This is a genomic window from Brachybacterium sp. AOP43-C2-M15 (assembly GCF_052446295.1).
Lineage (GTDB): Bacteria > Actinomycetota > Actinomycetes > Actinomycetales > Dermabacteraceae > Brachybacterium.
Map to the genome: position 1 here is coordinate 1 of NZ_JBQSWB010000023.1, position 40924 is coordinate 40924.

Annotated in this window: 30 protein-coding genes and 3 tRNA genes; 3 read left to right on the forward strand and 30 right to left on the reverse strand. The window is 70.6% G+C overall.

Annotation, left to right across the window (positions count from 1 at the left end; genetic code table 11):
• Positions 1–170: hypothetical protein (locus ACT3SP_RS17250; protein ID WP_444588555.1), on the forward strand; the 170-nt coding region annotated here is incomplete at its 5' end.
• The gene (locus tag ACT3SP_RS17255; RefSeq protein WP_444588529.1) at positions 170–934 is read left to right on the forward strand and encodes a succinate dehydrogenase iron-sulfur subunit; all 765 of its coding nucleotides are present in this window, start codon (positions 170–172) and stop codon (positions 932–934) included. The genes ACT3SP_RS17250 and ACT3SP_RS17255, both read left to right, overlap by 1 nt.
• Before the next feature lie 76 nt (positions 935–1010).
• Here the strand turns inward: ACT3SP_RS17255 and ACT3SP_RS17260 are convergent, their stop codons facing one another.
• From ACT3SP_RS17260 to ACT3SP_RS17320, 13 genes are all read right to left on the reverse strand, one after another.
• Positions 1011–1877, reverse strand: coding sequence for an alpha/beta fold hydrolase (locus ACT3SP_RS17260; RefSeq protein ID WP_444588530.1), 867 nt, complete (start codon positions 1875–1877; stop codon positions 1011–1013).
• 108 nt (positions 1878–1985) lie between these two features.
• Positions 1986–2807, reverse strand: a complete 822-nt coding sequence (locus tag ACT3SP_RS17265; protein ID WP_444588531.1) for an exodeoxyribonuclease III — start codon at positions 2805–2807, stop codon at positions 1986–1988.
• A gap of 78 nt (positions 2808–2885) precedes the next feature.
• On the reverse strand, positions 2886–4046 hold the full coding sequence (locus ACT3SP_RS17270) for a hypothetical protein (RefSeq protein ID WP_444588532.1): 1161 nt from the start codon (positions 4044–4046) through the stop codon (positions 2886–2888).
• A 426-nt stretch (positions 4047–4472) separates the two neighbouring features.
• On the reverse strand, positions 4473–5810 hold the full coding sequence (locus ACT3SP_RS17275; RefSeq protein ID WP_444588533.1) for a hypothetical protein: 1338 nt from the start codon (positions 5808–5810) through the stop codon (positions 4473–4475).
• A 134-nt stretch (positions 5811–5944) separates the two neighbouring features.
• Complete coding sequence (locus tag ACT3SP_RS17280; RefSeq protein WP_444588534.1) at positions 5945–6838, reverse strand: bifunctional methylenetetrahydrofolate dehydrogenase/methenyltetrahydrofolate cyclohydrolase; 894 nt, start codon at positions 6836–6838, stop codon at positions 5945–5947.
• 113 nt (positions 6839–6951) lie between these two features.
• Positions 6952–8220, reverse strand: coding sequence for a serine hydroxymethyltransferase (gene glyA, locus ACT3SP_RS17285; RefSeq protein WP_444588535.1), 1269 nt, complete (start codon positions 8218–8220; stop codon positions 6952–6954).
• Positions 8221–8302: 82 nt separating this feature from the next.
• A complete protein-coding gene (locus ACT3SP_RS17290) occupies positions 8303–9430 on the reverse strand; it encodes a UDP-N-acetylmuramate dehydrogenase (RefSeq protein WP_444588536.1) in 1128 nt (375 codons plus the stop codon).
• On the reverse strand, positions 9427–9960 hold the full coding sequence (locus ACT3SP_RS17295; RefSeq protein ID WP_444588537.1) for a MaoC/PaaZ C-terminal domain-containing protein: 534 nt from the start codon (positions 9958–9960) through the stop codon (positions 9427–9429). Before ACT3SP_RS17295 ends, ACT3SP_RS17290 begins: the two co-directional genes overlap by 4 nt.
• 92 nt (positions 9961–10052) lie before the next feature.
• The gene (locus ACT3SP_RS17300; RefSeq protein ID WP_444588538.1) at positions 10053–10502 is read right to left on the reverse strand and encodes a MaoC family dehydratase; all 450 of its coding nucleotides are present in this window, start codon (positions 10500–10502) and stop codon (positions 10053–10055) included.
• 174 nt (positions 10503–10676) lie between these two features.
• On the reverse strand, positions 10677–10847 hold the full coding sequence (gene rpmG, locus ACT3SP_RS17305) for a 50S ribosomal protein L33 (protein ID WP_029360274.1): 171 nt from the start codon (positions 10845–10847) through the stop codon (positions 10677–10679).
• A gap of 97 nt (positions 10848–10944) precedes the next feature.
• Positions 10945–11021, reverse strand: a tRNA-Met gene (locus tag ACT3SP_RS17310).
• Positions 11022–11075: 54 nt separating this feature from the next.
• A tRNA-Thr gene (locus ACT3SP_RS17315) sits at positions 11076–11148 on the reverse strand.
• Between the two features lie 85 nt (positions 11149–11233).
• Positions 11234–11315 (reverse strand) — tRNA-Tyr (locus tag ACT3SP_RS17320).
• A gap of 217 nt (positions 11316–11532) precedes the next feature.
• Between ACT3SP_RS17320 and ACT3SP_RS17325 the strand changes: the two genes are divergently transcribed.
• The gene (locus ACT3SP_RS17325) at positions 11533–12021 is read left to right on the forward strand and encodes a YajQ family cyclic di-GMP-binding protein (protein ID WP_444588539.1); all 489 of its coding nucleotides are present in this window, start codon (positions 11533–11535) and stop codon (positions 12019–12021) included.
• A 171-nt stretch (positions 12022–12192) separates the two neighbouring features.
• Here ACT3SP_RS17325 and ACT3SP_RS17330 read toward each other — a convergent pair whose 3' ends face one another.
• The 17 genes from ACT3SP_RS17330 to ACT3SP_RS17410 all read right to left on the reverse strand — a co-directional run bounded on the left by ACT3SP_RS17330 (position 12193) and on the right by ACT3SP_RS17410 (position 40604).
• A complete protein-coding gene (locus tag ACT3SP_RS17330; RefSeq protein WP_444588540.1) occupies positions 12193–12462 on the reverse strand; it encodes a WXG100 family type VII secretion target in 270 nt (89 codons plus the stop codon).
• A gap of 66 nt (positions 12463–12528) precedes the next feature.
• On the reverse strand, positions 12529–12789 hold the full coding sequence (locus tag ACT3SP_RS17335; protein WP_444588541.1) for a WXG100 family type VII secretion target: 261 nt from the start codon (positions 12787–12789) through the stop codon (positions 12529–12531).
• Between the two features lie 436 nt (positions 12790–13225).
• The gene (locus tag ACT3SP_RS17340; RefSeq protein ID WP_444588540.1) at positions 13226–13495 is read right to left on the reverse strand and encodes a WXG100 family type VII secretion target; all 270 of its coding nucleotides are present in this window, start codon (positions 13493–13495) and stop codon (positions 13226–13228) included.
• A gap of 66 nt (positions 13496–13561) precedes the next feature.
• Positions 13562–13822: a WXG100 family type VII secretion target gene (locus ACT3SP_RS17345; protein ID WP_444588541.1), complete on the reverse strand. Its 261-nt coding sequence runs from the start codon at positions 13820–13822 to the stop codon at positions 13562–13564.
• 322 nt (positions 13823–14144) lie between these two features.
• A complete protein-coding gene (locus ACT3SP_RS17350; RefSeq protein WP_444588542.1) occupies positions 14145–14627 on the reverse strand; it encodes a hypothetical protein in 483 nt (160 codons plus the stop codon).
• Positions 14628–14744: 117 nt separating this feature from the next.
• Positions 14745–15014: a WXG100 family type VII secretion target gene (locus tag ACT3SP_RS17355; protein ID WP_444588543.1), complete on the reverse strand. Its 270-nt coding sequence runs from the start codon at positions 15012–15014 to the stop codon at positions 14745–14747.
• A 209-nt stretch (positions 15015–15223) separates the two neighbouring features.
• Positions 15224–19690, reverse strand: a complete 4467-nt coding sequence (locus ACT3SP_RS17360; protein WP_444588544.1) for an FtsK/SpoIIIE domain-containing protein — start codon at positions 19688–19690, stop codon at positions 15224–15226.
• A gap of 114 nt (positions 19691–19804) precedes the next feature.
• Positions 19805–20515 (reverse strand): hypothetical protein, encoded by a 711-nt coding sequence (locus tag ACT3SP_RS17365; RefSeq protein WP_444588545.1) that lies wholly within the window; start codon positions 20513–20515, stop codon positions 19805–19807.
• Positions 20516–20569: 54 nt separating this feature from the next.
• A complete protein-coding gene (locus ACT3SP_RS17370) occupies positions 20570–22228 on the reverse strand; it encodes a protein kinase domain-containing protein (RefSeq protein ID WP_444588546.1) in 1659 nt (552 codons plus the stop codon).
• Complete coding sequence (locus ACT3SP_RS17375) at positions 22225–25140, reverse strand: FHA domain-containing protein (RefSeq protein ID WP_444588547.1); 2916 nt, start codon at positions 25138–25140, stop codon at positions 22225–22227. The genes ACT3SP_RS17370 and ACT3SP_RS17375 overlap by 4 nt, the downstream gene beginning before the upstream one ends.
• Positions 25137–26018 carry a PP2C family protein-serine/threonine phosphatase gene (locus ACT3SP_RS17380; protein WP_444588548.1) on the reverse strand — a complete coding sequence of 294 codons (882 nt, stop codon included), beginning with the start codon at positions 26016–26018 and terminating at the stop codon, positions 25137–25139. Before ACT3SP_RS17380 ends, ACT3SP_RS17375 begins: the two co-directional genes overlap by 4 nt.
• Entirely contained in the window at positions 26015–28063 is a 2049-nt protein-coding gene (locus tag ACT3SP_RS17385) for an RDD family protein (protein ID WP_444588549.1), read from the reverse strand. The genes ACT3SP_RS17380 and ACT3SP_RS17385 overlap by 4 nt, the downstream gene beginning before the upstream one ends.
• Entirely contained in the window at positions 28060–30594 is a 2535-nt protein-coding gene (locus ACT3SP_RS17390; RefSeq protein WP_444588550.1) for a transglutaminase domain-containing protein, read from the reverse strand. Before ACT3SP_RS17390 ends, ACT3SP_RS17385 begins: the two co-directional genes overlap by 4 nt.
• Positions 30591–32012, reverse strand: coding sequence for a DUF58 domain-containing protein (locus ACT3SP_RS17395; protein ID WP_444588551.1), 1422 nt, complete (start codon positions 32010–32012; stop codon positions 30591–30593). Before ACT3SP_RS17395 ends, ACT3SP_RS17390 begins: the two co-directional genes overlap by 4 nt.
• A gap of 102 nt (positions 32013–32114) precedes the next feature.
• Positions 32115–33089, reverse strand: coding sequence for an AAA family ATPase (locus ACT3SP_RS17400; RefSeq protein WP_444588552.1), 975 nt, complete (start codon positions 33087–33089; stop codon positions 32115–32117).
• Positions 33090–33154: 65 nt separating this feature from the next.
• The gene (locus tag ACT3SP_RS17405) at positions 33155–39385 is read right to left on the reverse strand and encodes an Ig-like domain-containing protein (RefSeq protein WP_444588553.1); all 6231 of its coding nucleotides are present in this window, start codon (positions 39383–39385) and stop codon (positions 33155–33157) included.
• 211 nt (positions 39386–39596) lie between these two features.
• Positions 39597–40604, reverse strand: coding sequence for a polyprenyl synthetase family protein (locus ACT3SP_RS17410; RefSeq protein ID WP_444588554.1), 1008 nt, complete (start codon positions 40602–40604; stop codon positions 39597–39599).
• Positions 40605–40924: the final 320 nt, after the last annotated feature.

Below are 40924 nucleotides of genomic sequence, written 5' to 3' on the forward strand. Positions count from 1 at the left end.
GTGGCCACTTCCGCGAGGACTTCGACACCCGCGACGACGTCAACTACCTCGAGCACACCATGGCCTACCGCGCCCTCCCCGACGAGGAGGGCCTCGAGGGCACCCCGATCCGACTGGGCACCAAGCCCGTCGTGATCACCCGCTACGAGCCGAAGGAGCGCACGTTCTGATGACTGCTGTCGCCGAGAAGAAGCCTCAGGCCGAGTCCGGTGCCGAGGAGATCCCCTCGTTCGAGGTCACGATGCGCATCGCGCGCTACACCCCGGAGAACGACAAGGGCGTGCACTGGGAGGACTTCACCGTCACCATGCACGGCACGGACCGTGTGCTCGATGCCCTGCACGAGATCAAGTGGCACCTGGACGGCTCGCTGACCTTCCGCCGCTCCTGCGCCCACGGCATCTGCGGCTCCGACGCGATGCGGATCAACGGCCGCAACCGTCTGGCCTGCAAGACGCTGCTGAAGGACCTCGACATCGGCAAGCCGATCACCGTCGAGCCCATCAAGGGCCTGCCGGTCGAGAAGGACCTGATCGTCGACATGGAGCCGTTCTTCGACTCCTACAAGGAGGTCATGCCGTTCCTGGTGGCCGGGGGGCAGGAGCCCAGCCGTGAGCGTCTGCAGTCCGCCGAGCAGCGGGAGCGCTTCGACGACACCACCAAGTGCATCCTCTGCGCGGCGTGCACCTCCTCGTGCCCGGTGTTCTGGACCGACGGCCAGTACTTCGGCCCGGCCGCGATCGTCAACGCCCACCGCTTCATCTTCGACTCGCGCGACGACGCCGGGGAGCAGCGCCTGGAGATCCTCAACTCCAAGGAGGGCGTGTGGCGCTGCCGCACCACCTTCAACTGCACCGAGGCCTGCCCGCGCGGGATCCAGGTGACCAAGGCGATCGCCGAGGTCAAGCAGGCCGTGATCACCGGCCGCATCTGAGAGGTTCGGCCGAGCCCGGCCGCCCACAGGCTCCGAGGGGCCCCTTCGCGCTGCGGAGGGGCCCCTCGGCCGTTGCTCAGGCGTCGGCGAGCACCTCGCGGAGGCGGTCGGCGAACGCCGCCGGGTCCCCGGGGTCGGCCGGGTTCTGACGGGTGAAGCCGCCGTGATCCCCCGGGAAGGTCACCGCTTCCTGCCCGAGCAGTCCGGCGAGCGCCCGGGCGGTCCGCGCCGTGACCGACTGCCCCGTCCGCTCGCCGACGGCGATCACGATCGTGGCGGTGGAGGCGCGGAGCGTGTCGAGGTCCGGCACGTAGCCGGTGACGGGGGCGCTCGTCCCGGACAGCAGCGGGTCGTCCCGCGAGCCGTCGTCCTGGGCGGGCAGACCGAAACGGGCGGGGTCCGGCAGCGGCTGAGCGAGATAGGCGTCGGTGAACTCCCCCTGCCACATCGACATGCCGAGGAACGCTGCGAAGCCCGCGCCCCAGCCCCGCTCCTGGTAGGCACGGCCGACGGCGGCGTTCGCCTGCTCGGCCGCCTCGGCGTCCGGGAGCACGCCGAGCATGGGCGGCTCGTGCGCGACCAGCACGCGAACGTCGTCGGGGTGTGCGGTGACCAGGGCGAGGCCGGCGACCGCGCCGCCGCTGCTGGCGAACACGTCGACCGGACCGCCGAGCTCGCCGATCAGCGCATGGAGGTCCTGCGCCTGGACCCGCGGGTCGTGGAGCTCGCTGCCGTCGCTGCGGGTGCTGTCCCCCAGTCCCCGCGGGTCGTAGGTGACCACCGTCCTCCCCGGCATCTCGTCTGCGAGATCGCCGAAGCCCTCGGAGGTCATGGGCTGCCCGATCATGAGCAGCACGGGATGGCCGTCCGCAGGCGGCAGCGGACCGCGCAGGTGGTGGACGATCTCGGCGTCGGGCAGGGTCAGCGTGCGGCGGGCGGCCATGGTGGCTCCTCCGGGGATCGCCGTCCCGTCGGACCGGGGCGGTCTGCGGCCCACCGTAGATCAGGGCACGGCCGACGGGAACCGCGGGGCGGGTCCGCCGCGCAGAGCTCAGGAGTAGGAGACCACCAGCGGGGCGTGGTCGGACCAGCGGGTGTCGTAGCTGGGAGCGCGGTCCACCTGGGCGGAGGTCGCCCGGTCGCCGAGCGCCGGGGTGGTCAGCTGGTAGTCGATGCGCCAGCCGGAGTCGTTGTCGAAGGCCTTGCCGCGCTGGGACCACCAGGTGTACGGGCCGGGCACGTCCCCGGCGAGGCGACGATGGACGTCCACCCAGTCCCCTTCGACGAGCAGCCGGTCGAGGTAGGCGCGCTCCTCCGGCAGGAACCCGGCGGACTTCAGGTTGCCCTTCCAGTTCTTGATGTCGTTGTTGGCGTGAGCGATGTTGAGATCACCGGTGAGGACCACGTGGCGGCCATCGGCGCGCAGCGCGTCCAGGCGCTCCATGGCCACGTCGAGGAAGGCGTACTTGTCGGTCATGGTCTGCGGCTTCTCGGTGTTTCCCGAGTGCATGTAGCAGGAGATGACCGTGAGGTCCTTCCCGTCGCCCAGCGGGTCCTCGAGATCGGCCTCGAGCCAGCGGCCGGTGTGGGTGGGCTCGGTGAGACCGGACAGGCCGCGGCGCACGCCCTCGAGGTCGATCCGCTCGAGCGACGTGCGGGCGGCGATGGCGACGCCGTTGCGACCCTTGAGCTCGGAGACCTCTCCGACGATCGTCCACCCCTCCCCCACGAGATCGGCGAGCAGCTCCTCGGGAGCCCGCACCTCCTGGAGGGTGATGACGTCGGCCGCGGTCTCCGCGAGCCAGTCGGCCATGCCCTTGCGAGCGGCGGCCCGCAGGCCGTTGACGTTGACGGTGGCGAGGGTGAAAGTCATGCCCACCAGTATGGCAAGCTGACGCCCCTGGGCGCATCCTGGAGAGCATCCGCAAGCGCCTGGGAGATCAGTGGCAACTCAGCGGGTACCTTGCCAGAGAGGCATCATCGGTCCTCCCCATTTGATATCGAGCGGATCACCATCGATGTGGGGATCGAGGATGTTCTCAGGCGTCGAGCGCGGCTCCCCATAGGTGCCGTCCTCTCGACCCACGGACACGTCGACGGTGTCTGCGACACGGCCGTCGCCGAGGTAGTTCCGCATGGCCGGGTCGTTCTCCATCGCCCGGATCGTCTCGGCTGCCTCCCCATTCGCTCCCTGCACACTCTCGCGATAGTTCGAGACGGAGTGGTTCTTGAGCGGGTCGTTCGTCGGCGCCGGAAGGCCCACCTCATGGCGATTAGGGGGAGTGCCCTCGACGATATGCGGATTATTGTCGAGTCCGGGAACAATGTCGCCGACGGGTGTGCGGAAGAATCTTGAGGAATCAGCGAGCCACGGCGAGCTGGGGCCCTCCTCACTATTGGGGACATGAGCAAGGTTCAGCGTGGTGGTCGACGAGGGGACGTCCGCGTTCTCGACGGGGCTGCCTGCGCTCACGACGTTGGTGATGTTCCACCCGTCCGGGGCCCCGTTGATCGAGGGGTCGGCCGCCAAGTTGTTCGCGACGATCCCGCCCTGAGAGTGACCGACGAGCGCGACGTCAGCCCCCGGGGGCACACCGGCGGACTTCATGGCAGCGATGACCGCCTGCGAGGAGTCCGTCTCACGACCCTCGAGGGCCCCGGGGTTCTGATTCCAGTCCATCGGGTTCCCGTTCGCGTCGGGCCCGGTGGCGTTCCCCATGGGGCCAGTGGAGCCAGGGACGTAGACGATGTAGCGACTCCGACCGTCCTCTCCCACGACTTCCTGGACCCGGACGGTCGCCGCGTCCTTCTCGTGCGCCTTGCCGACGTCATCGAGGTTCTCGAGCAGCTCGTCGATGTTGTTCGGGTCCTTCGCATCGTCGGGCCGGGACACATCACCTGACTCGATGGGCCCGATGTCATCCGCGGGGTCGTCGTGGACTCCCAGCTCCTCGCCGAGTCGGGGCCCGAGGGAGCTCTCCACGCCGACGCCGAGAGCGATCCCGTCGGCAGTGCCCGTGAGCCCGCCCAGGATCGCGCCGATCCCTGCGCTCCCGCCGGGAAAGGCGCCCGCCACGCCGCTCATGGGGAATCCGCCCGCCGCGATGCCCATGGAAAATCCGCCCGCCGCGCCGCCCGGAGATGACGCCTGGTCCTGCTGCGCGAGTTCGTCCTGGAGCTCGGAGGCGGCGGAAGCACAGCGGTCGGACCACTCGCCGAGCAGACGCATCACGGCAGCGGACTCCTGGCGGAAGGCGTCCGCGTCCGGTCCCCTCCACGCCACCGATTCGATCTGTCCCTGCAATCGCGGGCCGACGTCCGCGACGCGAGCAGAGCCATCGACCAATCGCTCGACCTGCTCGGAGACCTGCGTGGTCTCCATCCCCCAGAATCCGGTCATGCCCCGCTCCCGACCCTCGTCCAATCCGGCACGCCGTTCCAGGCTAAGCACGGCGGGGGGCACTGGCCATGGGGAGTTCTCCCCATCAGCCGAGTTGCAGGCGCGGACGGAGCTGCGTCTCGAGATGGAGCTCGAGGACTACCGAGGGTCGTTCACCGGATCAGTGCCGACGACCGGATTCCGCAGGAGTGGCCAGCCAGGCCACGGAGCAATGTCCCAGGGATGCACGCTCTCGTCACCGTAGGTGTCCTCCTCCCTCGAGACGAGGACGTCGACCGTCGACGAGGCCGGCACGTCGCCTTCGCCCGCCAGATAGTTGCTCATCGAGTCGCTCTGTTCGAAGGCGGCGATGGCCGGATCATCGGACGCACCGATGCTGTCCTGGTACTCCGCCACACCGTGATTCGTGCTGAGGTCCCAACTCGGCCCCTGCATCTGGACTTCGGTGCGGTGCCCCGCGTTCCCGTGAAGATAGAAGTCGCCGTCCAGTTCAGGCGTCAGGTCGATCCCGAAGGGCAGGTGTGAGACCAACGGGGGGATCGGTGCAGGGAACGGGAAGGCGAGGGGTTCGCCGACATGGGCGAAGTTGATCGTGTTGGTCGTCGGGGGGACGTCCGCCCATTGCACGGGGCTCCCCACCGTGATCACATCCGTGACGTTCCAGCCATCGGGACCGCCGTTGAAGCTGGGATCCGCGGCCAGGTTCGAGACAGCTATTCCACCCTGAGAGTGCCCGACCAGGGCGACGTCAGCGCCGTACGGGATTCCTGCCGCCTCCATGGCCGCCTGGACGGCGCGCGAGGAGTCCGTGGACTGGCCCAGGAGCGCACCGGGGTTCTGGTTCCAGTCGAACGGGTTCCCGTTCACGTCCGTCATCCCGATCGTGTTGAGCATGCTGCCCTTGGATCCGGGGACGTAGACCACGTACCGCGTCTCCCCGTCAGGGCCTTCGATCGCCTGGATGCGGATCGTCGCCTCGTGATCGTCCTGCTCTCTCGCGACATGGTCGAGGTTCGTGAGCATGTCGGCGATCGAGGTGGGGACGGTCAGGTCGTCCTGGTGGGTGATGTCCTCCGGCCTGATGGGGGCGATGTCGTCGCCCGGCACGTCATAGGGCGTGGTCCGAGTTCCGAAGCCCTCAGGCGCATCGATCCTGCTGCCCAGCAGTTCGCCGAGCAGCTCCCCGGTCGAGAACTGCCTGAGCGCCCCGCCGGCAGCGGATGCGCTCTCTTGCGCCTTGGCGTGTGCGCGCAGTGCGGTGCTCTCCGAGCGGCATCGCAGAGACCTCTCGAGGATCCGGGCGTGCACTCCGCCCAGCTGGGCACGGAACGCGTCGGCGTCCGGGCCGGTCCATTCGGCCGTACTCGCTGCCCGCTGGAGCATTTGGCCGATCGTTCGAAGCGCGGCAGCTCCGGCCTCCATCCGGCTGGCGTGCTCGCGCCCCCGCTCGACGTCCATCCCCCAGAACCCGCTCATGACTCCTCTTCGTCCGCTCCTTCGTCACTCCCTAAGACCAGGAACGATAGGGGTCACGAGGCACGCGCGCCATGGGGAGAGGTGCCCGGGGAGCTCTCCACGGGCAGCTCTTCACGGGGAGTCGTGCCCCGGCTTCAGACCTCGATCCCGGCGGCGTGCTCGGCGGCCTCGACGACGTTGCTGACCAGCAGCGCACGGGTCATGGGGCCGACGCCTCCGGGGTTCGGGCTGATCCAGGAGGCGACCTCGGCGGCCGCCGGATCGACGTCGCCGACGAGCTTCGCCTTGCCGCCGTCGGGGTCCTCCTGGCGGGAGACGCCCACGTCCAGCACGATCGCACCGGGCTTGACGTCCTCGGGCCGTACCAGGTGGGCGACGCCCGCGGCGGCGACGATCACGTCGGCCCGGCGCAGGTGCGAAGGCAGGTCCACGGTGCCGGTATGGGTGAGGGTCACGGTCGCGTTGACGGCGCGGCGGGTCATGAGCGCGCCGATGGAGCGGCCGACGGTCACGCCGCGGCCGATCACCACGACGTCCTTGCCCTTGAGGTCGATGTCGTGACGCAGGAGCAGCTCGATGACGGCCCGGGGCGTGCACGGCAGCGGGGTGTGGATCGGCGAGTAGGCATTGAGCACCAGGCGGCCGAGGTTCGTGGGGTGGAGGCCGTCGGCGTCCTTGGCGGGATCGATCCTCTCGAGGATCGCATCGGTGTCGATGTGCTCCGGAAGCGGCAGCTGCACGATGTAGCCGGTGCAGGCGGGATCGGCGTTCAGCTCGTCCACGACCGCCTCGACGTCCGCCTGCGTGGCCTCGGCCGGCAGCTGCTTCTGGATCGAGTGCAGTCCGATCTGCTCGCTGTCGCGGTGCTTCCCGCGCACGTAGGCGGCACTGCCGGGGTCGTCGCCGACCAGCACGGTGGCGAGTCCGGGACGGGGATGACCGGCGTCGACGAGTCGCGCGATGCGCTCGGCCAGCTCCTCCTTGATCGCCTTCGCCGTGGCCTTGCCGTCGAGGATCTGGGCCGTCATGTGGCGCTCCTTGGATGAGAGGGATGGAGGGTTCGGACGGGGGCGGGGCGGCGGCGGACCGCCGGGGACCGTGCTGGGGCCCGGTGCCGCGGCACCGGGCCCCACCACGTCGCTCAGTACTGCTGGAGCTCCGCGTACAGGGGCTTCGCCGCGGCGAGGGCCTCGGTGCGCGCCCGCAGGGACGCGAGGTCCGCGCCATCGGTGAGGGCGAGGGCGATGATGTCGGCGACCTCGGTGAACTCCGCGGCGCCGAAGCCCCGCGTGGCCAGGGCCGGGGTGCCGATGCGCAGCCCCGAGGTGACGCGCGGCGGGCGCGGGTCGTTGGGGACGGCGTTGCGGTTCACGGTGATGCCGACCTCGTGGAGGCGGTCCTCGGCCTGCTGGCCGTCGAGCTCGCTGTCCACGAGGTCCACCAGCACGAGGTGCACGTCGGTGCCGCCGGAGATGACCTTCACCCCGGCCGCCTTCGCATCCTCGGCCTGGAGGCGCTCGGCGAGGATCTTCGCGCCCTCGAGCGTGCGGGCCTGGCGGTCCGTGAAGTCCTCGGAGGCGGCGATCTTCAGCGCGACGGCCTTGGCGGCGATCACGTGCATGAGCGGGCCGCCCTGCTGGCCGGGGAACACGGCGGAGTCGATCTTCTTCGCCCACTTCTCGGTGCACAGGATCATGCCGGAGCGGGGCCCGCCGATGGTCTTGTGGATCGTGGTCGAGACGACGTCCGCGTAGGGGACCGGGCTCGGGTGCAGGCCCGCGGCGACGAGACCTGCGAAGTGCGCCATGTCCACCCACAGCGCGGCGCCGACCTCGTCGGCGATCTCCCGGAACCTCGGGAAGTCGAGCTGGCGGGTGTAGGCGGACCAGCCGGCGACGATCACCTTGGGCCGCTCGGCCACGGCCTGCTCGCGCACCTTGTCCATGTCGATGAGGCCCGTGCCGGGCTCGGTCTCGTAGGCGACGATGTCGTAGAGCCGGCCCGAGAAGTTGATCTTCATGCCGTGGGTGAGGTGGCCGCCGTGCGCGAGCGACAGGCCCATCAGCTTGTCGCCGGGCCGGGCGAGGGCGTGCATGACCGCGGCGTTCGCGGAGGCGCCCGAGTGGGGCTGCACGTTCGCGTGCTCAGCGCCGAAGAGCTCCTTCGCGCGGTCGATCGCGATCTGCTCGGCGATGTCCACCTCCTCGCACCCGCCGTAGTAGCGACGGCCCGGGTAGCCCTCGGCGTACTTGTTGGTCAGGACCGAGCCCTGCGCCTGCAGCACGGCGCGCGGCACGAAGTTCTCGCTCGCGATCATCTCCAGCGTGCGCTGCTGCCGGGCGAGCTCCCGGTCGAGCACCTGGGCGATGTCGGGGTCGAGATCGGAGATGGACTGGTCGAGGACGTTCACAGGGCCTCCTGCAGTGACGGGTCGGGACGGCGGGCACCGTCCCGACATCCTAGGCGGGCGGGGTCGCTCCCCGCGGGTCGGCTCAGAGTTCGAGGCCGAGACGGACGGGCTCGGGGACCAGGTGCACGCCGAAGGCGCCCTCCACCCGTCCCTGGACGTCGCGGGCGAGCTCTGCGAGGTCGTCGCTGGTGGCGTCTCCGCGATTGGTCAGGGCCAGGGAGTGCTTGGAGGAGACGGCGGCCCGCTCCCCCAGCGCATGGCCGCGCTCGATGCCGGAGTGGCTGATGAGCCAGGCGGCGCTGGTCTTGACCCGTCCTTCCCCGGCGTCGAAGCGCGGCGCCTCCGCGGGCAGGCGCTCGGCCTCGGCCGCCTCCAGGATCGGGTTGGTGAAGAACGAGCCCGCGCTCCAGGTGTCGTGGTCGGCGGGGTCCAGCACCATCCCCTTGGAGGCACGGACCCGCAGCACCGCCTCGCGGACCTCCGACATCGGTGCCCGCTCGCCGACCTGCACTCCGAGGGTCTCGGCGAGCTGCGCGTAGCGGACAGGCGCCGACAGCGAGCCGATGGTGTGCTGGAAGGTCACCGAGAGCACCACGTAGCGACCGGTGGCCGAGGGCACCGGTCCGCCGTAGCGGGTGCGCTTGAAGACGCTGTCGCGGTAGGAGAAGTCGCAGTCGGCGGCGAAGAAGGTGCGCACGGCGTTCTCCTCACGGTCCCAGGTGCGCACGCGGGAGATGGTCGCGGAGACCTCCTGCCCGTAGGCGCCGACGTTCTGGATCGGGGTGGCGCCGACGGTGCCGGGGATGCCGGAGAGCGCCTCGATGCCGACCATCTCGCGGGCGATCGCGTAGCGCACCGCACGATCCCAGTTCACGCCCGCGAAGTGCTCGACGATCGCGCCCCCGCAGGTGGGGTCCAGCGGGGTGAGCTCGGCGGGGTCCACGGGGATGCCGTCCGGCTCCCCGGAGGCGCCGACCTCGCAGGTGGCGTCCAGCAGCGGCGGCTCCTCGGGGTCGCGCAGCAGCACCACGGTGCCCTCGAAGGGCGCGTCGGAGGCGACCAGGTTCGATCCGCCGCCGAGCACCAGGACCTGCTCGCCGGCGGCGTCCGCGGCGGAGACCGCCTCGATCACCTCGTCGGCGCTGCGCGCCTCGATCAGCGTCCGGATCTCGCCGCCGATGCGCAGGGTGGTCAGGTCGGCGAGCCTCATGCGGCGCCCGCCGCGTCCTGCGCCGAGGCGGGGGTCGCACCGGAGCCGGCAGCGGAGTCGGCGGCGTCGTCCGAGGAGCCGCCGGGCAGGGCGATCGTCGCGCGGGCGCGTCCGAGCACCTTGGTGCCGTCCACCTCGGCGGTGAGGTCCACTCGTGCGGTGCCGGCCGACTCGTCGATCGCGCCGACGACCGCGACGACGTCGAGGGTCGCGCTGCCGATGGCGGGCACCAGGACCGGGGAGGTGAAGCGGGTGGAGTAGGCGCGCACCGCGGCGGGGTCGACGACGGCGTCGAGCAGGCCGGTGATCGCCGTGCCCATGGTGAGCATGCCGTGGGCGATGACGCCCGGCAGACCGGCCTCGGCGGCGACGGCGTCGTTGTAGTGGATGGGGTTGAAGTCGCCGGAGGCCCCGGCGTAGCGCACCAGGGTGTCGCGGGAGATCTCGTGGCGGGTGCGGGCGAGCTCCTGGCCGACGACGAGGTCGGCGAGATCCGCTGAGGTCGAGGGGGCGGCGGGGCTGGAAGTCATGTCTGCTCCTGGTTTCCGGGGAGGCGGGCGGGTGACGGGTCCGACGGCGGGGTCCGACGGCGGGGTCCGCGGAGTGCGGCCCCGAGGGCGGGTCAGTCCCCGCGGACGACGAGCAGGCTGCGGACGCTCGCGACCTCGGCTCCGGCCTCGTCGGCGATGTCGACGCGGGTGGTGACCATGGCGTGCCCGCCGGCTGCCCGGATCGACTCGACGGTCAGGGTCGGGACCAGGCGGTCGCCGGCGACCACAGGGCGCTGCAGGGTGAAGGACTCCTCGCCGTGGACGACGCGCGAGAAGTCGATGCCGGAGGCGGGGTCCTCGACGTACTGCGCCTCGGTCGCCTGTGCGAGGGAGACCAGGAAGGTCGGGGGCGCGATGACGCCGGGGTGCCCCGCCTCACCGGCGGCCTCGGGATCCGTGTGCAGCGCGGAGGAGGCACCGGTGGCGCGAGCGAACTCGGCGATCTTCGCGGCCGAGACGGTGTGCACGGGGCCGGCCGGGTAGGAGCGCCCGGCGAAGGAGGGATCGGGGGTGGTGGTCATGTCGTCTCCCGAGGTCGGGTCGGCCGGGGCCGACGGATGCGGTCCCCTCGATCATCTCACCGTCGGGAGCGGGCGGCGGTCACTCCGCGCCGCACCGCATCGGCCTCTCTCCGGACGCGACGAAGGCCACCCGGATGTCTCCGGGTGGCCTTCGTCGAGAAGCGGTGGGCCCGCTCAGCGGGTCTCGCGGTGAGCCGTCTGCTTGCCGCAGGTCGGGCAGAACTTGGAGAGCTCGAGCCGATCCGGGGTGTTGCGACGGTTCTTCTTGGTGATGTAGTTGCGCGCCTTGCAGTCGACACACGCCATGGTGATCTTGGGACGCACGTCAGAGCTCTTGCTCGCCACGGTTCGCCTCTTTCGTCCGGGTGGCGCGCCCGGCGGCGCACCTCGTGGGTCCCCGTGCTCGGGGGATGTGGATTCTGCACGCCGGTGATGACCGGTGTGGTACCGAGGGCGGGGATCGAACCCGCGACCTCACGATTATGAGTCGTGCGCTCTAACCGTCTGAGCTACCCCGGCGTGACCGATGAAACGGCCCGATCTCGAATGAGACCGGGCCGCCGCATCCATCAGAGCCCTGAAAGGGAATCGAACCCTTGACCTTCTCCTTACCATGGAGACGCTCTGCCGACTGAGCTATCAGGGCAACCCGGTGAACTTTACCCACCTCGCTGCCCGGAGGCAATTCGGGGGTGAGCCCCGGTGCTTCGGATCACATGGACCCTCCGCCGTGGCAGATGAGGGATTCGAACCCCCGTAGGCAATGCCAGCTGATTTACAGTCAGCTCCCTTTGGCCGCTCGGGTAATCTGCCGTGACTGCTCCCGCCATCCATCGGGCCGTGGTCCGATGGCCGCCGGAAGCGGACCTGGACCAGCATACCGGGGCCGCGCCGATGGCGCGAACCCGAGAGCGCCTCCGAGCGCATGAAGAGCATCACAGACTGTGCCAGGCTGGTGGGCGGCGCTCGCGAAGGCGCACGAGACAACGACGCGGCGGCCGCCCCCGAAGGCCGCCCGAAGGAGGCACCCATGGCTGATTCATCGTTCGACATCGTCAGCAAGCTCGACCGTCAGGAGATCGACAACGCCGTCAACCAGGCTGTCAAGGAGGTCGGCCAGCGCTACGACTTCCGGGGCACCGGGGCGTCCGTCACCCTCAGCGGGGACGAGATCGTCCTGACCGCGAATGCGGAGGAGCGGGTGCTCGCCGTCCTCGACGTGCTGCAGTCCAAGCTGATCCGTCGAGGCATCTCCCTCAAGGCCCTCGACGTGGGAGAGCCGAAGCAGTCCGGCAAGGAGGTGCGCCTGAGCGCCGCCCTCAAGGAGGGCATCAGCTCCGAGGACGCCAAGAAGATCTCCAAGCTGATCCGGGACGAGGGCCCCAAGGGCGTCAAGCCCCAGATCCAGGGCGACGAGCTGAGGGTCTCCTCGAAGAAGCGCGACGATCTGCAGGAGGTCATCGCCCTGCTGAAGGGCAAGGACCTGGACGTCGCGCTCCAGTTCATCAACTACCGCTGAGCCGGCACCGTCGATCGGACCGGCGCGGCAGGTCCGATCGAGGCGATGTCGCCGACGGGGAACGGGAGCCAGGACGTCGCTCCCGCACCCGGGAGCAGCAGAGGGCCCCGTATCCGTCCTCGGATACGGGGCCCTCGCGCGTCGCTCAGAACAGACGCACCACCGAGCAGATCACTGCTGGTTCGACGTGGTGTCCTGCTCCTCAGCATGCTGAGTCAGCTCATTGCCCTTGGTCTGCAGACCATTGACCAGCTCCGCCACAGCACCACCGGTGAAGCTGTTCCACTCATCCCGGTACGCGTCGTAGTCCGGACCGACCCACTCCACCGAGTTCACGATGCTCGTCACGTTGTCGATCGCCTCGAGGATCTGCTCGCCCGCCTCGGTCACAGCCTGCGCAACCTCGCGACCCTCTTCCGGATTCATGCCCTTGAAAGCCATGTCAAACCCCTTTCGCCCTGTCTCAGAGCAGCCAAACTAAGAAAGAAAAGAACGGAAAACCGTGGATCAGGAAGACGCCTCGCGCTGCTGCTGAGCATTCCGGGTCCCACGCTCGGAGAAGTCACCAAGCTGCTGAACCACCTGCTGCACCAACTGACCGAGAGTGTCCGAGAACTCACTCACGAAACGATCGCGGTCCTCACCCGTCCAGTCGAACTCCTGCACACGCGACGAAACCTGCTGAAAGGTCTGCTGAACCCGATCGCTGGAATCCTGGATCTGCTGCGCCATCTGCTCAACAGACTCCGGAGTCATGCCCTTCTTCATGGTGTCCTCCATGTCGTAGTGAAAACTAGGCCCCACCCACCGGACCCGACCTCCACGGCCGCTGACCGCTTCCTCGACCCTGTCCCCCAGGTGATGACACCACCCTAGAGGGACCACCACCACATGGCGATGGGGACAACTCCCCATGCTCCTCCCCATCCCGCGGAGAAGCATTTCCGCAGGTGAAGGTCGTGATCGGCGAATCGCAGCACTGTGGACAACCCGCGACTGCCCACCCCGCGGCGGGGCGCTCCGGACCGCGTCGGGCCGCCTGCCGCAGTCGCCGCCGCCGGCGCCGGCGCACGAGCGCAGGCGCAGTCCCCGTCGCGGACGCACCCACCGCCGCAGGCGCAGCCGTGACAGCAGAGGGCCCCGTATCCGTCCTCGGATACGGGGCCCTCGCGCGTCGCTCAGAACAGACGCACCACCGAGCAGATCACTGCTGGTTCGACGTGGTGTCCTGCTCCTCAGCATGCTGAGTCAGCTCATTGCCCTTGGTCTGCAGACCATTGACCAGCTCCGCCACAGCACCACCGGTGAAGCTGTTCCACTCATCCCGGTACGCGTCGTAGTCCGGACCGACCCACTCCACCGAGTTCACGATGCTCGTCACGTTGTCGATCGCCTCGAGGATCTGCTCGCCCGCCTCGGTCACAGCCTGCGCAACCTCGCGACCCTCTTCCGGATTCATGCCCTTGAAAGCCATGTCAAACCCCTTTCGCCCTGTCTCAGAGCAGCCAAACTAAGAAAGAAAAGAACGGAAAACCGTGGATCAGGAAGACGCCTCGCGCTGCTGCTGAGCATTCCGGGTCCCACGCTCGGAGAAGTCACCAAGCTGCTGAACCACCTGCTGCACCAACTGACCGAGAGTGTCCGAGAACTCACTCACGAAACGATCGCGGTCCTCACCCGTCCAGTCGAACTCCTGCACACGCGACGAAACCTGCTGAAAGGTCTGCTGAACCCGATCGCTGGAATCCTGGATCTGCTGCGCCATCTGCTCAACAGACTCCGGAGTCATGCCCTTCTTCATGGTGTCCTCCATGTCGTAGTGAAAACTAGGCCCCACCCACCGGACCCGACCTCCACGGCCGCTGACCGCTTCCTCGACCCTGTCCCCCAGGTGATGACACCACCCTAGAGGGACCACCACCACATGGCGATGGGGACAACTCCCCGTGCAGAGGTCCCCGTGCAGAGCTCCTCGTGCGGAAGCCCTCGGCGCCGCTCGCCTCGGGCGCTCCGTCGCGGGCCGCGCCGTCACGGGCCGCGCCGGCGCGCGCCGTCCTCCTCCCGGGATGCAGAACGGCCCCGGTTCCGCCTGAGCGGATCCGGGGCCGTCGCGACCTCGTCGGTCAGCTGAGGTCCACGCTCACCGAGTCCTGGATGGTGCGGACGGTCTCGATCTCCTCGTCGGCGCTCTCGGCGCCGCAGCTCCCCACGATCTCCAGCACGTCCTTGGCGACCCCCGCGCGGTCGATGACGGCGTAGCGCGCGGCCTGCACCACGGTGGGCCGGCCCGGCTGCGTGTAGCCGTACTCGCTCGCGATCCAGGTGGTCCCCTCCACCTCGATCTCACCCGTGCCGAGCTCCTCGAGCTCGGGCAGGGCGGCCTTGCGCTGCTCGAGACCGGACTTGGCCGCCTCGAGCGTGAAGTCCGGGCCGAAGCGCTGCACGGTCACGACGACGTTGGCGCGGAACTGCCCCTCCACCCGCGGCTGCGCCACGGCGAGCTGCACCCCGGGGACCGTCAGCGTCTCCCAGCCGTCCGGCACCTCGACGGCGATCCGCGGAGGACCGGGGAACTCAGCGCTCGGGTATTCGATCGTCCTGGACATTTGACAGCTCCGTTCGTCCCACCTCTGACGGCGACAAACATATCAGGGACGCACGAGGCCCGAACCGCGCTGCGTCCGGACCCCGTGCACCGGTCGCGCGAGCCCGGAGGTGCCCCGTCAGTTCGACGAGGTCGCCTCCTGCTCGGCGGCGTTGCGGTCCGCGGTGTCGCCGAGCTCGCTGACGGCGTTCATGATCTGCTGCAGCGCGGGGATCATCTCCCCCGACCACTGGCCGCGGAAGCGGTCCGCGTCCGGGCCGGTCCAGTCCACGCCCTCGAGGCCGGAGGTCAGCTCCTGCTCGATCCGCGTGATCTCCTCCGCCGCATCACGCAGCTGGGCCGACATCCGCCGGACCTCTTCGACGTTCATACCCTTCGTGGCGTTCACGGTTCGGGTTCCCCTTCCTGATGGCTCTCGCCCGCGCTCCGATCCGGTGCACCGGCCTGATGTCGTGGTCGACAGGAATCACTGTAGGGCGAACCGCGAGCACCGACCATGGGGAGGAGTCCCCATGGGGACGGCGGCGCCGAGGGCCGCCTCCGGCCACCGGGGTTCGGCGCGGACCGCCCCGCGCCGTGACCGCCGACCTCCGAGGATCATCCGGTGGTGATCTGTGCGACCTGCAGTTTCAGTGCCCGTCCGCTGTGGACGAGGAAGCCGCGCCCGGGCGGGAAGTCCGCCCGACGGATCCTCCCCAATCCGGTGCCGAGCAGCGAGTCCCCATCCATGTCGCTGGGCTGCAGCAGCAGCCCGCGGCGCCCGGCCTTGAAGGGCTGGGCGAGCACGTAGGCCTGCGACCACGAGGCCGACTCGTTCTCGCCCACCACGAACTGACCCTCTCGGGTGCTGGCCCGGATCAGCTTGTCCAGATCGTTCTCGACGCCCGACCCGGTGAAGTCCGCGACCCCGTCGATGAACAGGGCGAGCTTGCCCTCGCCGACGCCCCCGGCCTCGATGGTCCGGCGCAGCTGGGCCGCGAGGTCCCGGACGGTGTCCGGGTCCGAGGCCTCGACGTCCCAGATCGGCAGTCCCGTCAGCGGCGTGCGGCGCGAGGAGAAGCGCACCAGACGCATGGGCTCGTCCATGGCCTTGAGCCCGGTGGCGATGGTCAGTATCGCGGTCGTGCGGCCGGAGCCCATCGGTCCGGTGACCATGAACGCCCCGCGCGGCTCGTAGGTGAGCTCGCCGAGGGTCTCGTCGGCCTGGCCCAGCACCGGCATTCCGCGGACCGTCGGGCGCAGGGACGAGAACTCCACCCGCTCGGGCAGGCGCTCGATCGCCGGCGCCTCGGGCACCCCGGCGCGGCGCATGGCCTTGGCGAGCTTGGCGACCTCGCGGGACTGGATGGCGACGTTGGAATCGCCGCCGTGCACCGCGATCTGCACCTCGTGCCCGCCCTGGATGGCGCGGCCCGGAGGCGAGTTGCCGTCCAGCACGTCCTTGGGCTCGCTGAATCCCGCGTAGTCGTCGGCGCTGGCCATGCGGTGGATGAGCCGGCGCTGGATCGAGGAGCCCAGAGAGGTGGGGATCGCGTTGGGGCGGTCGCCGGTGACGATGACGTGCACGCCCACCTGACGGCCGTCGGTCGCGATCTGCACGAAGGCGGTGAACCACTTCGAGAGGTTCGAGTAGTCGTAGGCCTCGCGGAAGGCTGCCATGCCGTCGACCAGCAGCAGGATGCGGGGCGTGTCGGGCTCGCCGGCGAGCTCGCGGTACTCGGAGACCGAGCCCGCGCGCATCTTCGCGAAGACCTTCGCGCGCTCGTCGATCAGCTCGCGCAGGGTGCGCAGGAGACGGATCACGCGCTCCTCGTCGTCCCCGGGGATGATCGAGCCCACGTGCGGCATCTCCTCGAGCATCGTCAGTCCCGAGGCGCCGAAGTCCAGGCCGTACACGTGGACCGGTCCGCCGCGCACCGTCGAGGCGGCGGAGATCGCGAAGGTGCGCAGGGTGGTCGACTTGCCGGAGCCGCCGGTGCCGTAGATGGCCATGTTGCCGTCACGGTCGGGGAAGTACGAGAGGGTCGGCTGGGCCTGGTCCTCGGGCACGTCCATGACGCCGAGCAGGAGCTCCTCGTCGGTGCGTCGGCTGGGCAGCCGCGAGAGGTCGTAGGCGTCGGCCAGCTCGGACAGCCACGGTTTGCGCGGCGCGGGCACGCCGGCGTTCTCCGCCGCGGCCATGACCGTGGCCACCACGCGGGCGATGTCGTTGGGGCCGGGGTCCTCGACCTCCTTGGTGGGCGGGGAGGGGATGTCCCACTGCTCGCCCGTGCCGAAGTCCTTCTCCACGATGTCGATCCGGGCACGCTCGGGCTCGTGGGTGGTCCAGCCCCCGGCATACCCGGTCTGGAAGGTGGCGATCCTGCCGGGGCCCGTCTTCGCCGCGGCGCGGCCCGGGATCCCCGGATCGAAGTGCGCGGCCATCTTGTCACCGAGGATGTCCTTGGAGTCTGCCTCGTCGGCCATGCGCAGCGCGATGCGCAGGTTCGTGTTCGCGCGCAGGTTGTCCTTGATGACGCCGGCGGGCCGCTGGGTGGCCAGGATCAGGTGCAGGCCCAGGGAGCGGCCTCTCGCGGCGACGTCGACGACCCCGTCCACGAACTCGGGGATCTCCTTGGCCAGCGCCGCGAACTCGTCGACGATGATGATCAGGCTGGGCGGCGCCTCGGGGTCCCCGGTGCGCTCGAGGGAGACCAGGTCCTTGGCCTTCTTGCGGTTCAGCAGGTGCTCGCGGTGGTGGAGCTCGGCGCGCAGCGAGGTCAGCGCACGCCGGACCAGGTGCTGGGACAGGTCGGTGACCAGGCCGACGGTGTGCGGCAGGTCCACGGCATCGGCGAAGGCCGCGCCGCCCTTGTAGTCCACGAACAGGAAGGTGACCCGGTCCGGGCTGTGCGCCGTGGCCATCCCCATCACCCAGGCCTGCAGGAACTCCGACTTGCCGGCGCCGGTGGTGCCGCCCACCAGGGCGTGCGGACCGTTGGTGCGCAGGTCGAGGTGGAAGGCGTCCTGTCCGTTGTGCCCGATGAGACCGCGCAGGTTCGCGTCGTGCTTGCGCCGCTGGGGCTCGGAGCCGTCGCGCGGGGTGAGGGAGTTGTTCTCCTTCCACCGCTCGATGATGTAGTTCGGGTCCTCGGCCATCTGCATGCCGCCGAGCTTGAGGTAGGAGATCGCCCGCGGGAGGTCCGAGTCGTCGTCGATCGGGACGCCGGCGTCGACCACCGGCGAGAGGTGGCGCGCCACTCCCGAGGCGACGTCGACGGAGACGGTCTCGACGGTGACGGGGTAGTACCGCTCCCCCACGCGCACGTGCCCGGCGCTCGCCCCCTCGACGGACTCCTCGACGGAGACGTAGGTGCGGCAGGCCGCCGGGAGCGCGGCGACGTTGGAGGCGCACCAGATGACGTGGACGCCCACGTCCGGTCCGCGCTCGGCGATGCGCACCAGGCGCGCCCGGTCCACCGGGGCGTCGTCCTCGATGACGACCACGAGGTTCGGCGCGGCCGGCTCGGGCGGCACCTCCGGGTCCTGGGTGATGTCGACGGTCATCGGGGTGCGCAGCGCGGGGGGTGCGTCGCCGGCCCGCTGCTCGATCAGCTCCTCGATGCGGGACAGCAGGGACGTGCCGCGTCCGGGGGTGTCGGCGAGGTGGTCCCCGGGCAGCGGGGAGTGAGGGCTCGAGGTGTGCGGGAGCCATTTGAGCCACTGCCACATGTCGCGGCTGGAGCGGGAGGTGATCGCCGCGATCGCGACCTCGGCCGGGGAGTGCAGCGCGAAGATCTGGGTGACGATGCCGCGAGCGACGCCGTCGGCCTCGTCGCCGCCGCCGGCGACCCCGAGGTTCCCCGCGTATCTCAGCTCCGCGACCACCGGCACCCCGGCGATCATCCTGTACTCCTCGTTCATGTCGTCGAGCATGTCGTAGTACAGGGGGATGGCGTCGTTCTCGCCGGGCATGTCGATGCCCACGCGGGACTCGGCGATGCCCAGCCCCAGCCGGACGGTGCCGAAGGCGTTGTGCTCCGGGCGGTGCGTCCACAGCAGGCGCCCGAGCCGGAAGGCGGCGTCGACGGTGTCGGCCGCCGACGGCGTCTCGACCAGACGCACCGCCCGTTCGAGGTCCTGGGCGGCGGTGACCCGCCGCTTGAGGGAGGCCAGACCTTCCTCGAAGTTCTTGATCTGGCGCTCGAGCACCTTCTTCTGCTGGAACTTCCGGTTCAGATATCCCGCGGTGGCCATCATCGGCATCATGAACACGAACATGAGCGAGAACGGGCTGCGGGTCATCGAGAACATGAAGCCGCCCATGAGGATGGGGGCGAACATCATGAAGATCGGGAAGAACTGCGGCTGCGGCTCCCTCGGCGGCGTCGGGGCCTTGAGCGGCCGGTAGGGGAAGCGGGGCACGACGCGCGGGGAGCGGTTGTACTCGACCACCGGCGAGCTCGGCGCGGTCCCGCCCAGTCTGTGCAGGGCGATGATGGAGAAGGTGGTCTGGCCGATCAGCACGGTGTCGGAGGGGCCGATGACCGCGCGCTGCACCTGCTCGCCGCCGATCACGACCCCGTTGGAGGAGTGCAGGTCGACGATCTCGATCGAGTCGCCGACGTTGATGCGCGCGTGCCGCTTGGAGAGCATCGGGTCAGCGATGCGGATGTCGAGATCGCCTTCGCGTCCGACGACGCTCGAGCCGGACGGGAGCGGGAACTCCCGTCCCGCCTCCGGCCCCGAGAGCACCCGCATCAGGGCCACCGCCGCGCCCCGGGACTCCGAGCGGGTCGCGTACTCCGTCGAGGACCGTGCGATGGACACCACGCTGCCCGAGCGCAGACCTGCCTGGATCAGATCGATCTCGCGGTCCAGGGAGCGCACGCCCTTCGCGCCGGGGCCCGCCCCGGGGTCCTGGACCTGGAGCGTGAGCCCTTCGGGGGCCTCGACGTCGTTGCGCAGCGGGTCGGCGAGGTAGAGGGCGTTGGCGACGTCGGCGACGGTCGCGGTGGCGTCGGCGGTGACCTCGAGGTCGGTCAGCCGGTCCTCGGGCCTGCGCAGCGTGAGCTTGATGCGCATCGGTGATCCTCCCCCTGGCGGGCCCCGGGCCCGCCTGTCGGGACGCCCCGGCGGGCGGCCCGTTCCATCAGTGTCCGTCGCGGCACCGGCCGTCCTCGGGGGACGGCCCGGCGGTCAGTCGTCGTCCGTGTCCTCGGCGTGGTCCAGCAGCGGCAGGTCCTCGGAGGTCACCAGTCGAGAGAACACGGCGTGCTCGACCAGGCGTGCCCGGCGGTTGCTGGCGAGCTTCCCGGGCCCCCCGCGCAGTCCGCGCACGCCCAGCCGGTCGAGCTTGTCGCAGACGTTGTCCAGCTTGCGGTTGAACTTCGTCAGCTGCCATCCCAGTCGCTTCGAGGCCTGGGCGGAGGTCGGCACGGAGCTCATACCGGAGCCCTCCCGGGTGAGCATCGGCTCGGCCAGGGCGAGGATGAGGAGCTTCTGGCTCGGGGTGAGCTGCACGGATCCCATCGTCGTCTCCCCCACCGGGTCGTCCGGTCCTGCGATGCGGGCGAACTCCGGGGACTCCGCGTGCACCGAGAGGTCGTAGGTGGTGGGACCGGCGGTGAAGACCACCTTGGTCACGTCGAACACGAGCGGGATGCGGGCTCCGGGCGCGAGCCACGCCTGCATCGAGCCGGTGCCGTCGGTGATGGTGGCGGACAGCCGCGCCCCGATGTTCACCAGCCACCACATCGACTCGACCTGGACGATGGTGAGGAACCGCCGGTGCAGGAACGCGTTGTCCTCGTCCACGGTGAGGTCGGCCTCCCGACCGATGGTGAGCTCCTCCCCGTCCTCGACGCGGTACCACTCCCCGCAGAACTCCACCGAAATCGTCGACGCCATCGTCAACCGTCCCCTCTGTCGTCCCGACCGTCCGTCATGGATGCACCGTACCTCTCAGTCGTTCCCGAGACATTCCGTGACCGGATCGCTGGCCGGCCCGTTGGGATTCACGGTCGACACCTCGATGCAGGCGCCGGGCTGCTGCGGCGGGATGTTCAGGGTCACGGCGTTGCGGCCGTGGACCTCGTGCTGCACGCCGTAGCGATCCTGGTAGTTCTCCGGCAGGTCCTTCCAGCCGACGATGAAGAACTCGTCCTGCGAGTAGCCCTCGGGAGGTTCCCAGCTGATCGTCACCCGGCCGGGCGAGTCCGTCCCCGAACCGGCGTCGATGACGTCGAGCTGCACGTCGGTGGGCACTCCCGGCGGATCAGGAGGACGCGTCACCTGGTTGGGGTTCGAGGTCGCGTTCGGTGTGGGCTCCGGTATCAGGAAGTGGCGCACCCCGAGGGTCGCGCCGACGCCCAGCAGGATCACGAGCACCGCCGCCAGGGTCACGAAGGGCCAGGCCGGGGTCCTGGGCCGGTCGGCCGCGCGGTCCTCCTCGGTGGGCGGCGGGAGCGGGGACCTCGCCGAGGCCGCGGAGGGCACCGCGCCCGCCGGACGCAGCATCGTCGACTCCTCCGTCTCCCCGTCCTGCGGTGCGGCCGAGTGCGCCGGGCCCGAGCTGGGGGCGGCGGGCGCTCCGAGCGGCGGCGCGACCCCGGCGTAGGGGTCGAGCCTCCGCCGCGCGCCGGGCGCGGACGAGACGGAGTCCGGGTCGACGGTCGAGACCTTGCGGATGCGGGTGTGCATGTCCAGGTCGTCGTCGTCGGTGCCGTGCGCGGCGGGCGCTGCCCGGTCGTCGAGCACGTCCATCTGCGTCACGGGCAGGGAGAGCGCGAGCTCGACCTGCTGCAGCCCGCGGCCGAAGGCGAGCGCGGTGTCGTAGCGACCTGCAGGGTCCTTCGCCATCGCGATCGAGAGCACCCGGTTGAGCTCGGCGGGGACGTCGGGGCGGCGCAGGGGCTGCAGCGGGTCGGTCCCGATCCGGTGGATGAGGTCGGAGGCGGAGTTGCGCTGTCCGGGTCGCTCGAACGGCGTCTGCCCCGCCAGCAGCGAGTGGACCGTCGCGGCCAGCGAGAACACGTCGCTGCGCACGTCGGCGCGGGGGGTGTCCGCGAAGAACTCCGGCGGGGACCACGGGATCGACATCCCCTGCGAGTCGTCGACGTCGTCCCCCTGCCCGGCGGCGATGGAGATGCCGAAGTCCGTCAGCGCGGGGCGGTTGTAGTCCGTGACGAGGATGTTCGCGGGCTTGATGTCGCGATGGAGGATGCCGGCGCGGTGGGCGGTCTCGACGGCTCCCGCGATCTGCACGCCCACTCGCAGGGCCTCGGCCACGGTGATCCGCTCCTTGCGGAAGCGGACACCGTAGTTCGGGCGGGGGCAGTACTCCATGACGATGTAGGGGCGGTGGTCGTCGGAGACCTCGGCCTGGTGGATCGTCACGATCGACGGGTGGGTCGACATCTGGGCCATGACGTTGGCCTCGCCGTCGAACTGCCGTCTCACGGTCTCGTCGAGCACGTTGGACAGCAGCACCTTGATGGCCACACGCCGCTGGGGACGGAACTGGCGGTACAGGAAGACGTCGGCGAAGCCGCCGGAGCCGAGGATCTGCTCGTACTCGTAGCCGGGCAGCCGGGGAGGCGGTGAGGGCGGTCTCGACGTCATGCACGCTCCCTGAACGTCAGGAGCACACCGTCGCCGAGGTCGAGGCGATCCCCGTCGTGGAGGAGCATCCCCTCGGTCGATCGCAGCCGGACCGGTTCGAATCCTTCGCGATGCAGCGTGGTGCCGTTGGTCGTGCCGAGGTCCAGCGCCACCACGTGCCAGCCCTCGAGCCTCAGCTCGAGGTGCGAGCGCGAGACGTCCTGCTGCGGGCTGGGGACGGTGATCAGCTGCGGGACGTCGCTGACGCTGACGCGGGAGGCGCGGGGGCGGCGACCGATGACGGCGGAGCGGTCGAGCACGATGCGCTCACCGTGCGAGACCTCGACGACCCCGAGCGGCGGGCGCACGACCGTCCGCGTCTCCCCCTGGAGCGGCGCGGAGCAGACCCGGCACACGGCGCGCTCGGGCGAGTTGGCGTGGCCGTGCGCGCAGACCAGGCCGGGCAGGGCCACGGCTCCGCCGCCGACGGGGTGCCCCGATCCGGTGGCCGAGGGCGCGGAGAAGGCCGTGGACGCCGTCCCACCGGCCTGGACGGGCGGCGGGCCGGACGGCGCGACGGGGTGGGGAGCACTGGCATGTCGCCCCGGGTCGGGGCGGCCGTCCCGACCCGCCGTCGCCGGACGTGGTGGGGCCGGGCTGCGCTCGGGCACGGGGCCGCGGGCCGGAGCCGGGCCCTGCCGCCACCCCTGATGCCCGACGCGGTCACCGGCCGCCTCAGGGTTCACTGCCGGGCCCGGGTGCTGCGGTGGCTGCCCTGCGGGCGCGGGGAAGCCCAGCTGCTGGCCGGCGGCACCGGTGGTCATGGGGGCGCCGTACGGCGGGGCCTGTCCGGCGTGGTGCGGGAGGTCGGTCGACCCCTGCTGCCAGTACCGACCGTGGGCACCGTACGGCTCGTCGCCCGCGGGCGAGCGGGTGGACGCCGGACGGGAACCTGTGCTGGGCGCGGGAGGCCGCTCGGCCATGTGGACCTGGGGATAGGCGGGCTCCGGTGCCGCCGGAGCGGCGGCGCGCTGTGCTGCGGCCCGGGCGATCTCGGGGGCGGTGCGCCCCACTCCCGGGACCCAGTCGATGAACTCGCCCCCACCGGCACCGGGCTCGTCGGTCGGGGCTGATTCGGCGGCTCGGGCGGGATCGGGGTCGGGGGCAGATGCGGGCGACGGCCCCGGCTCCTCGGGCCCTGCGGAATCCTCGCTGCCGGGATCGGCGGGCGCCGCGCCGACCGGCTCCTCGGTGCCCTCGTCCTCCTCGTCGTCCGCGGCACGACGCACCGCAGCGTCCTCGATCCGGCGGAACACGGTCTTGCCGAAGAGGTCGTCGTAGGCTCCGGTGTTCTCGACGTCGCTCGGAGCCGGACCCTGAGCCCGTGTCGGAGCGAGGGTGCGCGGCGGGACGGCGGGGTCACGGGGCGGGGCCGGATCGTGGGGCGGGGCCGGATCGCGGGGGGTCGACGGCTCTCGGGAGGATGCCCGCACGTCGTCCCGGCCGTCCTCGCTCGCCTCGGCGTCGTCGACCGGCGCGACCTGGGTGACCGGCGACTCGGGCTCGTCCTCGACCGGCGCGACCTGGGTCACCGGCGACTCGAGCTCGTCCTCGACCGGCGCGACCTGGGTCACCGGAGATCCCGTGTCGATCTCCTCGTCCTCCGAGGGTTCGGGGGTCGGCACGGAGGTCGAGGGGGCCGGGGCGGGCGTCGGTGGCTGCTTCCCCGAGCTGCTGCTCGCCTCGCGCCGCTTCCGGTCGAAGAGCGACGTGCTCACCAGTCGTCGCCGGGGCGCCGACGGTGCTGATGTGCTCGCTGCGGCGGCGCCGGCAGGGGCCACCGCCTCGGGGCTCGCCGTCGCCGGAGCGCTCGGTGAGGCCTGCGACGTGCCGGCCCGTGAGGCGCTGGTCGGCGGGGAGCTGGTCTGCGTCTGCTCGGGCCGAGCGGGAGAGGGAGGTGCAGCGACGGAGTGCGCGGGGTCGGGCTGCGGGCTCTCGTGCTGCGACGGGGCCGTCGTCGCGGCGGTGGCGTCGGGGGCTTGCGCCGCCGTGGGAGCGGCGTCCACCGCGGCCCCCGCCGCGGGCCGCTCCGCGCCGTCGGCGCCTCCCGATGGCGGTGCCGCCGACGTCCCCGGTGCGGCCGGCTTCTCCGATCCGCCTCCGAAGAGACCGTCGAACATGTTCGGACCGGAGGTCTCCGGCGGCGGCGCTGCGCTCGAGGAGCGGCCGCCGCCGGCACCGCCGCGGGATACGGAGGGCGGCATCTCCCCCGGCTTGCGCGTCGCGCTGGCCGGCGTGAGCTTCGGGGGCGGGGCCGAGGTCTTCGCGGGACCGGGCGCGGGACGCGAGGCGCGGCGCTTCGCGGCCTCGGGATCCTCGATCGAGCGGCCGTCCTTCTCCACCTGCTCGGCGAGAGCGGCCCGCTCCGCCTCTCCCAGCTCCGCCGGATCGACCGTGACGTGCACGAACCCGCGCACCGGGACGATGCCGGCCGACAGTCTCGCCCCTCCCACCGAGTCCTCGGGCGGGAGATCGCCGAAGGCGGTGCGCCGCACGCCCTCGAGCGACCTGAGCACGAAGGGTTCGTCCTCGGTGCCGGCGACCTGCTGGGATCCGTCGGCCGTGTAGACGGCGATCGGAGTGGTCCCCTTCACGCCGAACACCCCGCTGGTGCCGTCGTGGAAGCCGAAGAGGAGCGCGCTGATCTTGTCGGCGCTCCCGAGCTCGCCCGCCTCGACGAGCCTGTCGAGGAACTCCTCGGGGGCCGGCTCCTGCCCCAGCACCTCCCAGGCCGCCTCGGTCACCTGCTTGCGCAGACCGGGCACGAGCACCACCCAGGCGTTCTCCCGCAGCACCAGGGTGGCCGGACCCTGCTTGATCCACGTCCCCGTCCCGAGCAGGCTCTCGGGACCGGTGCCCTCCGCCTCGCTCATCGGCCGTCGCCGTCCCCACGGGGAGCGCGCGGGAGCGTGTCCTCGTCCGGCTCGAAGCCCTCGTCCTCGGCGGGGGATCCCGCGCTGTCCGCCGTGTTCTCGCTGACCAGGTCCTGGCCGACCACCTCGACCACCTCGACGAGCACCACGCTGACGTTGTCGTGGCCGCCGCCGTCCAGGGCGCGCTGCACCAGGTCCTCGCTCAGAGTGCGCACGTCCGCCGGGCTGCGCAGCAGGCGCTCGATCTCGGCATCGTCGACCTCGCCGGTCAGCCCGTCCGAGCACACGAGCATCCGGTCCCCTGCCTCGGCCGGGATCAGCCAGTAGTCCGGATCGGATTCGGGACCGGCTCCCAGCGCCCTGGTGACCATGTGTCGATAGGGGTGGACCCGCGCCTGCTCCGGCGTGAGCTCCCCGCGGTCCATCAGCTCCTGCACCACCGAATGATCGACGCTGACCTGCTCGAAGATCTCGCCGGAGAGGCGGTAGACCCGGGAGTCGCCGAGGTTGAGCACCACCCAGTAGCCGACGTCGTCGAGCACCATCGTCGCGACCACCGCCACCGTGGTCCCCGCCCCGAGGGTGCTCTCGTCGCCGAGCTCGGCGATCCTGGTGGCAGCCGAGCTGAGGGCCTCGCCCAGCTGCTCCACGGTCACGTTCTCCTGGATCGTGAGCTTCTCGAACTCCTCGACGGCGATGGCGCTGGCGACCTCGCCGGCGTTGTGCCCGCCCATCCCGTCGGCGACCAGATAGATCGGCGAGGCGTTGAGGAGGCTGTCCTCGTTGGTCGCGCGCACGTGACCGACATGGGTCGCGGCCGCGGAGACGACCCGGATCGTGCCCTGCAGGTCCGGGTCCGAGAGGGAACGGTCGATCACTGCTCCCTCTCCACGGACACGGTCCGATCCCCCAGCGTCACCTTCGCTCCGGTGGGCAGGACCATCGGCGTGTTCGGCACCAGGCTCTCCCGGGTGCCGTCCTCGCGCTCGATCGCGGACCCGTTGGTGGACCCCAGATCGGTGACCGTCACATCCTCCCCGGTGCCGTCGATGCGCAGATGCGTCTTGGAGACCGACCGGGTGTCGTCCTTCATCACGAACAGCACCTCGTCCCCGGTCGCCGAGGGATTGCGCCCGACGACGACCGGCTTCTCGACCAGACGCTCGGCGCCGTCGTCGGTGATCAGCCGGAGCTTCTTGACGGCGGGCAGCTGCACGGCGGAGATGCGGGTCTGCTCGAGGTCGCCCAGGGAGTCGTCCGCGACGGTGAGACGGGTCTGCTCGTCCACGGCATCGTCCTCCGTACCCCAGGCGTCCGCCGTGAGATCGCCGGGCACCTCCTGCGAAGGCTGCTCGTCCTGTGCGTGGGGCGGCGCCCAGCCCTGGGTCTCGGCACTCGGGACGGACCCCTGCTGTCCCTGCGACCGGTCCCACGACTGCTGCGGGGCGGGGTCGCCCCAGGACTGCTGCTGAGGCTCCGACGCCCCCTGGTCGTCCCAGCCCGACGGCTGCGGTGCGGACGGCCCCCATCCGGGCTGCGGCGGTGCCGGCTGATCCCACGACTGCTGCGGCGCGGGTTCGGCGCTCTGCTGACCCCACCCCGGCTGCTGCGGCGCGGACTGGTCCCCCGGCTGCTGCGGGGCCTGCCGGCCCTGATCGTCCCAGCCCTGCTGACGGTCGGGCATCGGCTCGACGGGCGGGGGCGCCCAGCCTCCGGCGGGCGGCTGCGAGACGGGAGGCTGCGCGACGGGGGGCGAAGCGGCCGGGGGCGGGGACCATGCACCGCCCGCATCCTCCGCCGCCGGGGCCGCCGAGCCGCTCGGGGCCGAGGGGGCGTAGGGGCTCGGAGCGACCTGCTGCTCCTGGCCCCAGGCCCCGGAGGAGGCAGGCTGCGCGGGCGCGGAGCCCGCCTCGCCCGCCCACGCCGCACCGGGCTCGGAGAGCAGGTTCTCATGCGTGGAGACCGCGACCGAGGGCGCGCCGAGATAATGCTCGGCGCTCTCGCGCTCGAAGTCGTCGGGCCGCGGGAGCATCGGGTTGCGCCCGGCCTTGGCGTCCGCGACCACGGAGTCGATCGCCCTGTCGTGGAATCCTCGCAGGTGCTTCCGCGGGTCCAGGAAGATGGACAGCGCCATGATCAGCGGGATGATCCCGTACAGGAACCACCGCCCCAGCGCGCGCAGGAATCCGATCGGACCGCCCTGGCTCGCGCGGGTGACGCGCAGCCCGAGGATCAGCTTGCCCAGGGTGAAGCCCTTCGCCCCGGTCAGCCAGATCATCAGGATCGAGTAGGCGACGGGCAGCGCCGTGCCCACGCCGACCAGGATCTGCGTCACCACGCCGATCGACTCGCTGAACAGCACCAGGGAACCGCCGATCATCAGCGGCACGAGCACCAGTGTCGCGAGCACGGAGTCGACCAGCGCCGCGAGGAAGCGCTTCAGCAGCGGTGCCGGCACGCATCCGTCCAGCGGTGGATCCAGCGGAGCACCCGCCGGGCCCGCGCCCGTCGGCGGGCTGCTGGTCGGTCCGCTGCCCGACGGCGCGGGACCGGACGCCGGCGCCGGGGAGCCGGGCGCGCTCGGCATGCCCGATGCGGAGCCCTGACCGTACTGGTTCATCGGAGGCTGGGTGACCATCATCTGATCGTACTGGTCCTGGGAGCGCAGCGTCGTGGCCCCCGGCCGCTCCGGCTCCAGCGACTCGCGCGTGATCAGCTCGATGCCCTCGTCCTCCGCCGGCGCCTGCTCCCCGCCCCCGAGATCCCGCGAGCGCGGCTTCGGCGCCTGGGACCATGCCCCCGGTGCATCGGTCGCACGGCGCTCGTACGGCGAGGCCTGGTAGCGCGCGCCGCATTCCCCGCAGACCGCCGCCCCTTCGGACAGCAGCGTCCCGCAGGTGCTGCAGTATCGCGTCTGGTTCATCGGGTCCGACCCTTCCTCGGGAACATGGACGTCCTGGGCTTGTTCACCATGCCTCGCAAGGACCACGGTCGCCGTCGCCGCATCTGTGTCCGTCGCTGCGCCCTGCGGCGGGCGCGGGCGTTGATCCGCTCGCGACGACGCTCTCCGCGGCGCTCTGCGGACCGTCGCCGGAAGGAGCGCAGGGAGATCGCCGCGCGCAGCCGCCGATGCCACGGCACCGCGCCGGACATGGTACGCCGCGCGGACATGACGTGGGCCCAGTACTCGTCCGACGCCGCCTCCGGCAGGTCGTCGGGGCCGAACACGGCACGGTCCGCACGCCCGGCAAGGGTCAGGGCCCCTGCCGCCGGGATGTCGGCCTCGAGGCGGGCCGCTGTCTCCGCACGGGTCATCAGCGGATCGGGCCGATGGCCGAGGTCGGTCATCAGGTCGAGGATCTCCTGCCAGCCGCCGTCGATGCGGGCGGGCAGCGCTCCGCGCGTGCGCCGACGCCGGCGCCGCACGGCCTTCGCGATCACGACGGCGAGGATCGCCAGGGCGATCAGGCCGACCGGGATCAGCGCGTACCCCAGGAGCACGAGCCAGGAAGCGGCCGGGTCCTCCTCCTCGGAGTCCTTGTCCGCGTCCTCGCCCATCGCCCCCGGTGGAGGGGTCGGCGGCTCGGCCGGCGGAGGCGGCGGCTGGGCGACCTGGGGCAGCGGCTTGTCGACCTCCGTCTTCTCCGGCTCGGTCGGCTGATCGTCCTCGTCGGGAGCGGGATCGAAGCGCACCCAGCCGACGTCCTCGAAGGCGACCTCGACCCAGGCCGTCACCGCCTCGCCGGTGATGTCGACCGTCCCCTCCTGACCGGGCGGGACCTGGAAGCCCATGACCACTCGCGCCGGGATGTCGATCGACCGCGCCAGCGCCGCGATCAGAGCCGCGTACTGCTCCTCGTCACCGATGCGGCCCAGCGGCTGGGCGTCCTTGGCCTCCTTGTCGAAGCCGATGTCCTCGAGCATCGCCAGCAGGCGGCTCGCCCCGTGCCCGGACAGCGAGGCCGTCTCGTCGGCGAGCCCGTTGGAGTAGAACCCGTCCGTCTTCACCGCGCGCGAGAGGTTCCGGAACTTCTCGAAGTCCGAGTCGGAATCCCCCACCCAGTCCTGCGCGAACTGGGTCAGCTCGTCGATCGGCGCGTTCTCGGGCAGCTCGATGTCGGCGAACTTCGCGGTGCGCAGCTGCTCGCCCGTCGGTTCGACGTACGGCTCGTAGGTGAGGTCGTAGGTGTCTCCCTCGCTCACCCCGCGCGAGTTCACGACAGTCTGCGACTGCCGGTTCATGTAGAGGTTCTCGGCCGTGACCCCGGAGCGCTCGGCGGACATGTCCTCGATGTCGATCCGGTCGGTGCGCTCGCCCACCGTGGGCATCCAGACCCCGTCGTAGGCGCCGATCGTCACGGAGGAGACCTGCTCCTGACCGCCGCCGGCGTGGAGGTCGACCCCGGGCGCCGTGCGCAGGAACGCCCCCGAGGCGCTGTCCTTGTCCCGGTTCCCGGCGACGTTGTAGACCTGCAGGTCGTAGTAGTCCATCGTGGCCAGTCGGATGTACTCCCCCGCGCCGACGCCGGTGATGGTGAACAGGGTCTCGGCCCGCTGGTCCTTGAGATACCCCCGGAACTCGGACAGCGGGGAGACGTACTCCCTGGGGTCGAAGGGCGGGGAGATGTAGTCCCGGGTCGCGTACCGGATCGTCCCCTCCGGCGGGTCCAGCAGCGGCTGAGCGGCGACGGCTCCCCCGCCGGCGAGGGCCATGACGAGCGCTCCGCCGATCACGCGGCGACGCAGCACCGGGTTCTGCCAGGATCCCGGTCGCACCGAGTCGGAGATGATCGTCGACCGCGCGCCGGCGAGGCGATCCCCTTCGAATCTCCAGGTCAGCCACGCCATGGAGACGACCGCGTAGAGCACCCCACGCAGCCCCGGTGCGACGTGCTGGTCGGTGCCGAAGACGATCGTGACCGCGACCAGGGCGAGGGGGAACAACCAGGCCAGCACGTAGAGGCGGCTGCGCATGACGACGGACATCCCCAGCAGCGACAGCAGCAGCACGCTGATCCACACCACGCCCAGCACGCCCTGGGCGGTACCGACCGGCGGGGCCACGGTGAGCACGGACTTCCAGCTCGTCACCGGTGCCTTGACCAGCTCCCACAGGGCGCCGGGGCTGGGGATGATGCCCCAGATCGCGCGAGTGGGGGCCGCGAACATCGGACCGAACAGGAAGTACACCAGCAGCACCAGGGGGGCGATCCGCAGCGGACCCCACCGCCACCGACCGCCGATCAGTGCGATCAGCGTGCCGAAGACCAGCGCCATGACGCCCGTCAGCAGGTACTGCACCCCGCCGTAGACGTGGTGGAAGCCGAGCAGTGCGATCACGAACAGGACGGCGACCGCGCACACGTCGAGCGCGCGGCGTCCGTTGGGGATGCCCGAGAAGTAGCTCGGAGGGCGCGTCGCAGAGGCGGTCGTCGCAGGAGTGGTCGTGGTCATCGGCCCACCGCCCGCAGCGCGCGGCCCAGGGTGTCGAGGGAGCCGACGGTGACCACGTCCAGACCGCCGATCGCCGAGCGCTTGACCTCGGCGTCGTCCACGCAGCGGATCGCCACCGCCAACACGCCGATCGGAAGCTGGTTGGCTGCGGAGTTCAGCTCGCGCGCCGTGGTGTGGGAGCCCACCACCAGCATCACCGCAGAGGCGTTGGGGGCGAGGTCCGCGGCCTTCTGGCCGAGCTCGTGGAAGGAGGCCCGCTCCTTGCGCTGCTCGAGCACGGTGTAGTCGTCCATCATCTGGCGCAGTGTCCCGGTGCGCTGGCGCTCGTCGAAGGAGAACGAGGTCAGCTCCTTCTCCTCCCGGAAGGTCTGGGCCGAGATCGAGGCGGCGACGGAGACGGCGAGCTCGAACTCGTCCTCGCTCCCGTAGTGCTCGGCGAGGTTGTCCATCGCGACCACCACGTGCGAGCGCCGCGTCTCCTCGAACTGGCGCACCATGAGCTTCCCGGTGCGGGCGGTGGTGCGCCAGTGCACGTGGCGCCGGTCGTCGCCGGGAGCGTAGTCCCGCAGTGCGTGGAAGGCGATGTCGGAGCTGGAGAGGTCGGAGGAGGGGGTGCCCTCGAGGTCGCGCAGGAAGCCGCTGGCCGCCTCGTCGAGCCGGACGGTCCGCGGGTGCACGAACAGCTCCTGTGCCCTCGCCCAGGTGACCTGACGCCGCATGAGGGAGAGCGGATCGTCCCGCACGGAGCGGACGGGGCCGACGACCAGCACCGCTCGGCGCCGGGTGGGCACTGCGAACAGCTCCTCGTGCTCGGCGCCGGCGGCCAGTCGCGGCACCAGGAACTGTGCCGTGGCCGAGCCGACGGCGAGCTCGATGCGCGAAGGCAGGATCGTCCGCTGGGTGGGGTTGGCGACCTCGACCCGGCCGACGGCGCGGGTGCCCACGACGACGCGGTGCGTCTGCAGGTCGAGGGTGATCCGGTACGAGGCGCGGCCCAGCACGAACAGCGCCGCGATCAGCAGCGGCACGGTCAGTGCGAAGGCGATCACGTTCAGCTCGGTGATGTGCAGGGTGAGGCCGACGAACCAGCAGGCCGCGGTCACACCGATCACGGCCCATCCGATCGGGGAGACGACGTCCAGCACGGGGTGGATCCAGCGCTGCCACAGCTCGACGGCACGGTCCCGGAGCCCGGCGGCGCCGGAGAGGGATGCGCTCTCGGCGGGCCGCTGCCCGTCGTCGTGGGCATCGGGCGACGACGCCGCGCCCGTGTCGCCGGCAGCCGCGCCGGCCCGCTTGCGGCGGGTGCGAGCCTCCGCCCGGGCCTCGGCCCGGGCGGCGCTGCGCCGCTTCCTCGACGCCGCCTTCGCCGCTCTCGCGTCAGCGGTGTCGCTGGGAAGGGGGGTCTCGGTGTTCACGAATCCCGCTCCTCCCGCTCGTCCCTCGCAGTTCGTCGACGAACGGTGCTCATGCGTCCCTCTCCTCCCGCTCGTCCCTCGCAGTTCGTCGACGAACGGTGCTCATGCCGACTGCTGTCGCGCCTGGGGCGGCGCCACCTCGCTGAGGATCTTGGTCATGACGCTCTTGGCGGTGGTGCCGGCGAACTCCGCCTCGGGGTCGAGCACGAAGCGGTGCAGCCACACCGGCTCCACCAGGTGCTTGACGTCGTCCGGGATGACGTAGTGGCGGCCGTTCACGGCGGCCCACACCTTGACCGCGCGCATCAGGGCGAGTGCTCCACGGATGGAGACGCCCACGCGCACGTCCGGAGCCAGACGAGTCTCCTCCATGAGGCGGGAGACGTACTCGAGCACCGCAGGATCCACGTGCACGGTCGCGGCCAGCTGCGTCATGTCGTTGACGGCCTGCAGGGAGATGCGCGGGGTGAGCTGCGAGCTGCGGTCGCGCAGGGCGGAGCCCTGGAGGATCTGCACGCTCGAGGCATGGTCCGGGTAGCCGATCGAGGTCTTCATGAGGAAGCGGTCCAGCTGGGCCTCGGGCAGGCGGTAGGTGCCGGCCTGCTCGATCGGGTTCTGGGTGGCGATGACCATGAAGGGGTTGCCGACCTCATGGGTGACGCCGTCGACGGTCACGCGTCCCTCCTCCATGACCTCGAGCATCGCGGACTGGGTCTTCGGCGAGGCACGGTTGATCTCGTCGGCCAGCACGACGTTCGCGAACACGGGGCCCTTGTGGAACTCGAAGGACTTGGTGTTCTGGTCGTAGATGGTGACGCCGGTGACGTCCGAGGGCAGCAGGTCCGGGGTGAACTGGATGCGGGTGCTGGTGCCCTGCACCGTCGCCGCGATCGACCGGGCCAGCGAGGTCTTGCCCGTGCCCGGCGCGTCCTCGAGCAGCACATGGCCCGGGGACAGCATCGAGGTCAGCACCAGGCGCACCACCTCGTTCTTGCCGAGGACGGCCTGGCCGACGCTCTGGACCAGCTTGTCGAAGGTCTCGGCGAACCAGCGTGCCTGTTCGGGGGTCATGCTCATGGAGAGGGATCTGCTTTCGGTGTGGGGTTGCGGGGCGGGCGGGATCTCGTCGGGACGCGAGGTTCCTACGGGAGCGAGTGGACGCTGGTGATCTTGCCGTTCACCTTCACCTCGAACTCGTTGTCCGGGTAGCCGTAGTGAAGGTCATATCCGGCACCCGTGGTCGAGTAGTTGCCGTTCGCATCGGCCTTCGCCTTGACGACCTTCTTCCCGTTGATGACCCAGTCGCCACCGCCGTGTGTGTCCGACTTCCGTGTGAAGAGCGTCAGGTCATAGGTCTTGCCGGGTTCGAGGTTCGTCAAGCGGATGTCGACCTTCCGGCAGTGCTGCGTGTAGCAGACATCGTTCGTCGCCTTCTCGCCCCACTTCACGCTCGACTTCGGTTGGGGCGGGGTCCACTTCTGCGCCTTCTGGGTGGTCGACGCCGCCCCGCTGGTCAGGCCCTTCGCGTTGACCACACGGGCCTCGATCTTGACGCTGCCCTGGGACTTCTTCTGGAAGGTCTTGGAGTAGGAGGTCCCCGCGTCCTGCCAGGAGCCGCCGTCGATCCTCACCTGGAGGGTCTTGCCACCGGCGCCGCCGTCGCCGCCTCCGGCATTGGCCTTCACCGTGACGGGGCACTTGCTCTCACCGGTGCACTTGCCGTTCGAGGACGAGACCGTGGGCTTGGCGGGCTTCGTGTACGGGGTGATGGAGTCGGTCTGCTTGGACCGCTCGCTCACCCCGCCGTCGGCAGCGTGCCCGTTGTGGGCCTCGACGGTGAAGCGGTACGCGGTGCCGTTCTTCAGCCCGTCGATCTTGACGCTGGTCGCGGGGGCGTCGACGGTCTTGGATCCCCCGTTCCATCGCACCACGTACTTGGTGACGCTGGTGCCGTTGCCGTCGGCCGCGTTCCAGCTCACGGTGGCGCGGCCGTTCGGGCCGTCCCCCTCGCCCTCGCTGGGCATGGACGCCTTCACCCCGCCGGGGGTGGAGGGCTTCGCCCAGGGGACCACGGCGTTGGAGGCCTTCGAGTCCCCGACGCCCTTGCCCACCGAGTTCACGCCCTTGTAGGTGAAGGTGTGCTTCGAATCGCGGTCCAGGTCGCGGAACGTGGCGGTGGTCTTCGAGGCGGGGACGGTCTGGGACTTCCCGGACGAGGAGGTGACGATGTACTCCGTGATCGGCTCACCGTTGGCCTCCTCGTCGGTCATCTTCGGCCAGGTCACGGTGACCCCGCCGCCCACCGGATCATCGATGCGCTCTGCCGTCGCGGTCCCGCTGGGTGCCGCGGGCCGGCCGGCGGGATGCTCTGGCGAGGACCAGTCCGACCAGTCCGAGGGCTCGTCGGCGAGATTCTCCGCCTGCACTCGGAAGCGGTAGTCCACCCCGTTGGTCAGGCCCGAGAACACCGTCTGCGTACTGCCGCCCTCCACCGACGTGGACTGCAGCTCTTCGGTCGCGGTGTTCTGGATCTGCACGGTGTAGCTCCGGATCGCGGAGCCGCGGTTGACCGGCGGGCTCCAGGACACCGTGAGCTGCTCGTCACCGCGCTCGGCGGACGGTGCGTCCGGCTTCTCGGGTCGTACATCGGGGCGGGCCACCGCGGAGGGCACCGAGGGGGTCGAGTCCCCGACGCGATTCTTCGCGACCACCTGGAAGGTGTACTCGGTGTCGTTGGTCAGGTCCGTGATGGTGCACGAGGTGGACTCGCAGGACTGAGTGACCGAGGGGCCGCTGGCCGAGATGACCTCGTAGCCCTCGATGGGAGCGCCGTTGTCGTCCCCGGCGGTGAAGTTCAGCTCCACGAACCCGTCCCCGACCTCGCCGATGCGCGGAGCCGACGGCGACTCCGGCTTGCCCAGCACGGTGACCCGGATCTCCCCGGTCACCTCGCGCTCAGGGTCCCCGGTGTCGTCCTGCACCGTGTAGTTGGCGGTGAGGATGCCCTTCATGTCCTCGTCGGGCGTGATCGTCACGCTCCCGTCGTCGAAGTCGACCTCGCCCTTCCCGGCGGTGAGCGCGGCACCGGTGATGGTCCGTGACCCGCCCGGGAAGGGGTTGGAGTCGTTCTCGAGCACCTTGAGCGTCTCCGACGTCCCCGCGTCGATGGTCTCCTCGTCGCGCACGGCCGAGATCAGCGGCCGCTGGGAGGCGCCGACGGTCACCTGGACGGTGGCGGAGACTGCCGGGTTGGTGCCGTCGGTGACGGTCACGGGCACGTTGATGATCTCGCCCTTGGTGGACCTCGCCGACGCCTCGGCCGACAGCGTCGACCCCTCCAGCCCGATGCTGACCTCCGGGTGCTCGTCGACGCTGCCGAGCTCGTAGCTCAGCTCGTCGCCCTCGGGGTCCTCCGCCCCGGCCGCCAGGTCGACGGTCGACCGGGCGCCGCCCTGCTCGACCTCGAGCAGGGCTCCCTTCAGGGTCGGCGGGAGGTTCGTCTCCTCCGGCTCGACCACCACCGGGATCGCGAGGGTCGCAGTGGCCGCGGTCGCGTCGCCCACCTCGCCGTCGGTGACCTCGACGGTGATGGTGTCGTTGCCGGAGAAGTCCGCGGCGGGCCGGTAGACGAGCGTGGTCGCGTCCGCGACCAGGTCGCCGCCGTCGCTGTGCGGGGCGGTCACACCTGCGGGATCGGTGACCTGCGCAGGCTGTGCCCCGGGCCGCACCCGGACGTTGTTCGGGTCGTCGAGTTCGATCGTCCCCTCGGAGCCGGCCTGGACCTCGAGCGGCTCGCCCACCCAGACCGGGGCCTGCTTGGCGGTGCCGGGGACCCAGATGTACCCGGCGGAGTCGAGACCGTCCGCATCGGTGATCGAGTAGCGGATCCGCTGCTGCTCCTCCTGCGGGACGACGCGGACCGTCTCACCGTCCTCGAGCAGCTCCGCCCCGTCGGACGAGTCCTCGAGAGCGACCTCGAGATCGCTGGTGCTGCCGTCCGGGTCCGAGTCGTTGGCGAGCACGTCGACGTCGATCGTCACGTTCTCGGTGTCCAGGACGTCCTCCACCGCCACGAAGTCGTCCCGGGCGATCGGGGCGCGCAGCGGCGCATTGCCCGCCACCTTGATGGTGGCGGTCGCGGAACTCTTCAGCTGCCCGTCCGAGGCGGCGTAGACCACGGTGTGGGTCCCTGCCTCCGACGGGGTGACCACGGTGACGTAGCCGTCGTCGGCATCCTCCGGCGGGGCCTTGTACTCGATCTCGGTCATCGGGTCGACGTCGTCGCGGACCACGGAGAGGGGGTCGCCCTCGGGGTCGGTGTCGTTGTCGAGGACAGGGATCTGGACCTCGCGGTCCGGACGCACCTCGACGATGTCGTCGACCGCGTACGGGGCCTGGTTCCTGTCGTTCGGGGCGGCGACGCCCACCAGCACCTCCGCGGTGCCGATCGCTCCATGACGATCCATGACCTGGTAGCGGAACCGGTCGGTGCCCAAGGAGTCCTCATAGGGCAGGTACTCGATCCACTCGCCGTTGGCGCTCACGACCTCGCCCAGGGTCGGCATCGGGCTGGTGACGCCGGTGAGCATCACGGAGTCGCCGTCCGGGTCGATGCCGGTCGTGGAGACGGGGATCCGCACGGGGGTCCCGGCCACGGTGCGCGCCGTGAGGTTGTCCGGCCGGGGGGCGGAGTTCTCGGTCTCCTGGGGGACGATCGTGATGTGGACGGGTGCCGAGCCGGTGCGCCCCGTCTCGTCGATCACCTGGTACTGCACGACGGCCTCGCCGGAGGCGTCATCGTCCGCGCTGAAACGGACCTGGTCCTGGTGGGGCTCGGTGTGGCCCTGGTCCTCGGCCCGCGAGGTGTCCAGCTCCCCCGCCAGCTGGAGATCGGCGCCCGTGGGCGAGGTGTCGTTGGCGAGCACGTCGATGTTCACCATGTCGCCGGCGCGCACGACGGCGCGGTCCGGAACCGCTTCGGGGTTCGCGAACTGGGTGTCGGTGCTGGTGACCATCACCCGGACGGTCCCGGTGGAGCTGCCGGCGGAGTTGGCGACCTCATAGGTCACCGGGATCGGCTCCTCGCCGACCGTCGCTCCCGGCGCGGCCTCCACCCGTATCAGGTGGTGGTTCACGACGGTGGCCTTCAGACCCGAGTCCGCCGGGACGTCGATCGAGTTCACCACCAGCACCCCGCCGGTGGGATCGACGTCGTTCTCCAATGGGTCGATCAGGGTGTCCGTCCCGGTGATCACCGTGCCCATGTCGTCGACCGCGACGGGCTCGAGCTCCTCCGAGTCCGGCTCGACGACATCGATGCGGATCAGGCCGAGCGAGGACGAGCTGGCACCGCTGGCACCGACGGTGTACTCGAGGTAGTAGACGCCCGGTGTGCTGCCCTCGACGTTGATGGTGCCGGCGTCGGTCACGGGGTCGACCTCGAGACCCTCGACATCGCTGACGCTGATCAGCTCGAGGTTCCCGCCATTGGGATTCAGGTCGTTGGCCAGCGGCTTGATGGTCGTGGTGCGACCGGCGACGATGCTGGCGTGGTCCGCGGTGGTGATCGGCACCAGATCGCTGTCGGTCACCGACTCGATCTCGACCACGCCCTCCCCGACGGTCCCCTTCTCGTCGCGGAAGGTGAGCTGGACCTGCTTCGTTCCCGGGGAGAGACCGGCATCGTTGAAGGTGATGTGGCCGTCGGGGCGGAAGCTCACCACGTCCTCGGGCGCGACCGTGGCGTTGGCGAGGTAGAAGGCGTCGCCGTCGGGGTCCTCCCAGTACGGGAGGATGTTGAAGCTGACCTCCTCGCCGGAGCGGACCTGGACCTTCGTCGTGGTGTCCTCGGCCTCCCGCGGGCCCTCGCTCTCCGCGTCGCCGCGGACCTCGAGCGTGACGCTCGCGGTGTCCTTCCCTCCGCGCCCGTCGTCGACCTCGTAGGTGAAGGAGGCGCTGCCGGAGGCGTCCTCGTCGACCTCGATCTGGAGCTGGGTGCCGCCGCTGATCGCGGCGACCGTGCCGATCCCCGGCTGTGCGCCCTCCAGGGCCACGCTGAGAACGTCTCCGTCCGGGTCGGTGTCGTTCCGGGTCACGGGGAGCACGATGCTCTTGCCGGGACGCACGCCGAAGGTGTCGTCGTTGGCCGTCGGCTGCCGGTTCTCCTCGTCGCGCTCGGCGGCGACGTTGGTGATCGTGGTGGTGAGGGTCTCCTCCTTCTCCTCCTCGGAGTCGCTCTTCTGGATCTCCTGGCTGATCTCCCAGTCGTCCACGACCTGCATGCTGTCCATGATGTTCCAGGACAGCCCGAACTTCTGATCGTTGAGGACCACGAGGTCATGGTTGACGCGCAGGGTGAGATCGGCGGCGCCGTCGGCCTCGGGGATCGTCTCGATCTCGTCCTCCGCCCCCTCGCAGGACTTCACGTACCGGAGCGATCCGCCCCAGGCTCCGTAGGAGCAGCCCTGCACCTGCGCAGGGCGGACCACGTCGGTGCCGGTGCCGCCTGCCTGGATCACCTCGGCCTTCCCGCCGTCGAAGGGGATGACGAACAGGGAGTCGGCCGTCGCCACCACGAAGTCCTCGGAGGCGGGGCCGGACTGCTGGAGCTGCGCGTCGTCGAGAGAGGAGACGCCGTAGTCCACCAGGTCGTAGTCCTTCACGTCGGTGCCGACGCGGAGCAGACGCTTCTCGCGGTCGAGGATCACCGGCTTCTCACCGATCGCGGCGAGCTGCAGCGACTCAGGCTTCTGGGAGACGTTGCCGACATCGTCCGGCTTCTTCGCCGTCGTGTCCCGGGTATCGGCCTCCCGCGGGTAGGTCAGCAGCTCTCCCCCGTTGAGGACGAAGACCGTGCCCTCCGTGGAGACCGCGACCGGCAGTGGCCCGCTGCTCCCCTCGAGGACCGGTTCGACGGCGCTCGCGTCGAAGGCGGCGGCCTCCTCGGGCGAGAGGATCCACACCCGCCCGTCGGGAGAGGAGATCGCGACCCGGTCCTTTCCGATGACGACCTCGGAGTCCGGAGGCAGCTCGACGAGTCCGTTGCGGGTCACCGACGCGGTGTTGATCGGCGTCATCCCCCGGGGCCCGGTCTCGATGACGTGGTACCCGGACTGGATGATGTCGAGGTCCTGGCCGGTGGAGGCGAGGCGCGCGTCGAGCTCGCCGGCGTCCACGTTGAGTCTGCCGAGCAGGCCCTCCTGCTCGCTCGTGACCCAGACGCCGCCGTTGGAGACGTCGACGTCCGAGGACGACAGCCCGGGGAAGCGCAGTGCGAAACCGGTGAGCACCAGCGCGACGACGGCGATGGCCGCCGACGAGACGACCGTGACCTTCCGTCCCCGGCGCCGCTTCGGACGAGCGGTGTCAGACATGGACGTACCCCCAGGACATCTTCTGTTCCACAGCGCACGTACCAGCGGCTCCACTGCATCCCCTCAGGGAAGGCACCCCCGAAGTCGGCCCGGTCGCGCGCGCGACCTCGACCAGGGTACTAGCAGGGAGCGCTCAGCACCACGAGCAACCGGTCACGTCCACTGGAACTCGCAGGTCACAATGCACAAATCGTGACCGGGACGGGGGCTCTCAGCGCTGCCGGCGCACCAGCGTCGTGGTGAAGGCCGTCAGGGCATCGCGCACGGGCCCGGCAGGCAGATCGGAGAGGATCTCCACTGCCTCGTCCGCCGTCCGACGGGCCAGCTCCCGGGTCTCCTCGAGAGCCGGATCCGCACGCAGCAGGCCGACGAGCTCGTCGAGAGCCGCCTCCGAGCTCAGGTCCCCGTCGAGGCGCCGCACGATGTCGACGCTGCGCGGGTCCTGCTCCGTCGCCGCGCGACGACGCACGAGCAGCGTGGGCATGGTCGGTACGCCCTCGCGCAGATCCACGCCGGGTGTCTTGCCGCTGGTCTCCATGTCGCTCTCGAGATCGAGAACATCATCGGCGAGCTGAAACGCGACCCCGACCTTCTCCCCGTAGCGACGCATGACGTCGTCCGACCCTGCGGGGGCACCCGCCAGGGACGCGCCGAGGGCACCGGCGAGAGCGAGCAGGGAGGCTGTCTTGTCCGAGAGGACCGAGAGGTAGTGCTCGAAGGGATCGTCCTGCGGTGTCGGACCCACGGTCTCGTGGAGCTGGCCGAGACAGAGCCGCTCGAAGGTCTCCGAGTGCAGACGCACTGCGTCCGCCCCGATCCGGGCGCTGAGACCGCTGGCCCGCGCGAAGAGGAAGTCTCCGGTCAGGATCGCGACGTTGTTCCCCCAGAGCGCGTGGGCGCTGTCGGTGCCGCGTCGCGTGGCCGCGGAGTCCATGACGTCGTCGTGGTAGAGGCTCGCCAGGTGCGTCAGCTCGACCAGCACCGCGGCGTCCAGGACGCCTTCGGCATCGACGTCACCGAGCGAGGCTGCGAGGAGGACGAGCATCGGACGCACCCGCTTGCCGCCGGCGTCCATGAGGTGACGCCCGGTCCATCGGACCATGTCGTCCGACGTGGCCACGGACGCACGCAGACGATCCTCGATGGCACCGAGGCGCTCGACGATGCTCGTCGCGAGATCCTCATCGATGTCGGGAACGCCCGGCAGCGTGGACGGCATGACTCTCCTGGTCCTCGACGGGTGCACCGCAAGGGTGCCCCGGAACATGATGTGCGGTGTGCGCGGGGCGGAACTCCGCTCCAGGACCCGCGCCGCACCCTCGAGGTCCGGACGCTGATCCGATCGCCGAGTCTACCGGGGTGGTGCACCTCCCGGAGGCGCCGGAGGTCCTGAGGTGAGCGGACGAACGCCGAGGCCGCGCCTGACGTGGGATGCACGGGATGCAGTCATCTGCCGGCCGGCCGCTGAATGCGCGGCGGGCGGCGCGTCTGCCGGGCCCCTGCCAGCGCCTCCGCGCAGCACCCGGCCGACCCTCCCCA

Bases quoted from the DNA above. Each gene is read 5' to 3' on its own strand.
- ACT3SP_RS17365 (WP_444588545.1), bottom strand. From the start codon at position 20,515: ATGGCGTCGACGATTTCGGTGGAGTTCTGCGGGGAGTGGTACCGCGTC.
- ACT3SP_RS17275 (WP_444588533.1), bottom strand. From the start codon at position 5,810: ATGAGCGGGTTCTGGGGGATGGACGTCGAGCGGGGGCGCGAGCACGCC.
- ACT3SP_RS17335 (WP_444588541.1), bottom strand. From the start codon at position 12,789: ATGAAGAAGGGCATGACTCCGGAGTCTGTTGAGCAGATGGCGCAGCAG.
- ACT3SP_RS17325 (WP_444588539.1), top strand. From the start codon at position 11,533: ATGGCTGATTCATCGTTCGACATCGTCAGCAAGCTCGACCGTCAGGAG.
- ACT3SP_RS17405 (WP_444588553.1), bottom strand. From the start codon at position 39,385: ATGTCTGACACCGCTCGTCCGAAGCGGCGCCGGGGACGGAAGGTCACG.
- ACT3SP_RS17270 (WP_444588532.1), bottom strand. From the start codon at position 4,046: ATGGGCATCGCGGCGGGCGGATTCCCCATGAGCGGCGTGGCGGGCGCC.
- ACT3SP_RS17340 (WP_444588540.1), bottom strand. From the start codon at position 13,495: ATGGCTTTCAAGGGCATGAATCCGGAAGAGGGTCGCGAGGTTGCGCAG.
- ACT3SP_RS17280 (WP_444588534.1), bottom strand. From the start codon at position 6,838: ATGACGGCCCAGATCCTCGACGGCAAGGCCACGGCGAAGGCGATCAAG.
- ACT3SP_RS17330 (WP_444588540.1), bottom strand. From the start codon at position 12,462: ATGGCTTTCAAGGGCATGAATCCGGAAGAGGGTCGCGAGGTTGCGCAG.
- ACT3SP_RS17350 (WP_444588542.1), bottom strand. From the start codon at position 14,627: ATGTCCAGGACGATCGAATACCCGAGCGCTGAGTTCCCCGGTCCTCCG.
- ACT3SP_RS17400 (WP_444588552.1), bottom strand. From the start codon at position 33,089: ATGAGCATGACCCCCGAACAGGCACGCTGGTTCGCCGAGACCTTCGAC.
- ACT3SP_RS17255 (WP_444588529.1), top strand. From the start codon at position 170: ATGACTGCTGTCGCCGAGAAGAAGCCTCAGGCCGAGTCCGGTGCCGAG.
- ACT3SP_RS17360 (WP_444588544.1), bottom strand. From the start codon at position 19,690: ATGCGCATCAAGCTCACGCTGCGCAGGCCCGAGGACCGGCTGACCGAC.
- ACT3SP_RS17260 (WP_444588530.1), bottom strand. From the start codon at position 1,877: ATGGCCGCCCGCCGCACGCTGACCCTGCCCGACGCCGAGATCGTCCAC.
- ACT3SP_RS17265 (WP_444588531.1), bottom strand. From the start codon at position 2,807: ATGACTTTCACCCTCGCCACCGTCAACGTCAACGGCCTGCGGGCCGCC.
- ACT3SP_RS17345 (WP_444588541.1), bottom strand. From the start codon at position 13,822: ATGAAGAAGGGCATGACTCCGGAGTCTGTTGAGCAGATGGCGCAGCAG.
- ACT3SP_RS17410 (WP_444588554.1), bottom strand. From the start codon at position 40,604: ATGCCGTCCACGCTGCCGGGCGTTCCCGACATCGATGAGGATCTCGCG.
- ACT3SP_RS17290 (WP_444588536.1), bottom strand. From the start codon at position 9,430: ATGAGGCTCGCCGACCTGACCACCCTGCGCATCGGCGGCGAGATCCGG.
- ACT3SP_RS17300 (WP_444588538.1), bottom strand. From the start codon at position 10,502: ATGACCACCACCCCCGATCCCTCCTTCGCCGGGCGCTCCTACCCGGCC.
- ACT3SP_RS17390 (WP_444588550.1), bottom strand. From the start codon at position 30,594: ATGACCACGACCACTCCTGCGACGACCGCCTCTGCGACGCGCCCTCCG.
- ACT3SP_RS17370 (WP_444588546.1), bottom strand. From the start codon at position 22,228: ATGACGTCGAGACCGCCCTCACCGCCTCCCCGGCTGCCCGGCTACGAG.
- ACT3SP_RS17375 (WP_444588547.1), bottom strand. From the start codon at position 25,140: ATGAGCGAGGCGGAGGGCACCGGTCCCGAGAGCCTGCTCGGGACGGGG.
- ACT3SP_RS17385 (WP_444588549.1), bottom strand. From the start codon at position 28,063: ATGAACCAGACGCGATACTGCAGCACCTGCGGGACGCTGCTGTCCGAA.
- ACT3SP_RS17295 (WP_444588537.1), bottom strand. From the start codon at position 9,960: ATGACTTCCAGCCCCGCCGCCCCCTCGACCTCAGCGGATCTCGCCGAC.